This window comes from Vibrio sp. 1978 (assembly GCF_033344345.1).
In genome coordinates, this window is sequence record NZ_JAWPOP010000023.1 from 1 (window position 1) to 57,671 (window position 57,671).

Here is a 57,671-nt window from a genome sequence, read left to right on the forward strand (position 1 = left end):
TACGGCCAAGAGCAAGAAATCAACATCAGCGCAAAAGCGGGTGACGATATCGAAGAGCTTGCGACTTACATTAACGGCCAAACTGACCTAGTGAAAGCCTCTGTAGACCAAGACGGTAAACTGCAAATCTTCGCTGGCAACAACAAAGTTGAGGGCGAGGTCGAGTTTTCAGGCGGTCTATCTGGTGAACTAGGTTTGGGCGAAGGCAAAAAAGTAACGGTAGATACTATCGACGTAACCTCAGTTGGTGGCGCACAAGAATCTGTTGCTATCATCGATGCAGCACTGAAATACGTAGACAGCCACCGCGCAGAGCTAGGTGCATTCCAGAACCGTTTCAACCACGCAATCAGCAACTTGGACAACATTAACGAGAACGTGAATGCGTCGAAGAGCCGTATCAAAGATACAGATTTCGCGAAAGAAACGACGGCAATGACCAAGTCACAAATTCTATCGCAAGCGTCAAGCTCAATCCTTGCGCAAGCGAAACAAGCGCCAAACTCAGCGCTAAGTCTGCTAGGTTAATTTCAAACCTAAGACGAGAACCTCATTGGCTCGTGGTGAGAGATGAGCGAGTAAACCCAGCTTCGGCTGGGTTTTTTTCTGTCTTTTGGGGCCCCAGGATTTCTGCGAATCACGACATTAGAGCTTCATCACATTTCAGTAAGCCAAAGAAAATAATCGCAAAAAATTGAAAATTTCTTCTAAAGGATATTCATCGGTCGCCGTTAAAGGGACTGAGAGAAATGAGATGTACCTAAGTGAGGTGAGAGACACGACGGTACATTCACTAAAGCCTTAAGGAGATCAATTATGGCGATTAACGTTAATACTAACGTTTCTGCGATGACTGCACAGCGTTACCTAAACCAGGCAGCTGACGGTCAACAAAAATCAATGGAGCGTTTGTCTTCGGGTTATAAAATCAATAGCGCGAAAGACGATGCTGCAGGTCTACAGATTTCAAACCGCTTGAATGCACAAAGCCGTGGCCTAGACATGGCAGTGAAAAACGCAAACGACGGTATTTCTATTGCACAGGTTGCTGAAGGTGCAATGAATGAATCTACCAACATCCTACAACGTATGCGTGATCTTTCGCTTCAATCGGCGAACGGCTCTAACTCAAAAGCAGAACGTGTAGCGATCCAAGAAGAAGTAACAGCGCTAAACGACGAGCTAAACCGTATTGCTGAAACTACCTCTTTCGGTGGTAACAAGCTTCTAAACGGTACTTACGGTACTCAGTCTTTCCAAATCGGGGCGGACTCAGGTGAAGCAGTGATGCTTTCTATGGGTAACCTACGCTCAGACACTTCAGCAATGGGTGGTAAGAGCTACGCAGCAGAAGAGGGTAAAGACGCATCTTGGACTGTTGGTGAGAAAACAGAGTTCAAAATGAGCTACACCAACAAGCAGGGTGAAGAGAAAGAGCTATCAATCAGCGCTAAGCAAGGCGATGATATTGAACAGCTAGCGACATACATCAACGGTCAAAACGATGATGTAAAAGCCTCTGTTGGCGAAGATGGCAAACTACAAGTATTTGCTTCTTCTCAAAAAGTTGAAGGTGATGTTGAGTTTTCTGGCAACCTAGCAGACGAGATCGGCTTTGGTGGTCCGAAAGACGTAACAGTGAAAGACATCGACGTAACCACAGTAGCTGGCTCTCAAGAAGCAGTAGCGGTTATCGACGGCGCTCTTAAGTCCGTAGACAGCCAACGAGCTTCACTCGGTGCTTTCCAAAACCGCTTCAACCACGCAATCAGCAACCTAGACAACATTAACGAGAACGTTAACGCGTCTAAAAGCCGTATTAAAGATACTGATTACGCGAAGGAAACCACTGCGATGACTAAGTCGCAAATTCTTCAGCAAGCAAGTACTTCAATCCTGGCTCAAGCGAAGCAGTCTCCATCTGCAGCGCTAAGCTTGTTGGGCTAAGTGGTAAACCCAGCCTGAGGTCAACACCTTAGTGCTGGGGCACCAAAGCGATAGATTCTATCGTTAGCCCATAAGGTGGAAGGGAGATTGTAATGGATATATCCTCCTACGCATCGAACATCCAGCCTTACGGCACGCCAAATGGCACAAAGTTTGCAAATAAAAATGGCAATGATATAGGCACGTCTAGCCCAGCAAATTCAAATGGTGAGATTTCGCCGCAAAAAGCGAAAAACACCGAATACGACTTCTCTGTTCAAGCTGCGATCGAGATGGCTGAAAGTCGTCAAGAACTGAACAAAGAAGAACGTGAAAAATTGGTCGCACAAATGAATGAATTTGTAACGTCCATAAACAAAGGAGTCGCATTTCGAGTGGATGAAGAATCCGGACGAGATGTGGTGACGATTTATGAAGCCAATACCGGTGACGTGATTCGTCAAATTCCTGATGAAGAAATGCTAGTGGTATTGCGTCGCCTAGCTGAGCACACAGCCAACAGCGGGTTGTTGACTGAAAAAGTGTAAGTCGTTTTTAGAGGTGATTTGATGAGTTTAGGCCCTTTGGGGATGTCTGGCGGCATGGATATTAATTCCATGGTCAGCAAAATTGTGGATGCCGAACGCGTACCAAAGCAGCAACGCATCGACAACGAACGCACGACAATTAATGCCAGTATCAGTGCTTACGGGCGACTCAGAGAATCATTGGATACGATGAAAAATCTCATGGCGAACTTTCGTCAGGAGAAAGCATTTGCCGTTCGCACCGTCGAAACGACCAATGACAATATTGTATCTGCCACGGCAACCACAGATGCTATCGCTGGCAAATATGCTATCGATGTGTTGCAGCTTGCTCAGAGCCATAAAGTCGCTTCTGACGTATTGCCAGAAGACGCAAAATTTGGCCCTGGTAAGCTGCAGATTTCGCTTGGTGACGAGCGTTTTAATATCGATGTTCGTTCCCGATCTAAGCTCATCGATGTCGTACGCGGCATTAATGGCGCTAAAGATAACCCTGGCGTTCGTGCATCTCTTATTAACGACGTCGAAGGTCCACGCCTTATCCTTGCTTCTAACCTCTCTGGTAAGGATCATCAAATCAGAGTCAGTGTGGAGGCAGAAAAAGGCAACCCTCTTAAATATTTCGAATACCAAACACTTGAAGACCGCGTCAACGCGCTTGAAGAAGCTCGTTCAGCGGCGGAAGATGTCTTAGGTCCTCTTAAATTTCCGGAACAACCAGCAGAAGAGCTGGATGCAAACGGCAATCCTCTACCTCCAGAAGAGCAAAAAGCGGCAGACGATGTACAAGATGATGCATCGCAAGCGCCAATCTCTGCGGCGGGTGCAGAAGCAGCCAAAGCTGGTCAAGAAGCCATTGATGAAGCCAACCGACGCGCGAGTTTACGCCCTGAAGACAGAATTCCAGGGTGGACAGAAACTGCGTCAGGTACTTTGTTGGACTCTTATGAAGAACCAGAGCTCGAACTCGACGAAAAGGCAATAGAGAAGGCACCAGATGTACCAGGCTGGAATAATGCCGCATCGGGCACCCTAACCGATTCTTACGTTACGACGAAAGAGGCTAAGCAGCTTCTTGAGCAAGAAAAAGCGGAAATCGAGCAAAAAATTGCGAGTGAAAAGCAAGCGTTAGACGAAAAAGTGGCACGTGGTGAACTTTCCGAAGCGCAAGCTAAGCAAATTCATCGCGCTAAACTTGATCCTCAAGAACGTGAGCGTCTGGAAAAAATTGATGAAGCAGAAGCGAAAATCGCAAAGGCACAATCTGCTTTTGAACAATACCTTGGAATGACAGAAGTACAAGCAGGGCAAGATTCAGAAGTTCTGCTTGATGGCGTGGCAAAGCTATCTAGCCACAACAATGTGATTGAAGATGCGATCGAAGGTGTTGATTTAACACTAAAAGGCAAATCAGAACCGAATAAACCGCCTGCTGAAATTGGTGTCGAGTACGACCGTCAAAGTGTACGCAACGATATCGAAAACTTTGTGGCAGCGTATAACTCGTTTTATCAAACCTCCCAAGCGTTGGCGAGTGTGGATCCGGTAACTGGTCAAAAAGGGCCGTTGTCAGGTGACAGCACCGTACGCAGTGCAGATTCACGATTAAAATCGGTCTTTTCTACTCGAATCGATAAGGCGCCTGAAAACCTAAAGTCCTTAACAGAATTTGGCATTACGACCACACGTCAAGGCACCCTAGAAATCAACTATGACATGCTAGATCGCCAGTTGAACAATAACTTCAACGAGTTAGAAAAGTTCTTCGGTGGCAACACAGGTTTTGCTAAACGAGTAGAAGATGCGATTCACGGTATCACAGGTATTACAGGCAGTATTCGTACTCGAGAAAAAAGTCTCACAGAACAAAACTACCGTTTGAGTGACGATCAAGCGGCATTAGATCGCCGCATGGAAAGCCTAGAGAAGCGTACTCATGCGAAGTTTACCGCGATGCAAGATGCGACCGGTAAAATGCAAGGCCAGTTAGGCGCTTTGATGAGTGCGTTGGGTTAATAAATGCAAAAAGAACTCATGGAAATTAGTGATATAGATCAACTAATTACGCAAGAATTAGAAAAAATTGATTTTAATGCTGAAGAAATTCTTCGCTTGGTCGATATCAGGGAACGGTTATTGCAAAACCTGTTACCAATTATTCATCAAAATCCTTTGGTTAAGCAGGATGCAGAGTGGCAAGCATTGCTAACTCGTACCAAAAGAATTGTCGAGCTGATGCAATCGGAAACGTCAAAGGTCGGAAAAGAGCTCCATAAGTTTCGTTATGGCCAGCGTTCACTTCAGCAGTACAAAAAATTTATTTAAAAGAGGATTACTATGCGCGGTTCTTTGCAAGCATACAAAAAGGTATCAGTCGACAGCCAGCTTAGCGCGGCTTCTCCGCACAAAGTCATTCAAATGCTTATGGCTGGTGCGATTGAGCGCCTTATTCAAGGTAAAGCAGCCATGCAAGCAGGCAATATTCCAGCAAAAGGTGAGCGCTTGGGTAAAGCGTTAGACATCATTATCGCGCTACGCAGCTGTCTATCTATGGATGACGGTGGTGATATTGCTTCAAACTTAGATTCACTGTATGAGTTTATGATCACGCAAATTTCTGCTGCTAACCATCAAAATGAGCCTCAGCTGATCGACGACGTTATCGACATTATCCGTGAGATCAAGTCCGCTTGGGACCAAATCCCAACAGAGTTTCATAATCTTACCGCTGCTGAAGTTGGTATTTAATAGTCAAAACAATGCGTTAAGATACTAGACGAATATATTTGTCAATTGCGCAACGAGTTGTGTAGCAAAGTTTCTATCAAGCTCACACCTCTCCATTGCTTGGTTGCCTTATTTTTATATTCAAATAAAATAGAAGCCATTAGTAGCCCTAATGGCTTTTTTGTTGCTGATTTTCCTATTTTGTCTATCGTAAATTGAGTGTGGTGGTTCTGCCTTCTTTAGCACCCAATTGCGCAAATCAAGGTTTGGCCGCAACGCACCTAAAATAAAGGCAATCATTCTTACTTATGCATGGTTTGGCAAAGCTGCTTGTAATTGATGATGACGCATCAAGTCGTTTAAATTTAAGCAATATATTGGAATTTGTTGGAGAAAATTGCGAAGCGGTCAGTTCTGATCAGCTCAGCGTTGTTGATTGGTCTAGCGTATGGTCGTGCTGTATTGTTGGTAATATTCCAGCAGGTCAAGCGGCGAGTACGGTTATCTCTCATTTAAACAGCGCTTACCACATCCCTCTTCTAGTCATGGGCCGTTTTCCTTTGCCTGTTGATGATCTTCCAAATTTTGTTGGTGAACTAGAGCTGCCGCTTAATTACCCACAGCTTAGTGAAGCGTTACGCCACTGCAAAGATTTTCTGGGGCGAAAAGGAGTGAATGTTGTTGCTAGTGCACGCAAAAACACGCTTTTTCGCAGCTTAGTTGGTCAAAGTAGAGGTATTCAAGAAGTTCGACACCTGATTGAGCAAGTATCAAACACGGAAGCAAACATGTTGATCTTAGGTGAGTCCGGTACAGGTAAAGAAGTTGTTGCGCGTAACATCCACTATCACTCTTCATACCGCGATGGCGCATTTGTACCTATTAACTGTGGTGCAATACCGCCTGAGCTCCTAGAAAGCGAATTATTTGGTCACGAAAAAGGCGCGTTTACTGGTGCGTTAACTGCCCGTAAAGGTCGATTTGAGCTCGCAGACGGTGGCACGATCTTTCTTGATGAGATTGGCGATATGCCAATGTCGATGCAAGTAAAGTTGCTTCGTGTATTGCAAGAACGCTGCTTTGAACGTGTAGGTGGCAATAGTACCATCAAGGTAAATGTTCGAGTTGTGGCGGCGACACACCGTAATCTAGAAAATATGATTGAAGAAGGTACGTTCCGAGAAGACTTGTTCTATCGTCTGAACGTGTTTCCAATTGAGATGCCAGCGCTGAAAGAGCGCAAACAAGATATACCATTGCTGCTGCAAGAACTGATGACACGTTTAGAGGCGGAGGGCGGACAACCTATCTGCTTTACACCTCGTGCAATCAACTCACTGATGGAGCATAACTGGCCGGGCAACGTACGCGAGTTGGCTAATCTTGTTGAGCGAATGATTATTCTGTATCCAAATAGCTTGGTGGATGTAAACCATCTACCAACCAAATATCGCTACAGTGACATCCCAGAGTTCCAACCAGAGAGCAACCCATTTGTTTCGGTGGAAGAGCAAGAGCGTGATGTATTCCAAGATATCTTCTCTGAAGATTTTAGCTTTGAAGATCAAGACGACCTTGATCACAGCATGAACGCCCCGCAAGCGCTGCCACCGGAAGGGGTTAATTTGAAAGAGCTGCTGGCTGATTTAGAAGTTAATATGATCAGCCAAGCATTAGAAGCGCAGGGTGGCGTTGTAGCAAGAGCGGCCGACATGCTGGGTATGCGACGTACTACGCTGGTGGAAAAAATGCGTAAGTACAACTTACAGCGCTAGGTAAAGTGAAGTTTTAAGACGATATCTGAATAATCACTTGGGCTGGTTAACATCGTTTTTCTGGCATCCAAAACCGTTATCTCTGAGTGTCAACTTATTGTCGATAGCTTAACGTCCTGATAAATATAGAAAATAGCTTGGTATGCTAATTGCTTACCAAGCTATTTTAGTTTTAGCGGCGATATTTCGACAGGCAGTAATGGATAACAACACCAATCAATCCCATTTAGATTCCGTAGAGAATCAGGTTGAGCGCTACAAACAGGTGCTCGATGTGATGCCTGCTGGAGTGATTTTGCTCGATACGTACGGAGTAGTGCGTGAAGCAAATCCAGAAGCGCACCGAATTCTTGAGATTCCACTGGTTAACGAAAAATGGTTCAACGTTATCCAGGCGGTGTTTGACCCACGTGAAGATGATGGCCACGAAGTTTCATTACGTAATGGCCGTAAAGTTCGACTCGCCATCTCGGCGTCCACAACAGGTCAATTGATCCTGATTACCGATTTAACCGAAACCCGTTTACTTCAAGCTCGTGTCAGTGATTTACAGCGCTTATCGTCGTTAGGACGTATGGTTGCGTCGCTTGCTCACCAAGTAAGAACGCCGCTGTCGAGCGCTATGTTATATGCATCCAATTTGGGAGCGCCAAATCTTCCTCCAGCGACAAAAGATCGCTTCCAAACCAAATTAATGGATCGACTGCACGATTTGGAAAAGCAGGTTAATGATATGCTGCTTTTTGCTAAAGGTGGTGATAATAAAGTCATTAAGCCATTCACGATTGCCCAGTTGGTAGCGGAATATCAGCCGATGGTCGAAACCGCGCTAAAAAACAACAGTATTGATTACTGCCTAGAAGTGGAAGAAGAACAAACTGAGCTACTAGGCAATGCGAACGCCATTGCATCCGCATTAAGTAATCTGGTCATGAATGCGATTCAAATGTCTGGTAAAGAATCGCAAGTCGATATTTTTTTCCGCCCGGTAAATGGTGAGTTACGCATTTCTGTGCAAGACAGCGGACCGGGAGTGCCCGAAGAACTGCAAGCCAAAATCATGGAGCCATTTTTTACCACACGTTCTCAAGGAACTGGATTAGGGTTGGCAGTTGTTCAAATGGTTTGCCGTGCCCATGACGGTCGATTGGAACTTATTTCAGAGCAGGGTGATGGAGCCTGCTTCACCATGTGCATTCCGCTAGAGCGAGTGCAAACAGAAGCGCAATAAGCGGCTTTTGGTAATAACAATTTCTGGAGAATCATAATGGCGCAAAGCAAAGTGCTGATCGTAGAAGACGATGAAGGTCTTCGTGAAGCCCTAGTCGATACTCTGGCTCTGGCAGGGTATGAGTGGTTGGAAGCGGACTGTGCTGAAGATGCACTTTTAAAGCTGAAATCGAATACGGTTGATATCGTCGTTTCTGATGTGCAAATGGCGGGTATGGGTGGTTTAGCTCTGCTCAAAAGCATCAAGCAGAATTGGCCTAACTTACCAGTATTGCTAATGACGGCGTACGCCAATATTGAAGATGCCGTGTCGGCAATGAAAGACGGCGCGATTGACTACATGGCGAAACCATTTGCACCAGAAGTATTGCTGAACATGGTCAGTCGATATGCACCGATCAAAAGCGATGACAATGGTGACGCGGTCGTGGCAGATGAAAAAAGTCTGCGTCTACTTGCGTTGGCCGATAAAGTGGCACGTACAGATGCGAATGTTATGGTGCTAGGTCCTAGTGGCTCAGGTAAAGAAGTGATGTCGCGCTATATTCACAACGCGTCAAATCGTAAAAATGGTCCTTTTGTCGCAATTAACTGTGCTGCGATTCCTGACAATATGCTCGAAGCAACACTGTTTGGCTATGAAAAGGGCGCATTTACTGGTGCTGTTCAGGCATGCCCAGGAAAGTTCGAACAAGCACAAGGTGGCACAATCTTACTTGATGAAATCAGCGAAATGGACCTGAACCTGCAAGCGAAGTTGTTGCGTGTTTTGCAAGAGCGAGAAGTAGAGCGCCTAGGCAGTCGCAAAAGCATCAAGTTAGATGTTCGTGTGTTAGCGACGAGTAACCGTGATCTTAAGCAATACGTGTCAGAAGGAAACTTCAGAGAGGACTTATATTACCGCCTGAATGTATTCCCAATTGCGTGGCCTGCACTTAAAGAACGTAAAGGCGATATTGCACCGCTTGCCAAGCATCTTGCTGAGCGTCATTGCAGCAAAATGGGCATGCCAGTGCCTCAATTCTCGACCGTTGCGTTAGAAAAACTATTGCAATACCCTTGGCCGGGTAATGTTCGTGAATTGGATAACGTGGTTCAACGAGCGCTGATATTAAGTGAAAATGGCGACATCGATGCAGAGCACATTTTGCTCGAGGGCGTAGACTGGCAAGATGCCAATAGCTTGCAACACGTGGTGCAAAATGCAGATATGGTCGTGCCCAATGTTAAGCCAGTTGCTCAAGCTGAGAGTGTCAGCCGCCCAGTAACTGGTGGAGAAGGCTTAGGCAGCGAGCTGCGCGATCAAGAATACGCCATTATTTTGGAGACTTTGGTTGAGTGTAATGGTCGACGCAAAGAAATGGCGGAGAAACTGGGTATAAGCCCTCGAACCTTGCGCTATAAGCTTGCCAAAATGCGTGATGCTGGTATAGATATCCCGAATTAACACAGACCACGGCCATAAGACAAAAAGTGTAAGTGAATTGATTGCTAATGTCTTATGGCACGTTAATTGCTGTGTCAATAATCAGTTTTGTTAATAGTCAATCTTTTGGCTTAGAGGTGCTAATGAAAATTGATGGTATTCAGGCAGAAATGCGCGCCATGATGGTAGAAGCAACCAATACGGCTCCTACTGCAAGTGGGGCGAAAGTTGGAGCAGATTTTAACGATCTCCTAACTAAAGCCATCAATAACGTGAACACACTTCAAAAAGCATCTGGTGATTTACAAACCCGTTTTGATCGTGGTGATGCCGATGTATCCCTTTCTGACGTTATGATCGCTCGTAACAAGTCTAGTGTCGCTTTTGATGCGACGGTTCAAATTCGCAATAAACTCGTTGAGGCATATAAAGACCTCATGAACATGCCAGTGTAATTTAGGTAATAAGTGTGGCAGACAAGTCTACAGATTTAACCGTCACTGAAGGCGGCTCAGATGGTGCACTGGTAGCAAGTTCCGATGTGGATGTGGAGAGTCAAAATCCAGATCTAGAGGAGCGCAGTGCGTCAAAATTCGATATGGCAGTGGGCGACCTCGATTTACTTCGTCAGGTTGTGCTTGTGCTGTCGATATCCATCTGTGTTGCATTGATCGTGATGCTGTTCTTTTGGGTCAAAGAACCGGAGATGCGCCCACTTGGTGCGTATGAGACCGAAGAATTGATCCCCGTTCTGGATTATCTGGACCAGCAGAAAATCAATTATAAGCTTGATGGTAATACTGTTTCTGTTGAATCGAGTGAGTACAACTCGATCAAACTTGGCATGGTTCGTTCCGGCGTTAACCAAGCTACAGAAGCGGGCGATGATATTTTGCTGCAAGACATGGGTTTTGGTGTTTCACAACGTCTCGAGCAAGAGCGTCTCAAACTCAGTCGAGAGCGCCAATTGGCTCAAGCAATTGAAGAAATGAAGCAAGTTCGCAAAGCACGAGTGTTATTGGCACTGCCAAAGCACAGCGTGTTTGTGCGTCATAACCAAGAAGCTTCTGCGTCGGTATTTTTGACATTGTCGACAGGCACGAACCTTAAGCAGCAAGAAGTGGATTCTATTGTCGACATGGTAGCGAGTGCCGTGCCGGGAATGAAAACTTCTCGAATTACCGTCACAGATCAGCATGGCCGCTTACTCAGCTCAGGCTCCCAAGATCCTGCTTCTGCGGCGCGACGCAAAGAACAAGAATTAGAACGCAGCCAAGAGCAAGCGCTGCGCGAAAAAATTGATTCCGTACTATTACCGATTTTAGGTTATGGCAACTATACGGCGCAGGTTGATATACAAATGGATTTCAGTGCGGTTGAACAAACTCGCAAACGCTTTGATCCGAACACCCCTGCGACCCGCAGTGAGTACGCACTCGAAGATTACAATAACGGTAACATGGTAGCGGGTATTCCGGGTGCGTTGAGTAATCAGCCTCCAGCGGATGCCTCAATTCCGCAAGATGTGGCTCAAATGAAAGATGGTTCTGTCATGGGGCAGGGGTCAGTTCGTAAAGAGTCCACGCGTAACTTTGAGCTAGATACCACCATCAGCCACGAGCGAAAGCAGACTGGGACGGTGGCTCGTCAGACCGTTTCTGTTGCGATTAAAGACCGTCGTCAAGTTAACCCTGATACGGGTGAAGTGACTTATACCCCAATGTCCGAATCTGAAATCAATGCCATTCGCCAAGTATTAATTGGTACTGTTGGCTTTGATCAAGGCCGTGGCGATTTGCTGAATGTATTGAGTGTAAAGTTTGCTGAGCCAGAGGCTGAGCAGCTAGAAGAACCACCAATTTGGGAGCACCCTAACTTCAGTGATTGGGTTCGTTGGTTCGCAAGTGCATTAGTGATTATTGTGGTTGTGTTGGTTCTGGTTCGCCCAGCAATGAAGAAATTGCTTAACCCTACCAGCGATGATGAAGACGAAATGTACGGACCAGACGGCTTGCCGATTGGTGCGGATGGTGAAACTAGCTTGATTGGCAGTGACATCGAAAGCAGCGAACTGTTCGAGTTTGGCTCAAGTATTGATTTGCCAAACCTTCATAAAGATGAAGATGTATTGAAAGCGGTTCGCGCTCTGGTTGCGAATGAACCTGAACTGGCTGCTCAAGTAGTGAAAAACTGGATGAATGACAATGGCTAACGATATCGTACCTCAAGATGACAACGCCGCGGGAATGCCAGTAGAGCTGGATGTTTCAACCATTACCGGCGAAGAAAAAGCGGCAATTTTACTACTGAGCCTTAATGAACAAGATGCAGCTGGCATTATCCGTCACCTAGAACCAAAACAGGTTCAGCGTGTTGGTAGTGCGATGGCTCGCGCGAAGGATCTCAGCCAAGACAAGGTATCTGCTGTTCATCGTGCGTTTTTGGAGGATATCCAGAAATACACCAACATTGGTATGGGCAGCGAAGACTTTATGCGTAATGCACTGGTTGCCGCTCTTGGTGAAGACAAAGCCAACAACTTAGTTGACCAGATCCTACTTGGTACGGGCTCAAAAGGTTTGGATTCTTTGAAATGGATGGACCCACGCCAAGTGGCGAGCATTATTGTCAATGAACACCCACAGATTCAAACTATCGTACTGTCTTATTTAGAAGCAGACCAATCTGCAGAGATTTTGTCTCAGTTCCCTGAGCGCGTGCGTTTGGATCTGATGATGCGTATTGCCAACCTTGAAGAAGTTCAGCCATCAGCATTGGCAGAGCTGAACGAAATCATGGAGAAACAGTTCGCGGGTCAAGCGGGTGCACAAGCAGCCAAAATTGGCGGCCTGAAAGCAGCAGCGGAGATCATGAACTACCTAGACAACAACGTCGAAGGTTTGTTGATGGAACAAATTCGCGATCAGGACGAAGACATGGCGACGCAAATCCAAGACCTAATGTTTGTCTTCGAAAACTTAGTCGAAGTGGACGACCAAGGTATTCAGAAGTTGCTGCGTGACGTACCACAAGACGTGTTGCAAAAAGCACTCAAAGGTGCAGATGACTCGTTACGTGAGAAAGTCTTCAAGAACATGTCTAAACGTGCTGCTGATATGATGCGTGATGATATAGAAGCGATGCCGCCAGTACGAGTGGCAGATGTAGAAGCCGCTCAGAAAGAAATCTTAGCAATTGCCCGTCGAATGGCGGATGCTGGTGAGCTCATGTTGTCTGGCGGTGCTGACGAATTCTTATAATTTCTATTGCTTCGCAATTATCCTATTGCGGAGCACCCTCACTTCTTAATCGAACACACAATAGGTAACCCATGGCTGGCGATAGAAAACGTGGATTTATCCGTCCTGATGAAGATGATTCGATGATCGAACCTCAACGTTGGGGGCTGCCTGATTATGGCGAGCCTAAAGCCAAACAAGCAAAACAAACCGCGTTCAACTATGACCCGGGATGGGTGCCGAATTTTGATGAGCCTGAAGAAGAGCAGCCACTTGCGCTAACCGAAGAGCAAATTGAACTGATTAAGCAAGGCGCTTATCAAGAAGGCTTACATCAAGGTCAGGAAGCTGGCTTTAAGCAAGGTTACGACAAAGGTAAAGAAGAAGGGTTGCAAGCCGGCCATGCTGAAGGTCTCGAGCTCGGAAAAGCTGAAGGGGTAACTGCAGGGCAAGAATACATTCAGCAGCAAGTTGAAACCTTTATGAACTTGGCCAATCAGTTTGCTCAACCTTTGGAGTTGATGAATGCTCAGGTTGAAAAGCAGCTGGTGGATATGGTGCTCTGTTTAGTTAAAGAAGTGGTGCACGTTGAAGTACAAACCAACCCTCAAATTATTTTAGATACGGTGAAGCAGTCGGTCGAAGCGCTACCAATATCAGGCCACCCTATTACCTTGCACCTGAATCCAGAAGATGTCGCGATTATTCGTTCAGCTTATGGTGAAGAAGACCTTAATTGTCGCAACTGGACGTTAGTTGCTGAGCCATCGCTCAATCGAGGTGACGTCCAGATTGAAGCCGGTGAATCAAGCATTAATTATCGCATGGAAGAACGCGTCAAAAGCGTATTGCACAGCTTTTGTGGCGCAAACCGTCATCAAGAGGGTGAGTAATCCATGCAAGCACTCGCTGACCGCTTAAAAAGCTACAAAGTTGAAGGCCTTACGACGCGCCCTGTCGCCTCTGGCAAACTGGTGCGTGTGGTTGGGTTAACGTTGGAAGCAACCGGCTGTCGCGCACCAATTGGCAGTTTATGCTTAGTGGAAACCATGTCAGGTCAGATGGAAGCCGAGGTTGTCGGCTTTTCAGGTGACAACCTATTTTTAATGCCAAGCGAACAAATTACGGGCATTTTACCTGGCGCGAGAGTCACCCCTTTAACCAGTGACGCTGGTTTGCCTGTCGGCATGGAGTTACTTGGGCGCGTGATAGACGGGGTTGGGAATCCACTTGATGGACTTGGCCCTTTGTATACCGATCACCGTGCCTCTTTTAATGCCGAGCCGATCAACCCGTTGGCTCGAAAACCAATTTCTGAACCGCTCGATGTTGGCCTAAAAGCCATCAATGGTTTGTTGACGGTTGGTAAAGGTCAGCGTATCGGTCTGTTTGCAGGTTCTGGTGTGGGTAAATCGGTCACGCTTGGCATGATGACGCGAGGCACCACCGCACAGGTTGTGGTCGTCGGCCTGATAGGTGAGCGTGGACGTGAAGTTAAAGAGTTCATCGAAGAGATCTTGGGTGAGGACGGTCGTCGCCGCTCAGTGGTGGTCGCGGCGCCTGCCGATGCTTCACCTCTAATGCGCTTAAAGGGGTGCCAAACGGCATTAACGATTGCTGAATACTTCAGGGACCAAGGGTTAGATGTTCTGCTATTGATGGATTCGTTGACTCGTTTTGCACAAGCACAGCGTGAAATCGCACTTTCTGTTGGTGAGCCGCCAGCGACGAAAGGTTACCCGCCTTCTGTATTTGCCAAGCTGCCAGCGCTGGTTGAGCGAGCGGGTAATGGAAGTGCCGAGCAAGGCTCGATTACGGCGTTCTTTACCGTGTTGACCGAAGGGGATGATTTGCAAGATCCGATAGCGGACGCATCGCGAGCCATTCTTGATGGCCATATTGTACTTTCTCGTGAAATGGCGGATGCAGGCCATTATCCGGCGATTGATGTCGAGAAGTCGGTGAGCCGTGTTATGCCGCAAATCACGACCGAAGAGCACGTTCTGATGTCAAAAGCGGTGCGACAGGTCTTGTCTATTTGTCGCAAGAATCAAGATTTGGTCTCGATTGGAGCGTACAAACCGGGTACCGATCCTGCTATTGATGGCGCATTTACTTTGAAACCGAAGTTAGACGAATACTTGCAGCAGAGCATGAAAGAATCGGTGCCATACGATATGTGCGTCAATATGCTTAGAAACATTTTGGGTGGGTGATAGCGCATGAATAATGCGATGGAGTTTCTACTTGAGCAAACTAAGGATCGTGAAGACCAAGCTGTGCTTGCACTGAACAAAGCGCGTTCTGAACTCGAAGATTATTACCGTCAGGTTGAACAAATTGAAAAGTATCGGCTTGATTATTGCCAGCAACTCGTCGACCGTGGTCAGGCGGGCCTAACGGCAAGTCAATATGGACACTTAAATCGATTCCTTACCCAGCTAGATGAAACTTTATCTAAGCAAAAGCAAGCAGAAAGTCATTTCAAAGAGCAGGTTGAAAACTGTAAAGAATATTGGTTAACCGTGCGTAAAGAACGCAAATCCTATGAGTGGATGATAGACAAACGCGAAAAAGAGAAACAACTTGCTGAAGCTAAGCGCGAACAAAAGCAAATGGACGAGTTTTCCACCTTACTTTACAGTCGAAAACCACATCGTTTCTAAACGTTATCGGTTCGATATTGCATTACGGTGTTGCAGCTGACTACATCTCTACCGATTCAAGTAAGGTAACTTTGATTGAGTCTTGTTCAATTAACTCAAACACCTTCGGTCGAATCTCGCGAACCCACCACTCGTTGTATGTTTTTTCGTAGAGAGCCTGGCGTGCTTGTTCATTGTCGAACTCTCTAAGCCAAACAAAATAGTCATGTCCATCATCACCAGTGTGGACGTAAGTATTCAGTACACGCATGCCTTGTGAACGTTGATAGGGCAACAGTTCTTCCTTCATCCAACTTAGCCACTGTTCTGTTTTGCCTGCTCTGATTCTATATTGGCGTAATTCTGTGATCTTCAAAGTGATTCCTTAATTGTTAAGTCAAATGTCTGTTTACGCTTATCGTTTTTCAAAGTCAATCAAGTAGCTGTACATCATGTTAGGAACCAGGTTATCGGATAGTATTGTTGATGTTTGTTCCATAAACATGCCATCTATTAGCTTGCCGAGAATTGGCTCAATATTGTGGTGTGATTTTTGCATTTTAGCTGTCAGTGTCGGGTCTTTTTGACCTTAGTTTGCCGCCAGTATTGCTGCCTGCCAGCGATATACTCAGAGCCACGAGAACGAGAGTTTCTAAATGAGTGTGAATTTGTCCCATGTATCTGCGACTACCAAGACGCCAGTTTCTGATGTGTCCGCTAAAGCGTCCGCAGAGAGCACTGAGAGCAAGGGATTTTTAGAAACGTTAACCGATGCGTTTGCTGGTAAACAAAAGCCCGAAAAAGTAGCAACAGAATCGACAGTGGTTGAAGAAAAAGAAAGAGCGGATGTAGGCAGTACTTCTTCTGCTAACGTCTCGGACGAATTGTTGGCGCAAGAAAGCCAAGAATCCGTCAGTGACGAGCCCCATGGTTTTGATGAAATATCAGCAAACAAACCGAATGCAACCTTAAGTGAAGAAGCAAGTTTACAAAAGGCGAGTAACAGCACACCTTTGGAGAATGATGTTGAAGCTATTGAAAAAGTGAAATCAACATCAATCGATACGAGCAACCCATCAAATACAGTGGACGTAAAAAGCACGATGGGCGAAGGACAACAGCTTCTTGGTCGAATTGAACAAGCGAATCAAACCCTGAATGCGAGTAATGCATCCATCGATAGTGGCAAAGTTTTGCCTCAGAGCGCGAATTTAGTGCATTCGTTCCACGAGCAAGCAACCGTTTCGACACACCTTGATGAGCTGGCTTTGAATGAAACGCCATCAGTTCATTCGCTTGAACAAGCACAGATGATCCCAGGACAAGACTTAGAGCCAATTTTAGATAAGAATGGTCAACCTATCGATGTCGACAAACTTTCGCCTGAGTTTGCTGCTTGGCAAGAGCTAGCGAAACAAGCCAGCCATCCGACGGCTAAGAGCGCAGTCAGTGGTGAAGTAGCTAATGATCTGTCGCCGTTGTTAACAGACGTTGATGGTTCCAACATCGACGCGCTTCCACGAGTCTCCTTGGATGAACTTGAAGTTATAGATACTAAGTTGGCGCAAGGAAAACCACTGACTCGGCAAGAAGCTCAGATCATTGAAGGGTTGAAACAAGGAAGGATCACGGCGGATATTCCTGATCAAGACCTTGCCCAATTTGTTGCGCTCCCTAATGACATTAAACAGATTCTCGCAGAGCAACAAGTACAACATAATTTAACTCGCCAGGCTGGACCTATGGCAGTGTCTCAGCAAATCCAGCATACAGCGGCTCAAGTACCCCAGCCACAAACTGCTCATAGTGGAGAAAAAGTCGCATTATCTCCAACGCCTGATACGTTGATAGCCGCGCAAGTGCCGACGTCGCTTCAAGGTGTGAAAGACGGAGAGATTAGCCAGAAAGTGATGAACGCAGCATTGGAGACTGGTGCGCTAAAGTCGACTGCGGATAAACAAGATAAGCCGGACCTCCAACATGGCTTCGCTGGACAGCTTCAGGCTATGGCAGGTCAGCAAGGAATTAATGTACAGCAACAAGCGCGTATTGATGCTGCACAACAAGCTCAGCTTCCGTTGCAACTAACTAAAGAGCTAGCCAACGAGCAAGTTGCGGAAAAAGTGCAAATGATGATGTCGAAGAATCTGAAAAATCTCGATATTCGTCTTGATCCACCAGAGTTAGGTCGTATGCAAATTCGTATGACCATGAATAACGACGTTGCCAATGTACATTTTACAGTGAACAACCCGCAAGCTCGTGACATTATTGAACAGACGCTCCCTCGTTTGAGAGAAATGCTAGCGCAACAAGGTATGCAGCTGGCTGATTCTTCCGTCCAGCAACAAAACAGCGGGCAACAGCAAGGTAGGTATACTGCTGAACAACATGGTCAAAGCGCGCAAAGTGGCGGTTTTTCTGGACAGTCCGAAGAGGGTTTTGAATCTGATGTCAATCTGGATTTGAATGTCGCTTCAAAGCGTGATGGAATTAGTTTTTACGCATAAAAGGCCGTTTAACGGCAATGGCATACGGTTACCAAGCAACTCACTAAAACGTCTTGGTAACTCAAAAGAACAATAAGAGACAAGAATGGCAGAAGAACAGTTACAAGGGGCCGATGCGCCGAAAGGAAAAAGCAAGTTACTTATCATCATCATCGCTGTTGTAGTATTACTACTTGGTGGCGGGGCAGCGGCATTTTTTCTAATGGGCTCTGATGAACCTGCTCAGGCTGAATCGTCTCAACAGGCTCAAGTGAAGGCATCGAATGCTGCGCCCATCGCGTATGTGAATCTTCCTCAGGCATTTGTATTTAACGTTACTGGGGATAGCCGCGATAGGTTGGTTCAAATTAAAGCGCAGTTAATGGTTCGCGGTGCAGAAAATGAAGAGTTGGCGCGGTATCATTCGCCACTGATTGAAAGCTCTATGCTATCAACGTTTGCTTCCGCGACGGTTGATCAATTGCGCTCTCCTACAGGACGAGTGGAATTGCGCGATCGTGCTTCCGAAGATATCAAAGCAGCGCTGAATGCTGCGGTCGGTAAGCCAGTGATTGAAAAAGTACTGTTTACAGATTTTGTTATTCAATAGGTAAAACGTGACCGATCTATTAAGCCAAGACGAAATTGATGCGCTATTGCATGGGGTTGACGATGTTGATGACGTCGATGAACCGATAGAAAACGACACTGAGGGTGCCGTCAATTTTGATTTCTCGTCGCAAGACAGAATCGTACGTGGTCGAATGCCGACGCTCGAACTTATCAACGAGCGCTTCGCACGGCACATGCGTATTAGTCTGTTTAATATGCTGCGTAAAACGGCAGAGGTGTCGATCAATGGCGTGCAGATGATGAAGTTTGGTGAATACCAGAACACATTGTACGTGCCAACCAGTTTGAACATGGTGCGTTTTCGTCCGTTAAAAGGCACTGCGTTGATCACCATGGAGGCTCGTTTAGTCTTTATTCTGGTAGAAAACTTCTTTGGCGGTGATGGTCGATTCCACGCCAAAATCGAAGGCCGCGAATTTACCCCAACGGAACGCCGCATCATTCAGTTGTTACTGAAAATTGTATTTGAAGATTATAAAGAAGCGTGGTCGCCAGTGATGGGGGTAGAGTTCGAATATCTCGACTCTGAAGTAAACCCAAGCATGGCAAACATTGTCAGCCCGACAGAAGTGATTGTCGTGAGTTCATTCCATATAGAAGTTGACGGCGGTGGCGGCGATTTTCATGTCGTTATGCCTTACTCCATGGTTGAGCCTATCCGTGAACTATTGGATGCAGGTGTTCAGTCCGACAAGATGGAAACGGACGTTCGCTGGAGCTCAGCACTACGTGAAGAGATCATGGATTGTCCGGTTAACTTCCGCGTGAACTTGCTCGAAAAAGACATTTCTTTGCGTGATCTCATGGAGCTGCAACCGGGCGATATCATCCCGATTGAAATGCCAGAACATGCGACGATGTTTGTAGAAGACCTACCGACCTATCGCGTAAAAATGGGTCGTTCGGAAGACAAATTAGCGGTGCAAATTTCTGAGGAAATTGAGCGCCCACATGTCGTCAAAACAGATTTAGCTTTCTTAGGTAAAGACATCATGTCCGAGCTTGAGAGTGAAGACGATATAGACCATTAAGATACCTTATTAAATAGACATGCTATGGCATGAGTAAGGCGTAACACAGGATAGAAAAATGGAACCAAGTGACGATCAAAAGCTAGCAGACGAATGGGCAGCCGCTCTTGGCGAAGACCCGTCTGCCCCTTCTGTAGACGTAGATGAAGTATTGGCTGCGCCACTGGAAGAGCTAAAAGACACTTCAAGCCCAATTAGCGAAGATGAGCGTCGTAAACTCGACACTATTATGGATATCCCGGTGACGATTTCGATGGAAGTCGGTCGTTCTCAAATTAGCATTCGGAACCTGTTGCAGCTTAACCAAGGTTCGGTTGTTGAGTTGGATCGTCTAGCCGGTGAGTCGCTCGACGTATTGGTTAACGGTACTTTGATTGCTCACGGCGAAGTCGTGGTCGTCAACGATAAGTTTGGTATCCGTTTGACGGATGTGATCAGCCAAACTGAACGAATTAAGAAGCTGCGTTAAGATGAGTCGTTCAATCAAAATGCGACTGAAGCAAATCACTGGAGCACTGAGCTTAATGCTAAGTGCTCCTTATGCATTTGCTGCCGCACCAAATAATCTGGATCTTGCGACGACACTTGGCTCGCTTGTGCTTGTAATCGGCGTGATTCTTTTACTGGCTTGGTTGCTGAAACGTATGCAAGTGCCAGCGATGGGACAACAAAAGGGCTTGCGTATAGTGAGTCAGTTGCCAGTGGGTACAAAAGAAAGAATCGCAGTAGTTCAAGTGGGTGAAGAACAGTTTTTGGTTGGGATTACTAGCCAATCGATCCAAACTTTAGCCAAGTTAGATAAGCCACTGAAAGAGGAAGAGTTGGCGACCAATGCTTTTGCGACTCAATTTAGCCAGCTGATCAAAAAACATGACAAAGGGTAATCCAATTCGTTTGCTCCTGAGTACGTTGTTACTTTTTGTCGGCGTGCTGTTTTCTTCATTTACCTTTGCTGAAGCAGAGGAGTCAGCGCTGCCAGATAACTTAGCCGATGGAAGTAGTGTTACAGTTCAGGCTATGCAAAGTGATACTGGTGCTAGCCGTGCTATGTCCGTTTCTAGTGGCGGTGGTATTCCAGCATTCACCATGACCACGAACCCTGATGGCAGTGAAGACTACTCGGTTACACTACAAATTTTAGCGTTAATGACCATGCTTGGCTTCTTGCCTGCCATGGTGATTCTGATGACCTCGTTCACTCGAATTGTGGTGGTGATGTCGATATTGCGTCAGGCAATGGGTTTGCAACAAACGCCTTCTAATCAGGTTATTATTGGTATTGCGCTGTTTTTGACCTTTTTTGTTATGTCTCCTGTCCTGAACGAAATCAACGACAAAGCTGTTCAGCCTTATTTGAACGAGCAAGTCACGGCGCGAGAAGCGTTTGATGCTGCACAAGCGCCAATGAAAGCATTTATGCTTAAGCAGACCCGAATCAAAGACTTGGAGACGTTCGTAACCATGTCAGGAGAGCAAGTCGAGAATCCAGAAGATGTGTCGATGGCGGTATTGATTCCGGCTTTTATCACCTCAGAGCTAAAAACTGCATTCCAAATTGGCTTTATGCTCTTCTTGCCGTTTTTGATCATTGACCTTGTAGTCGCTTCGGTACTGATGGCAATGGGTATGATGATGTTGTCACCAATGATTGTTTCGTTGCCGTTCAAGTTGATGTTGTTCGTATTGGTCGATGGTTGGAACTTGATACTCTCGACACTTGCGGGCAGCTTTGCCCTTTAGATAAGCGCAGATAGAGGATAAGACATGACACCAGAAATGTTTGTCGAGCTTTTCCGTGAAGCACTTTGGATGGTGCTTATCATGGTCTGCGCTATTATCATCCCAAGCTTGCTTATCGGCCTTGTAGTCGCGATTTTTCAAGCTGCGACATCCATCAACGAACAAACATTGAGCTTCTTACCGCGTTTGATTGTCACGCTTTTGGCCCTGATGCTGTTTGGGCATTGGATGACGCAAATGTTGATGGAATATTTCTATGGCTTGATTGAACGCTTACCTCAGGTGCTTTATTAGAGGCGCCTATGGAGTACCCCACTAGCGTTGTCTTAGATTGGATCGCAAACTACTTCTGGCCCTATGTTCGTATCTCATCCATGTTGATGGTGATGACAGTAACCGGGGCCCGATTTGTTTCGCCAAGAATCCGCCTTTACCTCGGTTTAGCCATCACTTTCGCTGTCATGCCAGCCATCCCCGCCGTACCTCAGGACATTGAGCTACTCTCGTTTCGTGGCTTCATGACCATTGCCGAGCAAATGATCATCGGCATAGCGATGGGTATGGTTACTCAATTTATGATTCAAACCTTTGTCCTACTTGGTCAAATATTGGGTATGCAATCAAGTTTGGGCTTTGCTTCTATGGTTGATCCCGCAAATGGTCAGAACACGCCATTGCTTGGCCAGTTATTCATGTTCTTAACGACAATGTTTTTCCTTGCCACCGATGGACACTTAAAAATGCTGCAATTGGTGGTGTTCAGTTTTAAAACTTTGCCGATTGGCTCCGGCTCGTTCAACGCGGTTGATTTCCGTGAAATGGCAGGCTGGCTTGGTATTATGTTCCAAACGGCATTGAGTATGTCTCTATCCGGCATTATTGCACTACTGACCATTAACTTGTCGTTTGGTGTAATGACCCGTGCCGCACCACAGCTGAATATCTTCTCGCTTGGTTTTGCTTTTGCTTTGATGGTGGGTCTATTACTTTGTTGGTACATACTGGCTGGTCTATACAGTCATTATGAAATGTTCTGGACAGTGGGTGAGGCGCAGATTTGTCGGCTTATTCGCTTGGAGTGCTAAGATTTGGCAGAATCAGACGGTCAGGAACGCACCGAAGAAGCCACGCCCCGACGGTTACAACAAGCCAGAGAAAAGGGGCAGGTCGCTCGATCTAAAGAGCTCGCATCAGCATCTGTGCTGATCGTTGGCGCCATTTCATTGATGTGGTTTGGCGAGGCGTTAGCACGTTCATTGTTTTCCATCATGAGCCGTTTATTTGATCTTCAACGAGAAGAGATTTTCGATACTGCAAAACTGTTTGATATCGCTTTGGGCGCGATGAGTGATTTGTTGTTCCCACTATTTTTGGTGTTAGCGACATTGTTTACCGCCGCCATGATTGGAGCAGCAGGTGTGGGAGGAATCAGTTTTTCTGCCCAAGCAGCCATGCCCAAGCTGTCGAAAATGAATCCGCTTAGCGGCTTAAAGCGAATGGTTGGCATGCAAAGCTGGGTAGAGTTGATCAAATCAATCCTTAAAGTGGTTCTGGTCACTGGTGTCGCCATCTATTTGATCCAAGTATCGCAGGCCGATCTGATTCAATTGAGCATGGATGTGTATCCGCAAAACATCTTCCATGCTTTAGATATTTAGCTGAACTTTATTTTGCTGATCAGTTGCTCGCTATTGATTGTGGTTGCCATCGATATTCCATTTCAAATTTGGCAGCACGCTGATCAGTTAAAAATGACCAAGCAAGAAGTCAAAGACGAATACAAAGAGACTGAAGGTAAGCCGGAAGTGAAAGGCCGTATTCGTATGTTGCAAAGGGAAGCTGCTCAACGTCGAATGATGGCGGATGTTCCTCAAGCTGATGTTATTGTTACTAACCCAGAGCACTTCTCGGTAGCGCTTCGTTATAAACAGAAGACAGACCGTGCGCCAGTCGTGATCGCTAAAGGTACTGACCACATGGCGATGAAGATTCGAGAAGTCGCCCGCGAACATGACATTACGATTGTGCCAGCACCACCTTTGGCTCGTGCGTTGTACCACACGACAGAGCTCGAGCAAGAGATCCCCGATGGGTTATTTACTGCCGTCGCTCAGGTTTTGGCATTTGTATTCCAATTGAAGCAATACCGAAAACGAGGTGGACAGCGCCCGAAAATTCAAGATTATGATTTGCCAATCCCGCCCGAGCACCGTCATTGATACGAAAAGCGGTAAAGCCTTAAAAAAGCTCGTTTGATCAAAAGCTAAGCTCTATTTGAGTGTTTAGTCATTATTTTGGCGCTAATTATGGTACATAGATTGCTTAAAACGCTTTAATTATCAACCCTACCTAAACTTTTAGGCTAAAGCGGTCGCGTATTAATAGTAAGAGCTTACGCGACGCTTCAATCGATTGAGATCTCTCGTAGTATGAAGTTAAGCCTGCCGTTTGCAGATAAATTGCCACGAATCCCTCAACGTGAAATGCCAGCTATTGGTGCTCCGGTGATGGTTTTGGCCACCCTAGCGATGGTGGTACTGCCGATTCCAGCATTTTTGCTGGATATGTTCTTCACCTTTAACATCGCGCTGTCGATGGTGGTGTTGTTAGTGACCGTTTACACACGTCGCCCTTTGGACTTCGCTGCTTTTCCAACGGTATTGCTGATCGCCACGTTGCTCCGCTTGGCTTTGAACGTTGCCTCGACTCGTGTCGTCTTACTGCATGGTCATGAAGGCGGTAATGCGGCAGGTAACGTAATTGAGGCGTTCGGTAACGTCGTTATTGGTGGTAACTACGCGGTCGGCCTAGTGGTTTTCCTCATCTTAATGATCATCAACTTTATGGTGGTGACCAAAGGTGCGGGTCGTATCTCTGAGGTAAGTGCTCGCTTTACGCTTGATGCGTTGCCGGGTAAGCAAATGGCGATTGATGCGGACTTGAATGCCGGATTGATAGACCAAGAGCAGGCAAGAGTTCGTCGTTTTGAAGTGACCAAAGAAGCGGATTTCTATGGCTCGATGGATGGTGCCTCGAAGTTCGTAAAAGGGGACGCGATTGCCGGTATTTTGATTCTGTTTATCAACATCGTCGGCGGTCTGTCGATCGGTATGGCGCAGTATGGATTGGGTTTCGGTGAAGCGATTGAAATCTATACCTTACTGACAATCGGTGATGGTTTGGTCGCACAAATCCCATCGCTATTGCTGTCAATTGCAGCGGCAATGATGGTGACACGCCAAAACACCGATGAAGACATGGGTGAACAACTGGTCTTCCAGATGTTCGACAACCCAAAAGCGCTGATGATTACTGCGGCTATTCTTGGTGTGATGGGCATCGTACCGGGCATGCCACACTTTGCGTTTTTGAGCCTGGCAGTCGCGGCCGGTGCAGCGGCATATTTCATCGACAAACGGCAGAAGCAGAAAGCGAAAGAGCCCGCTTTACCAGCAACAGCAGACGAAGGTACAGAACCTTCCTCACAGCGCGAACTGTCTTGGGATGACGTCCAGCCAGTCGATATTATTGGCTTGGAAGTCGGTTATCGCTTAATCCCTTTGGTGGACAGAGACCAAGGTGGGGAACTGTTAGAGCGCGTAAAAGGCGTGCGTAAAAAGTTATCGCAAGATTTTGGGTTCCTAATTCCAGCGGTTCATATTCGTGACAATCTTGAGCTGACCCCAAACAGTTACCGAATTACATTGATGGGGGTTGCGGTGGGCGAAGCAGAGATTCGTCCGGATCAAGAGCTAGCGATTAACCCAGGTCAGGTGTATGGCATGATTGATGGTGAGCCAACCATTGACCCTGCTTTTGGACTGGAAGCCGTATGGATCCGAGAAGATCAGCGAGAGCACGCGCAGGCTCTGGGTTATACGGTTGTTGATTCATCAACGGTATTAGCGACGCACCTAAGCCAGCTATTGACCAACAACGCATCACAGCTAATTGGCCATGAAGAAGTAGAGAATTTATTAGAAATGTTGGGACGCAGCGCGCCTAAGTTGGTCGAGAACTTTGTTCCTGACCAATTACCATTAGGTGTGGTGGTGAAAGTCCTACAAAACTTGTTAAACGAGGCCATTCCAATCCGCGATATTCGCACGATTGTTCAAACTTTGGCTGAGTACTCAAGTAAGAGTCAAGAAGCTGACATATTGACGGCAGCAGTTCGAATTAGTCTTAAACGCCTAATTGTTCAAGAAATCAATGGTATAGAGCCTGAGCTACCAGTGATTACTTTGATACCCGAACTGGAACAAATATTGCATCAAACTATGCAAGCATCAGGAGGCGAATCCGCGGGGATTGAACCGGGACTCGCTGAGCGATTGCAGTCTTCACTAAGCCAAGCGACACAGGAACAAGAACTGAAAGGCGAACCTGCCGTTCTGCTTACTTCCGGTGTATTACGCTCGACGTTGGCGAAATTTGTGAAGAACACAATACCTAATCTCCGGGTACTGTCTTACCAAGAAATCCCGGATGAAAAACAGATCAGAATTGTGCAAGCCGTGGGTAACTGATCTCACGCATCATTAATGGATTCATAGTTTGAAAATAAAGCGATTTTTTGCCAAAGACATGAGAACGGCGCTGCTCCAAGTGAAAGAGGAGTTAGGCGCGGAAGCGGTGATCATGTCAAACAAGAAAGTGGCTGGTGGAGTAGCGATTGTTGCGGCGATAGATAGTGAATCTAATCCGCCTCAAGCAAGCGCAGCGTCACAGCAAAATCGCGGTGCTTCTCAATCGAATCGCTATAACGAACATCGTCAAATGTCATCGTCTTCTGCTGATCGTTACCAAGATCGTCATTTAGATGAAGATAAAATTAGCCTGAACAGTAATAACAGTAACAATGAAAAAACAGGCTCAATGACGCAGCGATTCGCTAATATGCTTAAGCAATATAGCGGTGGTGCAGCAGATACTGACGACCACGTAGCGGAAAATGAAGATTCGCTCTCTGCTTTGCTGCAACGCCAAAATAAGCATCGCGACGGCTACAACCAAGAAAAGCCAGCGCCATATCAACCAGATTCACCTTTGGCGAAGCTAATCGCACAGGACAATCGATTTGAACGTCCGACGCCCAAGCTGGACCCGACGCGCTATGACCGACGTCGCCCAAGTGATGAGCGTGACGAATCGGCCGATGAGCTAGAAAGCATGCGCGAAGAGATGACGTCAATTCGTCGTCTGTTGGAGCACCAAGTTTCTGGTCTGATGTGGCAAGAAGTAGAACGCCGTGAGCCACTAAGAGCAATGCTGATTAAGCGCTTAGAGCGAATGGGCGTTTCTCCGGAGTTAGCAGACCAGATGGCCTGTTATATCCCGGAAGATACAAAGCCAGCGCGAGCGTGGAAAGCGTTATTGTCGCTGGTGGCGGATCAAATCAATATTCCTAAACAGGACATTTTAAAACGTGGTGGCGTAGTCGCATTGTTGGGTCCGACGGGGGTTGGGAAAACAACAACCGTAGCGAAACTCGCAGCACGCGCAGCCATGGAATACGGTGCCGACAATGTGGCCCTTGTGACAACAGATACATATCGCATAGGTGCACATGAGCAACTCTCAATTTACGGAAGAATCATGGGTTGTCCCGTAAGAGTTGCTAAAGATTCTAACGAGTTAGCCGATGTTATATATCAGCTAAGAAACAGAAGACTGATTTTGGTCGATACGGCAGGGATGGGGCAACGAGATGTGAGGCTTTCCGAGCAGCTCGACACTCTAATGCAAGAGAGCGGGGAAGTGATTCACAGCTACCTTGTTTTGCCGGCTACCGCACAACGTCGTGTTCTACAAGAAACGCTGGATCACTTCCGACGTATACCACTTTCGGGTTGTATTATGACGAAGCTTGATGAGTCATTAAGCCTAGGCGAATTCATCAGTGTAGTGATTCAAAACGCAATGCCAGTAGCTTACATCGCTAATGGTCAGCGCGTACCAGAAGACATTGTGATAGCGCAACCAAAATATATGCTTGCGAAAGCAAATGAACTGTTAGAGAAGTCGACAGAGAACGAACCTCACTTTTGGAACAGTGACAGTGAAGGACTCTAAGGCGGCGGACTACTATGACTGAGAATATGATACACGATCAAGCAAGCGGCCTCCGTCGCTTAACACAACCATCGTTGACCAAAGTGATTGCTGTTACTGGCGGCAAAGGTGGTGTGGGGAAATCAAACGTAACACTGGGTCTGGCGATTTGTATGGCTCGCCAAGGCAAGAAGGTGATGGTTCTCGACGCTGATTTAGGTCTGGCCAATGTGGACGTGATGCTCGGAATTCGTGCAAAACGTAATCTAGGACATGTCTTAGCGGGTGAATGTGAGCTAAAAGATGCGATTGTCGAAGGGCCTTATGGTATAAAGATAATTCCTGCAACTTCTGGCACACAGAGCATGACAGAGCTTTCTCACGCTCAGCATGCTGGACTCATTCGAGCATTTGGTAGTCTTGAAGACGAAATGGATGTCCTGCTGATTGATACCGCTGCTGGTATCTCTGACATGGTAATCAGTTTTTCGCGAGCAGCTCAAGATGTGGTTGTAGTTGTGTGTGATGAACCGACGTCAATCACAGATGCCTATGCATTAATCAAGCTGTTGAGTAAAGAACACCAAGTTCAACGCTTTAAAGTTGTAGCAAATATGGTCAGAAGCTACCGTGAAGGGCGAGAATTGTTTGCAAAGTTGACACTAGTCACAGAGCGATTCTTGAATGTTAGCCTTGAACTCGTAGCATGTATTCCATTAGATGATAAAGTACGACAGGCTGTAAAAAGACAAAAAATTGTCGTTGATGCGTTCCCACGCTCGCCTGCCGCTTTAGCTATCAGCTCACTAGCAAACAAAGCGTTGACGTGGCCACTACCGAAAACACCAAGTGGACACTTGGAATTTTTTGTGGAAAGGTTGCTAAATCGTACCGAATTCGCAGAGGACCCTTTTGGTGAATAAAGCGATAACCTATGACCAACATGGCAAATTTAATAGCCAGCAGGCGTTCATTGAACGTTATTCAGTGTTGGTTAAGCGCATTGCTCACCACCTACTAGGCCGTTTACCGCCGAGTGTTCAGGTAGAGGATTTAATTCAGGCCGGCATGATCGGTCTTATCGAAGCTCAGCAGAATTATGATGGTTCTAAAGGTGCGAGCTTTGAAACTTATGCAGGTATCCGTATTCGTGGCGCAATGTTAGATGACATGCGTAAAGGCGATTGGGTACCGCGTTCTGTTCATAAAAATAATCGAGAGATTAACCAAGCGATTGCGGAGCTGGAAGGCGAATTAAATCGAGATCCTACTGATTCTGAAGTAGCCACGCATCTCGGTATGACACTGGATCAGTATCATAGTGCTCTTACCGATATCAACTGCTCAAAATTAGTCGGTATTGAAGATTTAGGCGTTTCTGATGATGTGATTTCACCGGCGGATGAAACCGATGACAGCAACCCATTCAAAGGGGTAGTTGATGAATCATTTCGAAAAGCACTGGTTGAATCAATAAAACAGCTTCCAGAGCGTGAAGCTTTGGTTCTTTCGCTTTATTATGATGAAGAACTCAATTTGAAAGAAATTGGCGATGTGTTAGGCGTAAGCGAATCTCGCGTAAGTCAAATACTGAGTCAAGCGATGCAACGTTTACGTACCAAGCTCAGTGCGTGGACACAAAATGACTAAAAACACTGATTTTACGATTCAGTGGAGGCAATTTTGAATAAAAACATGAAGATCCTTATTGTTGATGATTTCTCAACAATGCGCCGTATTGTTAAAAACCTGCTTCGTGACTTGGGTTTCAATAACACTCAAGAAGCGGACGATGGTTTAACCGCATTACCAATGCTGAAAAAAGGTGACTTCGATTTTGTTGTAACTGACTGGAACATGCCAGGTATGCAAGGCATCGATTTGCTTAAACACATCCGCGCGGATGCAGAACTTAAGCATCTGCCAGTTCTAATGATCACGGCTGAAGCGAAGCGTGAGCAGATCATTGAAGCTGCTCAAGCAGGTGTAAACGGCTACATTGTTAAGCCATTTACTGCTGCAACATTAAAAGAAAAATTAGATAAAATTTTCGAGCGTTTATAACTCTCTCTTTCTCTTTGTTATTCGAGTCATTCATACCAATTATTAAATACCTATTAAATGACTCGTTTAGCGTTTTCAAAGTGATAAGAAGAACTAAACGTAAAAGGGTCTATTCAGAATGATCTCACTAGAGCAGGCGAAGTCACTCGTTCAAATGCTAGAAAACGGGGAACAAGACCAAGCCAATATGCTTGTTGTCTCGATCTACGAAGGTGCCGATAACCCAATGCTGCAAGAAATTGGAGCGTTAACTCGAGACCTTCACGAATCACTCAAGCAGTTCAGTCTCGATCAGCGCATGACCGAAATTGCGAAAGACGAAATCCCTAACGCTAGGGATCGTCTCAATTATGTGATCGAGAAGACAGAGCTTGCAGCCAACAAAACAATGGATGCGGTCGACTGCTGCCTTCCTATCGCTGATAACCTGCATGATTGCCTTCTAAAAGTTCGTCCTCAATGGAATGAACTCATGCACGGGCGCATAGAATTAAGCGAATTTAAAGCACTGTGTCACCGAATCGACGGGCTATTAGTGCAAGTCGAAGGTGACAGCACTGAATTGCGCGGCCAATTGACCGAAATTCTCATGGCGCAAGATTTCCAAGACCTAACTGGCCAAATCATTCGCCGCGTAATTACGTTGGTTAATGAAGTTGAAGGCCGCTTAGTGGAAATCCTAACCGTATTCTCTGGAAATAAACTTGAAGAACATATTCAAGTTTTGTCAGAACCGGCAGATAAAAAGAATACACAAACAAGCGAAGCCGAAGGCCCGATTCTTCATCCAGAACTGAGAGAAGATGCGGTTTCATCGCAGGACGAAGTCGATGACTTGTTGTCCAGTCTTGGATTTTAAAGGTAACGTATGAGCTACGATTTAGACGAAGATATTCTTCAGGACTTTCTCATTGAGGCTGGGGAAATTCTCGAGCTGCTTTCTGAGCAGTTGGTTGAATTGGAAAATAACCCAGAAGACAAAGACTTACTTAATGCTATTTTCCGCGGGTTTCATACCGTAAAAGGCGGTGCCGGCTTCCTTTCATTGGCAGAGCTAGTCGATACTTGTCATGGTGCGGAGAACGTGTTCGACGTTTTACGAAACGGTCAACGCACGGTAACGCAAAACTTAATGGATACGATGCTAAAAGCCTTGGATACGGTTAATACCCAGTTCCAGGCTGTTCAAGATCGTGAGCCGTTAGAAGCTGCGGACCCTGAGCTTCTTGAAGAACTTCATCGTCTATGCAAACCTGAGTCAGAAGATGAAGTAGCGGCAACCGTAGTTGAAGAACCAGTGGCTACTCCAGAGCCTATTATTCCCGAGCCTATCATCGAAGAACCTGCTGCTCCGTCAGCACCATCAAGTGTCGGCTCTGTTGATGAAATTACCCAAGACGAATTCGAAAAGCTACTTGATGAGCTTCATGGTAAAGGTTCAGCGCCAGGCGCCTCAATGTCTGCGACATCTACAACGCCATCTGAACCGCCTCAATCGAGTGCGCCATCAGTTGAAAGTGGTGATATCACTGATGATGAGTTTGAACGTTTACTCGATGAACTGCACGGTGTAGGAAAAAGCCCTTCTACGGCAGAGGCTGCTGCGTCTGCATCCGTACCAGTAGAGCCACCTAAAGCGGCAGAGCCTTCCGCTCCAGTGTCATCTTCATCAAATCAAGACAGTGACTTAATGACGGACGAAGAGTTCGAAAAGTTACTCGATGAGCTACATGGTTCAGGTAAAGGTCCAACGCTAGAAGAATTGGATATGGCAACGAAGCCTGCTTCAGCAAACGTAGAGCAAAGCCCTGCGAAACCTGAGCCTGTTGCTAAGCCAGCACCCGTTCAAACAGCGCCAGCACCAAAGCCAGAATCTAAACCAGTCGCCGTAAAAGAAGAAGCTAAAGCACCAGCGGTTAAAAAACCTCAGGCTGAAGCAACCGTTCGTGTTGATACCTCGACGCTTGATACCATCATGAACATGGTGGGTGAGCTCGTATTGGTTCGAAACCGCCTATTAAGCCTTGGTTTGAATAGCGACAACGAAGAGATGTCCAAAGCGGTCGCTAACCTTGATGTGGTAACTGCGGATCTACAAGGCGCGGTAATGAAAACGCGTATGCAGCCAATTAAGAAAGTGTTTGGCCGTTTCCCGCGCGTTGTCCGTGACTTGGCTCGTAACCTAAATAAAGACATCGTGCTAGAAATGCGCGGTGAAGAAACCGATCTCGATAAGAACCTTGTAGAAGCATTGGCCGATCCGTTGATTCACTTGGTACGTAACTCGGTTGATCACGGTATTGAAATGCCAGACGCACGCGCGAAGGCCGGCAAATCACGCACAGGTAAAGTGATTTTGTCAGCATCGCAAGAAGGGGACCATATTGAACTATCCATCGTAGATGATGGTGGCGGTATGGACCCGAACAAACTGCGTGGCATCGCGGTGAAGCGTGGCATGATGGATGAAGATGCGGCGGCACGTTTAACAGATAAAGAGTGCTTCAACCTTATCTTCGCACCTGGCTTCTCAAGTAAAGATAAAATTTCTGACATTTCTGGTCGTGGTGTGGGTATGGACGTGGTTAAGACGGCGATCAATACCTTAAACGGTTCAATCGATATCGATTCTGAGCTAGACAAGGGCACTAAGATTACGATCAAAGTACCACTAACGTTAGCGATTTTACCGACTCTGATGGTCGGTGTTGGCGGTCATCCGTTTGCTCTACCACTGGCTTCGGTGAGTGAAATTTTCCACTTAGATCTTAGCCGTACAAACGTGGTAGATGGTCAGTTGACGATCATTGTGCGTGAGAAATCTATCCCACTATTTTACTTACAAAACTGGTTGGCATCCAAATCGCAAAGCGTCCAAGAGCGTACTGGTCACGGTCACGTGGTGATTGTACAGATTGGTAACCAGCGCGTTGGTTTTGTTGTGGATACGCTTATTGGTCAAGAAGAAGTGGTTATTAAGCCACTCGATAATCTATTACAGGGCACTCCAGGTATGGCTGGTGCGACAATTACTAGCGATGGCCATATTGCATTAATTCTAGATGTGCCCGATTTACTTAAGCGATATGCTGCGGCTTCACGCCTTTAAGCAAAGCTGACGTTATTAAAAGGAATAAGATGGCGATTAAAGTACTAGTCGTTGATGATTCGAGTTTTTTCCGACGTCGCGTGAGCGAAATCATCAACTCAGAATCGCGCCTAGAAGTGATTGACGTTGCGGTAAATGGTAGAGAGGCGGTTGAGAAAGCCAAATCTCTCAAACCTGACGTCATCACGATGGATATTGAAATGCCAGTGATGGATGGCATTACAGCTGTACGTGAAATAATGGCCGCTGCTCCAACGCCAATTCTAATGTTTTCGTCCCTGACCCACGACGGGGCGAAAGCTACGCTTGATGCGCTAGATGCGGGCGCATTGGACTTCTTACCGAAAAAGTTTGAGGACATTGCGCGTAACCGTGAAGAAGCGGTGTCATTACTTCAACAGCGTGTGATTCAGATTGCCTCGAAGCGCGCTTTCATGCGTCGACCTATCGCTCGCCCAACAGCGAGTACCAGCACGACTACTCGATCATTAGGTTCAAGAACGGCTTCACCTGTGACTCCAACACCAACTCGACCTGCTGCGACAAAGTACCGTGCTTCTGGTAAGAAGTATCAACTGACGGCAATTGGCACATCAACAGGTGGCCCCGTTGCTCTACAAAAAATTCTGACGCGCTTGCCGATGAACTATCCGCATCCGATTGTATTGATTCAACACATGCCAGCAACGTTTACTGCTGCGTTTGCCAGTCGTTTGAACACCTTGTGTAAGATTCAAGTGAAAGAAGCACAAGATGGCGATGTGTTACAGCCCGGTGTGGCATACCTTGCACCAGGTGGGAAACAAATGATGGTAGATGGACGAACGGGCGCTGCTCGTCTTCGCATTATTGATGGCGGCGACCGCATGAACTACAAACCATGTGTGGATGTGACTTTTGGTTCTGCCGCAAAAGTATATGGCGACAAAGTGCTCTCTTTAGTGTTGACAGGCATGGGTGCAGACGGTCGTGAGGGCGCTCGCATGTTGAAGTCTTCAGGCTCAACAATTTGGGCACAAGATGAAGAAAGTTGTGTTGTTTATGGCATGCCCCAAGCGGTTGCTAAAGCAGGCATTTCTTCAGAAGATTTACCGCTTGACCGCATTGCTGAACGCATGTTGGTGGAAGTTGGCCTAGCTTAGGATTCATCATGATTGTTTGGAGTGTAGCTAACCAGAAAGGAGGCGTGGGTAAAACCACCTCAACAGTGACATTGGCGGGCTTATTGAGCCAGAAAGGCCATCGAGTATTGATGGTTGATACTGATCCTCACGCCTCACTGACTACTTATCTCGGTTATGATCCTGATGCAGTAACTTCGAGCCTATTTGATTTATTCCAGTTGAAGACGTTTTCTCGTGAGACGGTTAAGCCGTTGATTTTAGAAACAGAGCTGGAAGGAATGGATATCATTCCCGCGCATATGTCCCTTGCCACGCTTGATCGCGTAATGGGTAATCGCAGTGGTATGGGATTAATCTTAAAACGGGCGCTGCAAACTGTCTCACAAGACTATGACTATGTGTTGATTGACTGTCCGCCAATCCTTGGCGTGATGATGGTGAACGCGTTGGCAGCCAGTGACCGAATTTTGATTCCTGTTCAAACAGAGTTTTTGGCAATGAAAGGTCTAGAGCGCATGATGCGTACGCTAACCATTATGCAAAAATCTCGCCCGGGCGGTTTCAAAGTGACTATCGTCCCAACCATGTACGATAAGCGCACGAAAGCGTCATTGCAGACATTGATGCAACTGAAAAAAGATTACCCAAATCAAGTGTGGACCTCAGCGGTGCCTATTGATACCAAGTTCCGCGATGCCAGTTTAAAGCACTTGCCAGCGTCGCATTTTGCATCTGGTAGTCGTGGTGTGTTTGCCTATAAACAGCTACTGATTTATCTGGAGAGGTTGGCGTTCGATGAGCAGTAATGATGTGCTGTCCAGTGAACAAGCACTTGATGACTACTTTAATGCATTACTGGATGATGAAACTGAAATAACGACTCTTGAGGAAGACCTTGACCTGTTGCCTCAAGAGGTATCATCTGCAGAGCCAGAGCCAGAGCCAGAGCCAGAGCCAGAGCCAGAGCCAGAGCCAGAGCCAGAGCCAGAGCCAGAGCCAGAGCCAGAATTACAGCTACAATACTCGGAGCCAGAAACGTACCAGTTTCAAGAAACATATCCGCCAGAGTTGGAAGCTCCCAACCTGGAAGATGTTCAAAGGCTATTAAGTCAGCTTGAAGCAAGCAACCCAGTGGCTGAGTTGGATATTGATAGTATTCTTGAACAAAATACGATTGATATTGCAGCAGAGATAAAAGCGGCTGAGCCTGAGGTACAAACCTTTAGTGAGGTGCCTGAGCTTCAGGGTGTTGAGGAAATACAGGACTGGGTGATTGATGAGCCAGTTTTTGAGGAAGCGCAACCAGAGGTGGATGAACCTCACGCAGTGATCGAACAAAGTATCAATATAGAATCGAACGTCGATACTGAACTCGAAACACAAGCAGATTCCGATATACCAACGGTCTGGGAAAGCACGAAGCGAAGTGAGGACTTCCAAGTTCTTTACTTTGATGTGAATGGTGTCACGTTTGCTGTACCTCTTGATGAGTTAGGTGGTATTCATCGCATTAGCGAGCTTAACCATTTGATAGGAAAACCCGCCTGGTATTTGGGGCTACAAACAAATCGCGAGCAACAGTTTGATGTCGTCGATACCGCGAAATGGGTGATGGCAGATAAGCTTCGTGATGATAGCTATAAAGATAACTACCAATATGTCGTCATGCTTGGTGAGAGCATGTGGGGGTTGGCCAGTAACCAATTAATGGGGACTGAAACGCTTAATATCGACAAGGTTCGCTGGCGTGAGCAGGCGGGTAAACGCCCTTGGCTAGCGGGCATGGTAAAAGAAAAAATGTGTGCCTTAATTCATGTCCAGGCGCTCATTGACATGCTAAACGCCGGTTTAGATGTCAAATCACTGAATTAGATTTAAGTCGGGAACGACATTAACGAGGATTAACTATGTCTCAAGCTTTTGAAGTAGAAGTGAAGAAAGATGCATCGAATGACGAAGTTCTTCAGTGGGTGACGTTCCAGCTAGAAGAAGAAACGTACGGCATCAACGTAATGCAAGTTCGTGAAGTACTTCGTTATACTGAAATTGCCCCTGTTCCAGGTGCACCAGATTATGTACTTGGTATCATCAACCTACGCGGTAATGTAGTTACTGTTATCGATACACGTTCACGTTTTGGCCTGATGGAAGGCGAAGTCACCGACAACACTCGTATTATTGTGATCGAGTCTGAGCGTCAAGTGATTGGTATCTTAGTAGATAGCGTGGCAGAAGTCGTTTATCTGCGTTCTTCTGAAATTGATACGACGCCTTCAGTTGGTACCGACGAGAGTGCGAAGTTCATCCAGGGTGTGAGCAACCGTGACGGCAAGCTTCTTATCCTTGTGGATTTGAACAAGCTGCTAACAGATGACGAGTGGGACGAGATGGCTCACCTTTAATGGCTGAAGAGACTCTTTTATCTGCCCCATTCCTTGCGGGTGGCGTTGCTTTTATCGTGTTGGTATTGGTTGTTTTGCAACTGCGGATTCGCTCGGGGTTACAAAAGCAGTTAGATCAACAACGAGCTCAATCTCGACACGCAGATAAAGAAGTGCAAAAGTTGAGTAAGCAGTTACTCGAAGTGCGCTCGGTTGTTGTTGGTCTTGGACAAAAAGTGACCGAGCAACAAGACATTATTCAGCACTTAAACGAGAGAATTCGCGAACTCGAACACGCTGATACTGATGGTCGCTTGTACAGTCGCGCTTCTAAAATGGTACAGCTTGGCGCTGATATCAACGAGCTGATTGAAGAGTGCGAACTACCAAAAGCCGAAGCTGAGTTGATGCTTTCACTGCAGAAGAAACTGGCGGGGAAAGAGAAGATTCCACCATTAAGTGGTCAGCCATCAGATGACTCAGAATATCCAACGCGTGGACGTCGTCGACGCTAAAGGTTATCAAGCGAAAAAAAGAGGCGTTATTACGCCTCTTTTTTTGTTTTTAGCCTCTAATGCTCTTCTTAAATACAACCCTAGACAACCTTCAGTCGATCTTGCTCTTAGTTCTGGCCTCTCAAATTCAAAATGAGCGCTTATAACTACTTATAGTTAATTTTATTAAAGTGTGATGATTAATTAACAAAAATACATGAACTTACATGTAACCTAGCCCTCTTATCCTGTTTTGTCATAACTAAGCTGTGCTAATATAGCGGCTCGTTCATTTTTTAGTTGAAGCTCTATGTTAGAAGTGTCTAACCTGACAGCAATCCGTGATGAAAGGGTTCTGTTTGAAAACCTGCAGTTTGAAATTAAGCCTGGTGAATTGGTCCAGATCGAAGGGCGTAATGGTACTGGTAAAACTACATTGCTACGGATTGTGACAGGGTTAGGTGATAGAGAAGAAGGTGTCATTAAATGGAAAGGCGAAGAGGTTGAAAAATCTCGTGATGTTTTCCATCAAGATCTGCTTTTCTTAGGACATCAAACAGGAGTGAAACGAGAGCTTACCGCATTAGAAAACTTACGTTTTTATCAATCTATTCAAAATAATCGCTCTTCAGACGAAGAAATCTTTATCGCTTTGACTCAAGTAGGATTAGCTGGTCGAGAAGATGTGCCTGTAGCACAACTTTCCGCAGGTCAGCAACGACGAGTCGCATTGGCAAGGTTATGGCTCAGTAAGCAAATTTTATGGATTTTAGATGAGCCGTTGACTGCCATTGATAAGCAAGGCGTCAAGGTGCTTGAATCTTTGTTCGCAAGTCATGCTGATAATGGCGGTATTGTTGTGTTGACGACGCATCAAGATATGTTTGCGGACAGCCCGAAACTTAGAAAAATAAAGCTGGGTGACTGATATGATTTCCTCGATGACCACCATCATTCGTCGTGAGCTCCTAATCGCATTTCGCCGTCAGGCAGACATTCTAAACCCGCTGTGGTTCTTTATTATTGTCATTACTCTCTTTCCTCTGAGTATTGGACCAGAACCTAATTTGTTAGCACGTATTGCAGCGGGCATCGTTTGGGTTGCCGCATTGCTGTCCGCCTTATTATCATTAGAGCGTCTATTTCGTGATGATTTTCAAGACGGTGCACTAGAACAAATGATGCTAATGCCGATTCCATTGCAACTTGTAGTGGTTTCAAAGGTCATAGCACATTGGTTGTTAACAGGGTTACCTCTGATTTTAATTAGCCCATTATTGGCGGTTTTACTTTCGCTCGACTTCAATACTTGGCTATCGGTTGTATTAACCTTGATGATCGGTACACCAACACTAAGTTTTATTGGCGCCATTGGTGTGGCGTTGACTGTTGGGTTGCAAAAGGGTGGCGTTCTTTTGAGTTTGCTTATTCTTCCGCTCTACATCCCAATTTTGATTTTCGCAACATCGGCAATTGATGCTGCCGCACTCGGTATGGCGTATAACGGTCAACTAGCGATTTTAGGTGCGATGCTAATGGGGGCGATGACATTAACGCCTTTTGCCATCAGTGCCGCATTACGAGTTAGTGTCAACTAACTCAATAAAGTGCCAATGAAGCGGCGCTTGATCAAAGAATTATTATTAAAGCACTGCTACGGTCTCAACCCTTTAGACAGTGTCCCTGAAGTAAGAGTGAGAACAAAACATGTGGAAATGGCTACATCCTTATGCCAAGCCAGAAGCAGCTTATCGTTTGAGTGGTAAGTTTCTGCCTTGGTTTTCTGTATTGGCCCTCGTATGCTTATCGGTTGGTACGGTTTGGGGGCTTGCATTTGCGCCTTCAGATTACCAACAAGGTGACAGTTTCCGAATCATCTACATTCATGTCCCATCAGCTATTTGGTCTATGGGCGTTTATATGTCGATGGCGATCGCTGCATTTATTGGCCTAGTATGGCAAGTTCGCCTATCTGATATGGCGGCACTTGCGATGGCTCCGATTGGTGCAGTATTTACTTTTATTGCTCTACTTACAGGTGCTGTTTGGGGCAAGCCTATGTGGGGCACTTGGTGGGTATGGGATGCCCGTCTTACATCTGAATTGATTCTTCTATTTCTCTACCTTGGTGTGATTGCGCTTTACCATGCGTTTGACGATCAAAAAACCGCCGCAAAAGCTGCTGGTATTTTAGCGATCGTAGGCGTAGTAAACCTACCTATCATTCACTTTTCCGTGGAATGGTGGAACACGCTTCATCAAGGTGCGACGATCACGAAATTTGAACAACCTTCTATTTCATCCGACATGCTTTGGCCGTTATTGCTGAACATCTTTGGCTTTGCGTTCTTCTTTGGTGCCGTGACGATGGTCCGTTTTCGTAACGAAATCATCAGTAAAGAAAGTCACCGCCCCTGGGTGCGCAAACTCGCAACAGAACAAACTCAGTGAGGTAACTGATTATGCATTTTGAATCGCTGAGCGACTTTTTTGCCATGGGTGGCTACGCATCATACGTATGGAGTGCGTTTGGTATTACTTTCTTATCCATGCTGATTCTTCTGATCACTAGCCTTCGCCGCGGTGATGCATTATTGAAAGAAGTGAAAGCAAAAATTGACCGTCAAGCTCGTATCGACGCAGCGAAGAACATGGAGAACACCTTATGAACCCGAGACGTAAAAAGAGGCTAGGTATTGTACTAGCGATCTTTATCGGTATTAGTGCCACCATTGGTTTGATACTTTATGCGCTTAACCAAAATATGGACCTTTTCTACACTCCAACGGAATTGGTTAATGGTAAGCCAGATGGCACCAAGCCAGAAGTAGGCCAGCGTCTGCGTATCGGTGGAATGGTGGTTGTGGGCTCAGTTCGTCGAGATCCTAATTCTTTGAAAGTGAGTTTTGACCTGCACGATGTCGGTCCGAAAGTGACGATTACCTATGACGGTATTCTTCCTGACTTGTTCCGCGAAGGGCAGGGTATTGTTGCTCAAGGTGTACTGAAAGATGCCACGACAGTTGAGGCATTTGAGGTCCTAGCGAAGCACGATGAAGAATACATGCCACCAGAAATTGCAGAAGCGATGAAGAAAACGCATGAACCGCTTCAATACAGCACCGAACAGAAACAAGGAAGCGGCCAATGATTGCTGAAATCGGTCACTTTGCTCTCATTCTTTCGCTTGCAATGGCTGTGCTGTTGAGCGTATTGCCATTGTGGGGAGCATCGAATAATAACACCATGCTCATGAACACAGCGCGACCGCTATCTTGGTCTATGTTCCTGATGCTGTTGTTCTCTTTCGCCATTTTATGTTGGGGATTTTATACCAACGACTTCACGTTACAGTATGTAGCGAGCAACTCGAATAGTCAGCTTCCTTGGTACTACCGTTTAACCGCAGTATGGGGTGCGCACGAAGGTTCACTGTTGCTATGGGTTTTAATCCAAGCTGCTTGGACTGTCGCTGTAGCGACGTTTAGTCGTGGTATGCCGCAAGAGTCGGTTGCACGTGTACTTGCTGTTATGGGCATGATCTCAGTAGGTTTCCTACTGTTTATCATCCTAACGTCAAACCCATTCCTACGTACGTTACCGTTCTTCCCGGTTGACGGACGTGACTTGAACCCTCTGCTTCAAGATCCTGGTTTGATTGTTCACCCGCCAATGCTTTACATGGGCTATGTTGGTTTCTCGGTTGCATTCTCTTTTGCGATCGCATCCCTAATGACCGGACGCCTTGATACGGCTTGGGCTCGTTGGTCTCGTCCTTGGACAACCGCAGCCTGGGTATTCTTAACACTTGGTATCGCACTAGGTTCTTGGTGGGCTTACTACGAACTTGGCTGGGGTGGCTGGTGGTTCTGGGACCCAGTAGAAAACGCATCATTCATGCCTTGGTTAGCGGGTACCGCATTAATGCACTCTCTTGCCGTGACAGAAAAACGCGGCACATTTAAAGCGTGGACGGTACTATTGGCAATCTCTGCATTTTCGTTGAGTTTGTTGGGCACCTTCTTAGTCCGTTCCGGTATTTTAGTATCGGTGCACGCGTTCGCGTCTGACCCGTCGCGCGGTATGTTTATTCTAGGCTTCCTCGTTTTCGTTATCGGCGGCTCTTTATTGCTGTTTGCCGTAAAAGGGGCAGCAGTGCGTGTACGAGGTAACTTCGACTTAGTCTCACGTGAAAATGCGCTCTTAGCCAACAACGTATTACTTATCGCCGCTCTTGTTGTGGTGTTAGTGGGGACACTGTTGCCGCTCGTACACAAGCAGCTTGGTTTGGGGTCGGTCTCTATCGGTGCGCCATTCTTTGACATGCTATTTGCGTGGTTAATGATGCCATTTGCTTTCCTGCTTGGTATTGGCCCTCTTATTCGTTGGAAGCGAGACAATTTATCTAAACTTGTGAAGCCAATGCTCGTCTCAGGTGTGCTTGCTTTCGCCTTGGCCGCGCTATGCGTGTACCTGTTTGCCGATTTCTTCTCAACCATGGCTTACATTGGTTGGGTGATGGCGATTTGGATTATTGCGATGCATGGCTTTGAACTGTACGAGCGCGCAACGCACCGTCATAACTTTAGTGAAGGTGTTCGCAAGCTGCAACGTAGCCACTGGGCAATGATGTTGGGTCATGTTGGTCTGGCGGTATCTGTTATCGGTATTGCGATGGTACAGAACTACAGCATCGAGCGTGATGTACGTTTAGCACCTGGTGAACACTTCCAAATTCAAGGCTATGATTTCTATTTCTCAGGCTTGCGTGATAAAGATGGTCCAAACTACGATGGCTACATCGCAGACTTTGAGATCACACACAATGGCAAATACGTGAATACGCTTCACGCAGAGAAGCGCTTCTACCGTACGGCTAAGTCTATGATGACTGAAGCAGCCATTGACCGTGGTATTAGCCGCGACCTATACATTGCAATGGGTGAACGTTTAGACGACAACCGATCTTGGGCTGTTCGTATTTACTATAAACCGTTCGTTCGTTGGATTTGGGCTGGCTCTTTGATTATGGCATTAGGCGGCGCACTAGCGATTTCTGATAAACGCTACCGCTTCCGTAAATCGCCGAAGAAAAACGCGAAGTCAAAAGAGCAGGAGGCATAACATGAATAAGAAAATCTTATTTATTCCGCTTGTCGCTTTCATGATTCTAGCGGGCATTTTCGCAACCCAATTAATGCGTAACCAAGAGGGCGATGATCCAACTAAATTGGAGTCGGTTTTGGTTGGTAAGCCAGTTCCTGAATTTCATTTAGAAGATCTGGCTGAGCCTGGAAAACAGTACGACCAATCAATTTTTAAAGGTGAACCGTTGCTCTTGAACGTTTGGGCAACGTGGTGCCCAACGTGTTATGCAGAGCATAAATACCTAAACGAATTGGCGGGTAAGGGCGTTAAGATCATCGGTATGAATTACAAAGATGATCGTAATAAAGCAATAGGTTGGCTGAATGATCTCGGCAACCCGTACTTGATCAGCCTATTTGATGGCAGTGGTATGCTTGGCCTTGACCTTGGTGTTTATGGTGCTCCAGAAACATTCATTATTGATGCAAATGGTGTGATTCGCTATCGCCATGTAGGGGATGTAAACCCACGTAATTGGTCAGAAACACTGGAGCCGCTTTACAACAAATTGGTTGAGGAGGCGAAGCAATGAGAAAGCTAATTCTTGCCGTTTTTGCTGCGATGACATTATCTCTTGCTGCTCATGCGGCCATTGAAGTGTACGAGTTTGATAATTTGGAACAAGAACAGCAGTTCAAAGAGTTAAGCCATACGCTCCGTTGCCCTAAATGTCAGAACAACACGATCTCGGATTCTAACGCTGAACTTGCTCAGGACTTACGCCATAAGGTGTACGAAATGACCAAAGAAGGTAAGTCCAAAGATGAGATTGTTGATTACATGATCGCCCGTTACGGTAACTTCGTGACTTACAATCCACCATTTACGGTCGCGACTGCGATTTTGTGGCTAGGGCCACTCGCTGTAGTACTGGGTGGTTTTGGTTTGATTGTGCTGCGTAGCCGTAAATCTAAAGTTAAGGCAAAAGCGAGCAGTGACGAGCAATGGGATGAGCAAAAAGAAGCTCGTTTAAAAGCATTGCTTGAAGAAGAGAACAACGGAGATAAGAAGTAATGACACTATTTTGGATTTCCACCGTTGCTCTCACGCTTATTGCTTGTGCGCTGGTGGCTTTGCCGCTGCTTAAACAAAAAGCGAACAATGATGATGTGTTACGCGATGAGCTCAACAAGGCATTTTATAAAGACCGACTATCTGAGCTTGCAGAAGAAACTGACGAAGGTCTGGTTGAAAGTGAAGACGAACTGATTTCTGATCTAAAGCAATCACTGCTTGATGATATCCCTGGTGATAAAGCGCAAAAAGAAACCAAGGTTTCTCCAATCGCGGTTTTAGTTCCATCGGTAATTCTGACGGTGGTGCTGAGCTATGGCTTGTATTATAAATTTGGCGCGTCAGACGATATTGTTCAATGGCAAGAAGTGTCTGCAAATCTACCTGAGTTATCGAAAAAGCTGATGTCGGCTTCTTCTGAGCCGCTGAGTGACGATGAAATGGCGGATTTGACCCTAGCCCTTCGAACTCGCTTACATTACCAGCCGGAAGACTCGACAGGTTGGTTACTGCTAGGTCGTATTGCGTTAGCAAATCGTGATGTCACCACAGCTATCGATGCGATGGAAAAATCGTACCGCCTAGAGCCAAAAGACCCAGATGTGATGTTGGGTTATGCACAAGCTCTGATGCTGTCTCAAGAGGAAATGGATCAAGCGACGGCTCGCTCATTACTCGGCAAGCTGATGCAGCAAGACTATGTCGATCTGCGTGTGTTTTCTTTGTTAGCGTTCGATGCGTTTGAGCGTCAAGACTTCCCGGTAGCCATAAAGTACTGGGGAATCATGCAGCAAATGATTGGTCCAGAAGATAGCCGCTACGAGATGTTGTCACGCAGTATTGAGAGTGCTCGTAAGCAAATGGGCGAAGCGGTTTCACCGGATAAGAGTGTAGCTGTGACAATTAATGTGGCACCAAATGCTCAGTTGGATCCAAACGCAGTTCTGATTGTGTCAGTACATCGTTCAGATGGCTCTCCAATGCCTGTGGCTGCTGCTCGTTATCCGCTAGGTACTTTCCCTCGCACAGTCGTATTAGATGATGGCAATGCCATGATGCAAGGGCAAAAGTTATCTTCACTCGATAAGCTAATCGTCCGTGTGCGTGTAGATTCTGACGGTAACGTAGCAACGCGTGATCAAGATTGGCACGGAGAAAGTGACGTCGTTGAATTTGGCGCACCAGTAGAAGTGACCATTGATCAGCAGTATTAATTGTTAACATCTGTCTCTGAAACATGACAACGAGGTAGAGTCAGTTGCCTTTAGTGGTATGACTCTAAACGATCGAGTAGAATACCGAAGGCCAGCGATTGCTGGCCTTTATTTATTCCCATATCTGAGTCATCTTTACTATGTATCCTGCTCAACATACGTACAATGGTTAATCGGGGTGACTTAGGTACATTAATAGTCGTTATGGAAAATAAAATGTATAACAAGGGTAAATCTACCTTCTTGTTGCTGTTAGCCGTTGGACTGGTTGGCTGTTCAAGTGCGCCTGATGAAGCAGTAACAGGACAAGAAACAAATCAAACGACTTCTGATGTGTATGACCCGTTGGAAGGCTTTAACCGAACCATGTGGGAACTCAACTACGAATATTTAGATCCGTATTTGGTTCGTCCTGTATCACTTGCGTATGTAGAATACACGCCAGTTCCTATTCGTTCTGGTATCGCTAACTTCTTATCGAACTTAGATGAGCCAGCAAGCATGGTTAATAACTTAATCATGGGTAATGGTACGAAAGCCGTGGACCACTTTAACCGTTTTTGGATTAACTCGACGTTCGGTATTTTCGGTTTATTCGATATTGCAAGTGCCGCGGGTATTACGAAGTACGACGAGAAAGCGTTCAGTGATGCGGTAGGCCACTATGGTGTTGGAAATGGTCCTTACTTCATGGTTCCGGGTTATGGTCCGTATACCTTACGTGAAGTGACAGATACCGTAGATAGTACGTATTTACCCCTCTCTTATCTCAACTTCTGGGCGAGTTTGGGTAAGTGGGCGTTTGAAGGAATGGAGAAGCGTGCTTTATTAGTACCGCAAGAAGCGCAGCTAGACTCGTCGCCGGATCCATATATTCTAACTCGCGATGTTTATATCCAGCGTCAAAACTTTAAAGCAGAAGTTGAAACGGTAGAAGAAGTTAACATCGAAGAAGAAGAGTATTTAGATGAATATCTAGAAGACTTTTAAGCGTTGTTCTTCACAATAGAGAAATGAAAAAAGGCTTAGCTGATACTAAGCCTTTTTTGTATTTTGCAGCTTGGTTAGAAACGGTAGTTTGCTTGAACACCGATTAGCCAAACATTACCCGTAGTTTCGCCTACGAATTGGCCGCCGACTTGTTCTGCAGTGTCGTCTGACTTGTAACCACGAGACTCAACGATTGGTGCGTCTTTCGCAAAAATATAGGTGAAGCCAGCGTCTAGGCTGAAGTCTTTCGTCCAATCGTACGTTGCGCCAATACTTAGCCAAGTGCGGTCAGTTTCTGGAATAGTGATCGTACGGTTTTTGTCGCTTACCGCTGAAGTATCGTATGCAATACCAGTGCGTAGCGCTAGCTTAGGATCAAGCTGGTAAGTAGCACCAACAGCAAAGCGATAATTATCTTCCCAGTTTTCTACTTTAACCATATGCGTGCCTGCAGTATCTAGACGTGCTTCCAATTTCTCGAAAGAGCTCCAATCCGTCCAGTTAACGCTTGCGTGTAACGCAAGTTGGTCTGTTACTTGGTGGAAGCTTGCCAACTCAGCCGTTGCAGGCAGGTTTAGATACATGTAGCCGTTGTCGCGTTCAGAAGTACCGAAGCCAAAACCAAGACCTTCAGCATGGCCTTCAAGCTTCAGTTCAACTTCAGATTTGTACGCGAAGCCGATACGGTTATTTTCATTGATCTGCCATGCTGTACCAACTTGCCAGCCCCAAGCGGTATCGTCACCTTCCATGTATTTTAGAGCGGTACCTTGAGGAACACTGATTGGTTGATTAGTTTCAGGATTTAACCCTACAACGTTATTCTTAGGAGCTGCTGCGCCAAAGCTGCCTTCGCCGATGATGTAACGGATACCACCACCAACGCTGATTGATTCATTGACTTTGTAAGCTGCGTTCAAGTTCGCTTCCATTGTCGTTACGCTTGCTTCATTGCCGAAGTGCGAGGCACCAAAGCCTTTACCTAAATCGGTTTCCATGCCGTAGTTGGTGCCAAATGCCAAACCAATCGCGAATTTCTCATTATATTGGTGTGATAGGTAGAAGTTTGGAATGATTGCATCATGTGCGAAATCATCTGAAGATGCAGAAGAAGTACTACCGTGGAAGTTTACATCACCTTCAATATCAATATTTGGGTTCACATAGATTGCACCAACGGACACTTGAGTGCCTTCCAAATAAGTTAGCATTGCTGGGTTACGCCATTGTGCACTTGCGTTGTCAGCCATTGCTGCTTCACCAGCATATGCTCGACCTAGGCCTGTTGCAGAATATTCAGCAAGTTGGAAACCTGCTGCGTTAGCCATGCCCGTTGCGCCAAGTAGGCTTAATGCCACTGCTGTTGATAGAAGAGTCTTGTTGGTTTTCATTCGAATGTTCGCTGATTTGTTTATAACGTGGGACAAAAGTTTAAAGGTAGAGTTTTTACTTTAGAAATGAAAATCCAGCGTAAGTGGTCATTTGGAATATTATGCTTTTAAATGTTATTTGTGCGGTTTAATAATCTAACTGTGAAAGGCTTGTAAACGGAATTCAGCGAACAGCTGTGCGTCCTAATTGTGAGATTTAGATACACGTGTTCACTCAAATTGAGTGGGCAATAAATCGCAGATATGAAAAAAGGCTGGAAATCCAGCCTTTTATATAAAGTATTTTTCTACTAACTAACAGCGAAGCGTTTAGAAGCTACGGCTGTATTGTAAGCCGAATAGAATTGCATCAGCATGAGTTGTTGCTGTTACACCGGTAGAAAGAACAGGAGATAATTGAGTATTCTCATTAACTTTTACATCTTCACCTAACAAGTACGTGAAGCCAAAATCGATGTTTGAGCTATTATCAATATGGTAAGAGAAACCTGTGGAGAACCACTGGCGATCAGAGTCTGGTACCGAGATAGACGTTACTTTATCTTGAGCGCTTGTGTCGTACATGTAACCAGCACGAAGTGTCCAGTTGTTGTTTAGGTAGTAAGTACCACCAATTGCGTAGTGCCAGCCATCTTGCCATTGATAGTCTTTCGAGTAACCACCTTTAAGTAAACCCTGATTTAGGTTCTCAAAATCAATTTGGTCGAAATCTTTCCAGCCGATGTATTGGATGCTGTAGTGTACAGCAAACTTAGTGTCTTGGATTTTGTGGAAACCAGAAAACTCGGCCATATCTGGTAGAGGTAGCGTGATTTCCTGACCTTTGTCGTCTTTCGCCGTAAATTCAGGGCTGTAACGATACGCTAGACCAAAACGGTTGTTTTCATCTAGTTCGTACACAGTACCTACGTTAAAACCAACAGCCCAACCATCAGCTTTATCTACGTCCAGAATTTTTTGACCGCCAACCCTTGGGACTGAAGAGCTAGTTGTACGCTTCATTGTGCCTTGGCCGTAGATTAAATCTAAACCAGCACCAAAGCTCCATTGTTCGTTTAAACGGTAAGAACCCGCCAATCCAAAGTTGAAGCTTTTTACATCCGTAAGACCACCGTACTCTGTTGCGGTGTAGTTATCTGAAAATTCAGTTTTAGTGCCGAAATTAGAGTATGCGTTTACGCCCCATGCAAACTTGTCATTTACTGGAACGATTAGGTGAATGTTTGGAGCTATTGACGTATCACCCACATCATCAGTATCAGCAACACTTACAGTATTGGAGCCCAAAGGAGTATTAACGTTATATTTCGCATCTTTCACTTCAATCATTGAAGTAATGCTTTCGAAACCTAGCGAAAGTTCCATTTTATCAAACAGAGCCATTGCTGCTGGGTTACGAGCCATTACTGCTGCATTATCTGCGATTACTGCATCACCAGCAAATGCACGGCCGATGCCAGTTGCTGATTGAGCGTTGATTTGGAAACCCGCTGCCATCGATTGACCTGAGGCAAAAGCTACCGTTACTGCTAGGAGAGTCTTTTTAAACAGACGCGTGTTCTGAGTCATTTGTTTTTCCTTATTAGATTCGTCTCTTTGGACGATAAATTGAGCTTTTGCTCAGTGGCGCAGATAGTAGTATCAATAATTGCTTGGACAAATCCGACCATTGGATAAAATTGAATAAAAATTGCAGAAATGATGTCTAAAAGACGGGAAATTGCACTTAAAATGCATAATTTAGAGTTTAAGCTCTAAATGCTATAGCGGTGGTGAATGTTTTGTGCTATATTTATACAAAAATGCCGCTAAATAAGATCATTTAGCGGCATTTAACCTTTTGAAAGCTGGAAATCGTCGAAGTTGTTACATCGGCTTAATCATTGATGCAAGAGTCGTAGCGATAGCATCAATATTTTCACCTTCTTCCCCGACTAAAATCAGGCTTGAACTCCCAACGGGCTGAACGACTCCGGTCATGCCATCCTTACTAAAGTCGGTACTTTGTTCGCTTGGAATACCAGTAATAAATAACGTTACTTTACCTTTTGGACCTTGGAACACCATATGCACCGCATTGGATTCGCCAAAACCGCAGTGGTTTAGGTAGTAAACGTGATATGGAAAGTTTTCACTAAACTGGTAATGAAATGGCGACATTTTCGCATTAATTTGCGAGCTCGGTACATCCTCATCAAGATGACGAACAAACGGTTCTTCATGAATAACGTGTTTCATCGCGGTATCCGCTAAACTGGCTTGTGCTGGAGACACCAAAACATTTCCCCAGTTTACTTGGCCAACTAATAACCCTGCGGTGAACGCAATAGAAGCGGCAAGTGCCATTGCTTTGCGGACAAAGTTTGGTCTTACGACCTTCTCTTCATCAAGTGCACTCGACGTCTGGCTAAATAAAATCTTATCTGCGAGATCTTCGGGTACATCCACATTCATGGCTTGTTTAATTTTTACATCGAGATCCAAAACGTCATCAACAAACTTATTGTTGGCGTCGCTACCAGCTAAAGCTTGCAGAATCTCTTCATCCTTTTGTTTTGGATCCGACAAAATACGACGACGAAATTCTAAATCATCCATTCTTTTGTCCTCTCTTGGTATCTTGAGAATCCAACATCTCTTTAAGTTGATTACGAGCGCGAAATAGTCGAGTCATCACTGTGTTTTTATTTAAATCAAGAATGTCGCCAATCTCTTCTCCACTGAAACCACCGACAACTTGGAGAAATAAAGGCTCACGGTATTCAACATCGAGCTTCATGATCTGTGCCTGCAGCCATTCTTGCTGATGATGTGAGTCATCGCTGACTTTAGCATCATTGCCGTAATCATCGATATCAACTAAATCAAATTGTTTACGTTCGAAGCGGCGCGCATTTTCTCGTCTCAATATTGTGATGAGCCAAGACTTGGCAGCTTTTTCGTCTTGGAGGCTATCGAGTGACTTCCAAGCTCTAAGACAGGTTTCCTGAACTAGATCTTCCGCGACCGCTTTATCTTTGCACAACCAATATGCGTAGCGGTACAAGTCACGATGATACCCTCGGACGAGCGCTTCGTATTTTCTTTGCTTGTCCATATCAGAGTTGACCGGACTGTTGGAATTTTTCTTTCCAAACATTTTTAATATGGCCACAGGAGCCTCCATCCTCGCTCTGTGAGTTTCTTACTTGTTCTGAGCATGACTTTACTTGTTTCATCGCTTAGCGGTTTTGGTTGCAGGATTTGTCATGCAACCCCTTTGACACAATAAGCCATGTGGTTACCTAAAAGTGTATACGCAAATGTCAGATATCATCGAACACGAATTGATATATATTGTTAACAATATCATCATTAGTAATCAATGGCTTGGATAAGTTCACTCGATGGAGCATTAAAAGGGACTTCTGATGGTGGATTCTTGAATTGTTTTGAATCAATAATCGTTCTAGATGAGCTTAAAACTCGTAAAATCACTATAAAATTGATCTATTTCAAAATATCAAGCAGTGAAGGGGTTATAGTACACCTTGTCATCTCGTTAGTCATTGCGACTAACATGTTGAGCAAGATGACACTTCCTTTTGAAGGCTGACTTTACTTTCTCCTAATCAGGAAACTGATTACTTTTCAATTGGCGTAAGTTAATTGTTTTATAGATATTCCGACCACACAGCTATGTGTGGTTTTTTTTTGCTTCGATTTTACTTTCCGTATACCTCTTACCGTTTTAACTCTCTATAGTTAACCATTAGTAATCGCATAAGACTCAAAGAAGTAGAGTAATTGAACTACTTGCTTCACGTTTATTTAAACGCACGTTTGATAAATTTAACAAATTCATTACAATGCATCAGGTCAGACCTCTTGTATTTAAGGAGAAACAATGGGCAAGCAGGAAGTAAAAACACGCAATGGTGAGCGTGTCGCTATTGTCGCGGGGCTTCGAACTCCCTTTGCTCGTCAAAGCACGGAATTTAGCCAAGTGCCAGCGGTCGATTTAGGGAAAATGGTAGTAAGCGAAATGCTTGCTCGAACAGATATTGATCCGAAGCTAATCGAACAAGTGGTATTTGGACAAGTAGTACAAATGCCTGAAGCGCCAAACATCGCACGAGAAATCGTGTTAGGCACTGGTATGAACATCCATACTGATGCATACAGTGTGACTCGAGCGTGTGCGACGAGTTTTCAAGCGGCGGTTAATGTCGCAGAAAGCATCATGGCGGGAACCATTGATATTGGTATTGCTGGCGGTGCAGACTCTTCTTCCGTCCTGCCTATTGGCGTATCAAAGAAACTGGCCGCTAATCTGCTTGCTCTTAGTAAGACAAAAACAATGGGTCAGAAGCTTAGTATCCTCAAAAACTTGAGCTTTAAAGACCTGATGCCAGTGCCACCAGCAGTAGCAGAGTACTCTACGGGTTTATCCATGGGACAAACTGCAGAGCAAATGGCTAAAACACATGGTATTTCTCGCGCAGAACAGGATGCGCTTGCACATCGTTCTCATACGCTGGCTTCTCAAGCTTGGAAAGAAGGAAAAATCCAAGATGAAGTGATGACGGCTTTCCCTGAACCATACAAAAAGTGGATTTCGGAAGATAACAATATTCGTCATGACTCAACGGTTGAGGGATACGCGAAATTGCGACCTGCGTTTGATCGTCAGTATGGCAGTGTTACGGCTGCGAACAGTACGCCATTGACTGATGGTGGTGCGGCAGTGATGTTGATGCGAGAAGGTAAAGCGAAAGAGCTCGGAATGGAGATCCTTGGTTACATCCGAGGTTATGCATTCTCTGCTATCGGCGTGGAAAAGGACATGCTGATGGGGCCGACTTATGCCACAGCGAAAGTGCTTGAAAATACAGGCTTGGAACTGTCAGACCTGACGTTGATCGACATGCACGAGGCTTTTGCTGCTCAAGCATTGGCGAATGTGAAGATGTTTGCTTCCGATAAGTTTGCTCAAGAAAACCTTGGTCGCTCAAAAGCGATTGGTGAAATTGATATGGATAAGTTCAACGTGCTTGGCGGATCAATTGCTTATGGTCACCCATTTGCTGCGACTGGTGCGCGTATGATGACGCAAACCCTACGAGAGCTAAAACGCCGTGGCGGTGGTACTGCATTGAATACTGCATGTGCTGCTGGTGGTCTTGGTGCGGCAATGATTCTGGAGGTTGAGTAATGAGCGAGCAAAAAGCATTTAGTCTAAAGGTTGATGAGCAAAATATTGCTTGGTTAGCCATCGATGTTCCTAATGAAAAAATGAATACGCTGCAGGCGGCTTTTGCTGACGAAATGAAAGAAATTTTTGCTCAGCTAAAAGACTCCAGTGGTATTAAAGGGATGATCATCCACTCCCTAAAACCGGACAATTTTGTTGCGGGCGCAGATGTTAGAATGCTAGAAGCATGCACCACAGCAAGTGAAGCGGAAGCCTTAGCAAGGCAGGGTCAGGAGTTGTTCCAGCAGCTATCGGACTTACCTTATCCTGTCGTTGCGGCTATTCATGGCCCATGTTTGGGCGGTGGTTTAGAACTGGCTCTTGCATGTGATTATCGTGTTTGTACGGATTCTGACAAAACGCGTTTAGGTCTGCCAGAAGTACAACTTGGTTTATTGCCAGGTTCTGGTGGTACTCAGCGTCTGCCACGTTTGATTGGCCTGTTACCGTCGTTGGACTTGATCCTGACGGGTAAACAACTTCGTGCGAAGAAAGCTAAAAAACTGGGCGTTGTGGACGCCTGTGTGCCGGACACCATTTTGCTCGACGTAGCAAAACAGTTTATCGACAAAGGTAAAAACAAGGGTACGAAAAAGCTATCGACGAAAGAAAAGGTGATGTCTGGTAGCGGGCTAGGGCGCAAGTTTGTATTTGAGCAAGCTGCGAAGAAAACGAATCAAAAAACCCGTGGTAACTATCCAGCAACGGTTGCAATTCTAGAAGTTATTCAACATGGCTTAGAGAAAGGCTTCGCTAAAGGCCAAGAACTTGAAGCGAAGCGCTTCGGTGAGCTTGTAATGAGCTCAGAGTCAAAAGCGCTCCGTTCGATCTTCTTTGCCACAACAGAAATGAAGAAAGAAAATGGCACGGATGCGAAACCAGCACCAGTTCATAAAGTTGGTGTGCTTGGTGGTGGTCTGATGGGCGCCGGAATCAGCCATGTGTCTGTTGCAAAAGCAAAAGTACCTGTTCGCATCAAAGACGTTAGCAACGATGGCGTTTTAAACGCGCTCAACTACAACTACAAGTTATTTGAGAAACAGCGCAAACGTCGCATTCTATCCAAGGCCGACCTGCAAGCGAAAATGCTGCAACTGTCTGGTGGTGTCGACTTTACCAGTTTTAATCATATTGATGTCGTAATTGAAGCCGTTTTTGAAGACCTAGATCTTAAGCAAAAAATGGTGGCGGACATTGAAGCGAACGCTAAGACAGAAACTATCTTTGCGACCAATACTTCTTCGTTGCCTATCCACAAAATTGCAGAAAAAGCGGAGCGTCCAGAAAACGTAGTGGGTTTGCATTACTTCAGCCCGGTAGAAAAAATGCCGTTGGTGGAAGTGATTCCGCATGAAACGACGTCAGATGAAACCGTTTCAACAGTTGTTGCACTTGCTAAGAAGCAAGGTAAAACCCCGATCGTAGTGAAAGACAAAGCGGGCTTTTACGTGAACCGCATTCTTGCTCCATACATGAACGAAGCGGCGCATATTTTGTTGGCTAACGAACCGATCGAAAAGATTGATACGGCGTTGCTTGATTTTGGTTTCCCTGTTGGCCCGATTACCTTGTTGGATGAAGTTGGTGTCGACATTGGCGCGAAAATTATGCCGATCCTGGTTAATGAGTTAGGTGACCGATTCAAAGGGCCGGATGTGTTTGATATCTTGTTAAATGATGGACGTAAAGGACGCAAGAGTGGTAAGGGGTTTTACACTTATAAGGGCAAGAAGAAAGATGTCGACAAATCGGTTTACAAACTGCTTAAGCTCGACCCTGAATCTAAGCTAAGCGATAACGATATTGCGTTGCGCTGTGTGCTGCCAATGCTGAATGAAGCGGTACGTTGTTTGGATGATGGCATCATTCGCTCGCCACGTGACGGTGATATTGGCGCGATATTTGGTATTGGTTTCCCACCGTTCTTGGGTGGTCCGTTCCGTTACATGGACCAATTTGGCATTAAAGAGCTCGTAGAGAAAATGAATGAGTTTGCATCGAAGTATGGCGATCGTTACGCGCCATGTGATGGTTTGCTTACTCGAGCTGGTGAAGGGACAACGTTCTATTAAACGTTGCTTCGGTAGAGAAAAAGGCTTGCCAGTGGCAAGCCTTTTTCATAAAGAAGAAATGGTTACTTCTTCTTGTCTTTATCATTCCACTGCTTTGAAGAGCAATCATCTGATTTGATGGATACATTGTCTCCGCTAAGGCGCACACAGTCGTCACTTAATTCGAAGCCATCGCCTTTGACTGAGATTTCAGCGTGAGCAGATGCCAATGGCAGTATAAGAGCCACAAGTAAAAGTGCTTTTTTCATGATTACCTCATTAAGTTATTTTTAGTGCGGTAATTAGAGCATAAGCCGCAATGGCGTAATTTCAATTTTCTGCCAATTATGGTGCCGATTCAATCTATGAGACCGACAACCTCATGGGTTTGTAGGTTCATTCTAGTAATCGACAATTTTATTTCTGTGCAACTAGATCACCCCAAGCCGCAATCTTTTGGCCGAAGTTGGAACTCTTCAATCGATCCTATTTCTTGTCCTAGATGGATGCGCGGAGCCTCCGAATGCGCTTGACCTTGAGAGTGCATGATCAAACGATTTGCAGTACGAGGTTTCAATTCGTTCACAACGAAGCGAATCATGTCTGCGCGCGTCAGCTTCTTCAACTCCGCAAGTACCTTGTCACGTTGGTTAAACTCAGTGTCTTTGTTTCCTATCGCAACCCAAAGACGTTGAGCCCGTCCTCGAAGTGTGGTGTCCGGCGTTGCTATTTGGTTCCACAAGCCGCGCTTACTGCTGTGCCATTGGTAATCGTTTAACTCTAACAGCACCATATAAAAGGCATTTAAAAACTCATCAATTGAGATAACCAGCTCGGCAGGTGCTGCATTAGGTGACTGCACATACAGTACAATACCAGGGTGACGATTTAGCGGCATATTGCCAGTGCCTACCATGTAACCTAATTGCTGCTTGGTACGGATTTCGTGGAAAAACGTTGCCGACATAAGGTGATTGGCCAATGAGTATAGCGCGATACTACGAGGCTCAATATCCTCGCACTGGTGGTAAATAACGACCGCGGAATCTTGCTGGTTACAATGCACCTCACGTTGAAAACTGCCATTTTTACCTAGCATAATGAGCGGACGAAGTGCCTCTTCATAACGTTGCTCGTTAACTCTTAGAGCATCCTTCAAGGTCGTAGCCATGTCATGGGCTTGCTGGCGTTGCCAGTCTCCGTAAACAAACATTTCAACGTGCAGTTCTGCAAGAATGGATTCTACGAATACCGAGAGTTCATCGACTTCGATTTCTTCTAGCGCTTCGACTAAGGTTGCGAAAGGCGGGTTATTGGGTTGAAGTAACCCAGTAAGTGCGTTAAACAGCTGCGAAATAGGGCGATCTTGTGAAGCATTTCTCCAGTTTCGTAACAGTTGTTGTTTGATGGTTTCAAAGCGAGCAGGGCTGAAATCTCGAGAAGCAAAACGGTGTAGAATCATTTCTAGCAACTGAGGCAGCTTTTGACTGAACCCTGAGAGGGTTAAGGTCACGCCACCTTGGTGAGCGTACATGTTGTAACCCATCCCTGCGATTTCTGCTTGATAGGTTTCTTTTGCTAGCGAATCGAGGAACATCTCTACACATAAGCGCGTTTTGACGATGTTCTTTGGTGATGCAACGGCATGAGAGCTGTCGATAGCGACATAAACGACACCTTTTGGCACGCGAAACTCGTCATCTTGCAAATGCCACAGCCGAAACCCTTCGAGATCCTCAATCAACTCTGGCAGTGAATCACCATTTTCGAGTGGCATGGGGTCGAGGTCGTAGCAAATATAAGGGTTCTTTTCCGGTAAGACGAATTGCCAGCTTGGGTCGATTTGTTGATAGAAACGACGTTGGTCTTCACTAAAAGGTGTGACGGAGTACGGGGTAAAGTACCATTCGGCAGTACGGTTGTATTCCAGGCCTTTAGCAATCAAAGTGACGCGTACATTATCGATGGTTAAGTATCGCAGCAATGAACGCTGTAACTCCTCATCGTAGCCCGCCATTTTGTAGTCACCATAAACCGTGTCTTCCGGTTGATAGTGCTGCATGTTGATCACCAGATGGCTGACGAGATCCATTGGGCGCGATGGCTCTTGGAAGCGAAAAGCCGATTCTAATACCGCTTGTTTTTCGAGATAGCGCCATTCATCTAACCCGTCTTGTTTGATCATCGAGAGGTATTGAAAAACTGCTTGAACGATATCATCAACATGATCTAAGCCGTTTGGCGTCAGGGTGCAGCTTACGGTAAAGTCTCGGTAGTTACTGCCACTCGCGCCGCCGCCCGCTGAGAGAGAAGTAATCCAGCCTTTTTCTTTGAGTTGAAGCATCAAACTGCCTTCTCCTTCATAACCCAACAGGTGAGCAAAGTAGGAGAGTGGCTTCACGCTATAATGCGCATCCATTCCCGGCATGGGGAATGTGAGAATCAGTTTACGGAACTCTTTGAGCGGCTCGACTTGAACCAAAATGCCCGTGCTTTCCTCAGTGCCTATCGGTACATCAATCGATTTTCCACGAAGGTGGTGATTTGGGATGTCGGCAAACATGGTTTCTACCCAAGCTTGCTGTTCATCGAGCGACTGTGGCCCAAATAGAGTCAGTGTCATCAAATCGGCGGAATACTGAGAGTGGTGAAACTCCACAATTTCGTCGCGGATGGATTTACCATCTCGGTCGCCAAGAGTATCTAAGTTTCCGACAGAGAATTTTGAAAACGGGTGCTCTGGATTGATGACTTCTTTGTTAACTTGATACAGGCGACGAGAATCATCATTGAGTTTGAGCTTGTATTCGGAGTCGACAGCCTGGCGTTCTTTGTCTAATGCTTCTTCGTTAAACAAAGGTGCGGTAAAGAATTGGCTAAATCGATCTAAGGCACTTTCAAAGGCATTTGGAGCAATGTTGAAAAAGAAACAAGTGTGCTCTGTACCAGTCCAAGCGTTGTTTGTTCCACCGTGTTGGCTAATATAGCTTTGAAACTCGCCCACTTTAGGGTATTTTTCCGTACCCAAAAAAAGCATGTGTTCTAAATAGTGTGCCAGACCTTGGCGATCGTTTGGGTCGTCGAAGTGTCCAACGTTCACTGCCAGAGCAGCTGCCGACTGTTGAGCTGTATCGGAATGAATCAGCAGTACACGCAGTTCATTGCTCAAGGTAATGTAGCGGTATTGATTTGAATCGTTAGGACTTAGATGCACGATGCGTCTCCAGATTTCGCATTACAGTAATTTAGGCTCCCCTCGCGGGGGGCGCAAAGTTTGCGTTTCGACAAATACTGCTTGCCGTATTTTTGTTATTCGTAGACTTCTGCACAGGCCCATCGCGTTTGCGTATGGGGAAGAACTGTTTGAGTGAATGCTCTGAACTCATTGCACAGTTAAATAGTGTGATGAACTGAGTACATTCTTTTAATAGATTGTTAAGAAAGTCGCTATCTTTAACAAGCGAATTGGTATAATGAACAGATAATTATATCAGTATTTTTGTTTCGTCATTGTTAAAGTTAGCCCCGTCTATCTAATAAAGATAGCAGTCAACCTTTTGGTAGCGTTAGCTATCCCTAGGAAATAACATGAAAATATTCATCATGCGTCACGGTGAAGCCGAGCATTTTGCAGATTCAGACGCAGCACGACAATTGACCCCAAGAGGCAGAGTCGAATCAGAAGCGGTTGCGAGAGCCTGTAAAGAACAGGGTTTTGCGCAATTCGATAAAGTGTTGGTGAGTCCGTACATTAGAGCTCAACAAACTTGGCAAGAGATCAGTGCGTATTTCTCTGCAAAAAGCATTGAAACTTGTGAAGATATTACACCTTATGGCCAGTCCGAGCATGTCTTCGATTTCGCAAGTGCGTTAATAGAAGTCGAACAATTGGACTCGCTTTTGTTCGTATCGCATTTGCCTTTGGTCGGTTATCTGACTTCAGAGTTTGTAAAAGACATGACACCACCGATGTTTCCTACATCAGGGCTAGTGTG

At 45.7% G+C, this 57,671-nt stretch carries 54 protein-coding genes and 2 pseudogenes (1 of these 56 running past the window's edge); 49 read left to right on the top strand and 7 right to left on the bottom strand.

What is annotated here, in order from left to right:
- From R8N49_RS18905 to fliJ, 15 genes are all read left to right on the top strand, one after another.
- Positions 1-528, top strand: a 528-nt coding sequence (locus tag R8N49_RS18905; protein WP_206946719.1) for a flagellin, incomplete at its 5' end; no start/stop codon positions are given.
- A 288-nt stretch (positions 529-816) separates the two neighbouring features.
- On the top strand, positions 817-1,947 hold the full coding sequence (locus R8N49_RS18910) for a flagellin (protein WP_005380449.1): 1,131 nt from the start codon (positions 817-819) through the stop codon (positions 1,945-1,947).
- A 92-nt stretch (positions 1,948-2,039) separates the two neighbouring features.
- Positions 2,040-2,474 (top strand): flagellar protein FlaG, encoded by a 435-nt coding sequence (gene flaG, locus R8N49_RS18915; RefSeq protein WP_005384493.1) that lies wholly within the window; start codon positions 2,040-2,042, stop codon positions 2,472-2,474.
- Positions 2,475-2,495: 21 nt separating this feature from the next.
- The gene (fliD, locus tag R8N49_RS18920) at positions 2,496-4,490 is read left to right on the top strand and encodes a flagellar filament capping protein FliD (RefSeq protein ID WP_005384492.1); all 1,995 of its coding nucleotides are present in this window, start codon (positions 2,496-2,498) and stop codon (positions 4,488-4,490) included.
- A 3-nt stretch (positions 4,491-4,493) separates the two neighbouring features.
- Positions 4,494-4,799 (top strand): flagellar protein FliT, encoded by a 306-nt coding sequence (locus R8N49_RS18925; RefSeq protein WP_005380456.1) that lies wholly within the window; start codon positions 4,494-4,496, stop codon positions 4,797-4,799.
- A 12-nt stretch (positions 4,800-4,811) separates the two neighbouring features.
- On the top strand, positions 4,812-5,222 hold the full coding sequence (gene fliS / locus R8N49_RS18930; protein ID WP_005380457.1) for a flagellar export chaperone FliS: 411 nt from the start codon (positions 4,812-4,814) through the stop codon (positions 5,220-5,222).
- 287 nt (positions 5,223-5,509) lie between these two features.
- Entirely contained in the window at positions 5,510-6,976 is a 1,467-nt protein-coding gene (locus R8N49_RS18935; protein WP_318190044.1) for a sigma-54 dependent transcriptional regulator, read from the top strand.
- A gap of 199 nt (positions 6,977-7,175) precedes the next feature.
- Positions 7,176-8,207, top strand: coding sequence for a sensor histidine kinase (locus R8N49_RS18940; protein WP_005380459.1), 1,032 nt, complete (start codon positions 7,176-7,178; stop codon positions 8,205-8,207).
- 36 nt (positions 8,208-8,243) lie between these two features.
- Positions 8,244-9,653: a sigma-54-dependent transcriptional regulator gene (locus R8N49_RS18945; RefSeq protein WP_053349543.1), complete on the top strand. Its 1,410-nt coding sequence runs from the start codon at positions 8,244-8,246 to the stop codon at positions 9,651-9,653.
- A gap of 122 nt (positions 9,654-9,775) precedes the next feature.
- Positions 9,776-10,087 carry a flagellar hook-basal body complex protein FliE gene (gene fliE / locus R8N49_RS18950; protein WP_005384482.1) on the top strand — a complete coding sequence of 104 codons (312 nt, stop codon included), beginning with the start codon at positions 9,776-9,778 and terminating at the stop codon, positions 10,085-10,087.
- A gap of 14 nt (positions 10,088-10,101) precedes the next feature.
- Positions 10,102-11,844: a flagellar basal-body MS-ring/collar protein FliF gene (fliF, locus tag R8N49_RS18955; protein WP_005380462.1), complete on the top strand. Its 1,743-nt coding sequence runs from the start codon at positions 10,102-10,104 to the stop codon at positions 11,842-11,844.
- A complete protein-coding gene (gene fliG, locus R8N49_RS18960) occupies positions 11,837-12,892 on the top strand; it encodes a flagellar motor switch protein FliG (RefSeq protein ID WP_005380470.1) in 1,056 nt (351 codons plus the stop codon). Before fliF ends, fliG begins: the two co-directional genes overlap by 8 nt.
- A gap of 71 nt (positions 12,893-12,963) precedes the next feature.
- Positions 12,964-13,764, top strand: coding sequence for a flagellar assembly protein FliH (fliH, locus tag R8N49_RS18965; RefSeq protein WP_005394317.1), 801 nt, complete (start codon positions 12,964-12,966; stop codon positions 13,762-13,764).
- A 3-nt stretch (positions 13,765-13,767) separates the two neighbouring features.
- Positions 13,768-15,087 carry a flagellar protein export ATPase FliI gene (gene fliI, locus R8N49_RS18970; protein WP_005384474.1) on the top strand — a complete coding sequence of 440 codons (1,320 nt, stop codon included), beginning with the start codon at positions 13,768-13,770 and terminating at the stop codon, positions 15,085-15,087.
- Between the two features lie 6 nt (positions 15,088-15,093).
- Complete coding sequence (gene fliJ, locus R8N49_RS18975; protein ID WP_005380474.1) at positions 15,094-15,537, top strand: flagellar export protein FliJ; 444 nt, start codon at positions 15,094-15,096, stop codon at positions 15,535-15,537.
- Between the two features lie 40 nt (positions 15,538-15,577).
- On the opposite strand, the gene R8N49_RS18980 is transcribed toward fliJ, so the two are convergent.
- Complete coding sequence (locus R8N49_RS18980) at positions 15,578-15,892, bottom strand: NIPSNAP family protein (RefSeq protein ID WP_005380475.1); 315 nt, start codon at positions 15,890-15,892, stop codon at positions 15,578-15,580.
- Positions 15,893-16,172: 280 nt separating this feature from the next.
- Here R8N49_RS18980 and R8N49_RS18985 point away from each other — a divergent pair, with 280 nt between their 5' ends.
- The 31 genes and pseudogenes from R8N49_RS18985 (at position 16,173) to R8N49_RS19135 (ending at position 45,001) form a co-directional block, all read left to right on the top strand.
- Positions 16,173-18,026, top strand: a complete 1,854-nt coding sequence (locus R8N49_RS18985; RefSeq protein WP_258489239.1) for a flagellar hook-length control protein FliK — start codon at positions 16,173-16,175, stop codon at positions 18,024-18,026.
- 85 nt (positions 18,027-18,111) lie between these two features.
- Positions 18,112-18,615 carry a flagellar basal body-associated protein FliL gene (gene fliL / locus R8N49_RS18990; RefSeq protein ID WP_104975528.1) on the top strand — a complete coding sequence of 168 codons (504 nt, stop codon included), beginning with the start codon at positions 18,112-18,114 and terminating at the stop codon, positions 18,613-18,615.
- Positions 18,616-18,622: 7 nt separating this feature from the next.
- Positions 18,623-19,669 carry a flagellar motor switch protein FliM gene (gene fliM, locus R8N49_RS18995; protein ID WP_005380478.1) on the top strand — a complete coding sequence of 349 codons (1,047 nt, stop codon included), beginning with the start codon at positions 18,623-18,625 and terminating at the stop codon, positions 19,667-19,669.
- 58 nt (positions 19,670-19,727) lie between these two features.
- Complete coding sequence (gene fliN / locus R8N49_RS19000; RefSeq protein ID WP_005380479.1) at positions 19,728-20,138, top strand: flagellar motor switch protein FliN; 411 nt, start codon at positions 19,728-19,730, stop codon at positions 20,136-20,138.
- A 1-nt stretch (position 20,139) separates the two neighbouring features.
- Positions 20,140-20,553, top strand: a complete 414-nt coding sequence (fliO, locus tag R8N49_RS19005) for a flagellar biosynthetic protein FliO (protein ID WP_005380480.1) — start codon at positions 20,140-20,142, stop codon at positions 20,551-20,553.
- On the top strand, positions 20,540-21,409 hold the full coding sequence (gene fliP / locus R8N49_RS19010; protein WP_005380487.1) for a flagellar type III secretion system pore protein FliP: 870 nt from the start codon (positions 20,540-20,542) through the stop codon (positions 21,407-21,409). The genes fliO and fliP overlap by 14 nt, the downstream gene beginning before the upstream one ends.
- 24 nt (positions 21,410-21,433) lie before the next feature.
- On the top strand, positions 21,434-21,703 hold the full coding sequence (gene fliQ, locus R8N49_RS19015; protein WP_005380488.1) for a flagellar biosynthesis protein FliQ: 270 nt from the start codon (positions 21,434-21,436) through the stop codon (positions 21,701-21,703).
- Between the two features lie 8 nt (positions 21,704-21,711).
- Positions 21,712-22,494 carry a flagellar biosynthetic protein FliR gene (gene fliR, locus R8N49_RS19020; RefSeq protein WP_206949745.1) on the top strand — a complete coding sequence of 261 codons (783 nt, stop codon included), beginning with the start codon at positions 21,712-21,714 and terminating at the stop codon, positions 22,492-22,494.
- Between the two features lie 3 nt (positions 22,495-22,497).
- A pseudogene (gene flhB / locus R8N49_RS19025) lies at positions 22,498-23,628 on the top strand (flagellar biosynthesis protein FlhB).
- A 210-nt stretch (positions 23,629-23,838) separates the two neighbouring features.
- Positions 23,839-25,938 carry a flagellar biosynthesis protein FlhA gene (flhA, locus tag R8N49_RS19030; RefSeq protein WP_025998722.1) on the top strand — a complete coding sequence of 700 codons (2,100 nt, stop codon included), beginning with the start codon at positions 23,839-23,841 and terminating at the stop codon, positions 25,936-25,938.
- A gap of 28 nt (positions 25,939-25,966) precedes the next feature.
- Positions 25,967-27,484, top strand: coding sequence for a flagellar biosynthesis protein FlhF (gene flhF / locus R8N49_RS19035; RefSeq protein ID WP_031780894.1), 1,518 nt, complete (start codon positions 25,967-25,969; stop codon positions 27,482-27,484).
- A gap of 14 nt (positions 27,485-27,498) precedes the next feature.
- Positions 27,499-28,386, top strand: coding sequence for a MinD/ParA family protein (locus tag R8N49_RS19040; protein WP_005380498.1), 888 nt, complete (start codon positions 27,499-27,501; stop codon positions 28,384-28,386).
- On the top strand, positions 28,379-29,113 hold the full coding sequence (locus R8N49_RS19045; RefSeq protein WP_005380499.1) for an RNA polymerase sigma factor FliA: 735 nt from the start codon (positions 28,379-28,381) through the stop codon (positions 29,111-29,113). Before R8N49_RS19040 ends, R8N49_RS19045 begins: the two co-directional genes overlap by 8 nt.
- 45 nt (positions 29,114-29,158) lie before the next feature.
- On the top strand, positions 29,159-29,527 hold the full coding sequence (gene cheY, locus R8N49_RS19050) for a chemotaxis response regulator CheY (RefSeq protein WP_017635949.1): 369 nt from the start codon (positions 29,159-29,161) through the stop codon (positions 29,525-29,527).
- Positions 29,528-29,645: 118 nt separating this feature from the next.
- Complete coding sequence (locus R8N49_RS19055; RefSeq protein WP_258489237.1) at positions 29,646-30,386, top strand: protein phosphatase CheZ; 741 nt, start codon at positions 29,646-29,648, stop codon at positions 30,384-30,386.
- Positions 30,387-30,395: 9 nt separating this feature from the next.
- Entirely contained in the window at positions 30,396-32,636 is a 2,241-nt protein-coding gene (locus R8N49_RS19060; protein WP_258489236.1) for a chemotaxis protein CheA, read from the top strand.
- Between the two features lie 29 nt (positions 32,637-32,665).
- Complete coding sequence (locus R8N49_RS19065) at positions 32,666-33,778, top strand: chemotaxis response regulator protein-glutamate methylesterase (protein WP_318190045.1); 1,113 nt, start codon at positions 32,666-32,668, stop codon at positions 33,776-33,778.
- 8 nt (positions 33,779-33,786) lie between these two features.
- A complete protein-coding gene (locus R8N49_RS19070; protein WP_005380505.1) occupies positions 33,787-34,566 on the top strand; it encodes a ParA family protein in 780 nt (259 codons plus the stop codon).
- Positions 34,556-35,632 (top strand): chemotaxis protein CheW, encoded by a 1,077-nt coding sequence (locus tag R8N49_RS19075; protein WP_318190046.1) that lies wholly within the window; start codon positions 34,556-34,558, stop codon positions 35,630-35,632. Before R8N49_RS19070 ends, R8N49_RS19075 begins: the two co-directional genes overlap by 11 nt.
- Positions 35,633-35,667: 35 nt before the next feature.
- Positions 35,668-36,162: a chemotaxis protein CheW gene (locus R8N49_RS19080; protein ID WP_005380507.1), complete on the top strand. Its 495-nt coding sequence runs from the start codon at positions 35,668-35,670 to the stop codon at positions 36,160-36,162.
- Positions 36,162-36,656 (top strand): DUF2802 domain-containing protein, encoded by a 495-nt coding sequence (locus R8N49_RS19085; protein WP_025767176.1) that lies wholly within the window; start codon positions 36,162-36,164, stop codon positions 36,654-36,656. Before R8N49_RS19080 ends, R8N49_RS19085 begins: the two co-directional genes overlap by 1 nt.
- Positions 36,657-36,945: 289 nt before the next feature.
- Complete coding sequence (gene ccmA, locus R8N49_RS19090; RefSeq protein ID WP_005380511.1) at positions 36,946-37,563, top strand: cytochrome c biogenesis heme-transporting ATPase CcmA; 618 nt, start codon at positions 36,946-36,948, stop codon at positions 37,561-37,563.
- 1 nt (position 37,564) lies between these two features.
- The gene (ccmB, locus tag R8N49_RS19095) at positions 37,565-38,233 is read left to right on the top strand and encodes a heme exporter protein CcmB (protein WP_005380512.1); all 669 of its coding nucleotides are present in this window, start codon (positions 37,565-37,567) and stop codon (positions 38,231-38,233) included.
- Positions 38,234-38,342: 109 nt separating this feature from the next.
- Positions 38,343-39,086 carry a heme ABC transporter permease gene (locus R8N49_RS19100; protein ID WP_005380513.1) on the top strand — a complete coding sequence of 248 codons (744 nt, stop codon included), beginning with the start codon at positions 38,343-38,345 and terminating at the stop codon, positions 39,084-39,086.
- Between the two features lie 11 nt (positions 39,087-39,097).
- Positions 39,098-39,304 carry a heme exporter protein CcmD gene (gene ccmD / locus R8N49_RS19105; RefSeq protein ID WP_005380515.1) on the top strand — a complete coding sequence of 69 codons (207 nt, stop codon included), beginning with the start codon at positions 39,098-39,100 and terminating at the stop codon, positions 39,302-39,304.
- Positions 39,301-39,786, top strand: a complete 486-nt coding sequence (gene ccmE, locus R8N49_RS19110) for a cytochrome c maturation protein CcmE (protein ID WP_005380516.1) — start codon at positions 39,301-39,303, stop codon at positions 39,784-39,786. The genes ccmD and ccmE overlap by 4 nt, the downstream gene beginning before the upstream one ends.
- Positions 39,783-41,759, top strand: coding sequence for a heme lyase CcmF/NrfE family subunit (locus R8N49_RS19115; protein ID WP_186584735.1), 1,977 nt, complete (start codon positions 39,783-39,785; stop codon positions 41,757-41,759). Before ccmE ends, R8N49_RS19115 begins: the two co-directional genes overlap by 4 nt.
- 1 nt (position 41,760) lies before the next feature.
- On the top strand, positions 41,761-42,315 hold the full coding sequence (locus tag R8N49_RS19120; RefSeq protein WP_005380518.1) for a DsbE family thiol:disulfide interchange protein: 555 nt from the start codon (positions 41,761-41,763) through the stop codon (positions 42,313-42,315).
- On the top strand, positions 42,312-42,797 hold the full coding sequence (locus R8N49_RS19125) for a cytochrome c-type biogenesis protein (protein WP_005380519.1): 486 nt from the start codon (positions 42,312-42,314) through the stop codon (positions 42,795-42,797). The genes R8N49_RS19120 and R8N49_RS19125 overlap by 4 nt, the downstream gene beginning before the upstream one ends.
- Positions 42,797-44,011, top strand: coding sequence for a c-type cytochrome biogenesis protein CcmI (ccmI, locus tag R8N49_RS19130; protein WP_186584737.1), 1,215 nt, complete (start codon positions 42,797-42,799; stop codon positions 44,009-44,011). Before R8N49_RS19125 ends, ccmI begins: the two co-directional genes overlap by 1 nt.
- Positions 44,012-44,227: 216 nt before the next feature.
- Complete coding sequence (locus tag R8N49_RS19135) at positions 44,228-45,001, top strand: VacJ family lipoprotein (protein ID WP_005380523.1); 774 nt, start codon at positions 44,228-44,230, stop codon at positions 44,999-45,001.
- 74 nt (positions 45,002-45,075) lie between these two features.
- Here the strand turns inward: R8N49_RS19135 and R8N49_RS19140 are convergent, their stop codons facing one another.
- The 4 genes from R8N49_RS19140 to R8N49_RS19155 form a co-directional block, all read right to left on the bottom strand.
- Entirely contained in the window at positions 45,076-46,392 is a 1,317-nt protein-coding gene (locus R8N49_RS19140; RefSeq protein WP_042522518.1) for an outer membrane protein transport protein, read from the bottom strand.
- Positions 46,393-46,701: 309 nt separating this feature from the next.
- Complete coding sequence (locus tag R8N49_RS19145; RefSeq protein WP_186584741.1) at positions 46,702-47,961, bottom strand: outer membrane protein transport protein; 1,260 nt, start codon at positions 47,959-47,961, stop codon at positions 46,702-46,704.
- Between the two features lie 297 nt (positions 47,962-48,258).
- Entirely contained in the window at positions 48,259-48,990 is a 732-nt protein-coding gene (locus tag R8N49_RS19150) for a DUF3379 domain-containing protein (protein WP_186584743.1), read from the bottom strand.
- Positions 48,983-49,558, bottom strand: coding sequence for a sigma-70 family RNA polymerase sigma factor (locus R8N49_RS19155; protein ID WP_005380528.1), 576 nt, complete (start codon positions 49,556-49,558; stop codon positions 48,983-48,985). The genes R8N49_RS19150 and R8N49_RS19155 overlap by 8 nt, the downstream gene beginning before the upstream one ends.
- Before the next feature lie 720 nt (positions 49,559-50,278).
- Here R8N49_RS19155 and fadI point away from each other — a divergent pair.
- Both fadI and fadJ read left to right on the top strand, forming a co-directional pair.
- The gene (gene fadI, locus R8N49_RS19160; protein ID WP_186584745.1) at positions 50,279-51,586 is read left to right on the top strand and encodes an acetyl-CoA C-acyltransferase FadI; all 1,308 of its coding nucleotides are present in this window, start codon (positions 50,279-50,281) and stop codon (positions 51,584-51,586) included.
- Positions 51,586-53,697 carry a fatty acid oxidation complex subunit alpha FadJ gene (fadJ, locus tag R8N49_RS19165; RefSeq protein WP_005384446.1) on the top strand — a complete coding sequence of 704 codons (2,112 nt, stop codon included), beginning with the start codon at positions 51,586-51,588 and terminating at the stop codon, positions 53,695-53,697. The genes fadI and fadJ overlap by 1 nt, the downstream gene beginning before the upstream one ends.
- 68 nt (positions 53,698-53,765) lie before the next feature.
- On the opposite strand, the pseudogene R8N49_RS19170 reads toward fadJ, so the two are convergent.
- Together R8N49_RS19170 and R8N49_RS19175 are read right to left on the bottom strand one after the other, a co-directional pair.
- Positions 53,766-53,945 (bottom strand): annotated as a pseudogene (locus R8N49_RS19170) (CG2 omega domain protein); the annotation flags it as partial.
- Between the two features lie 167 nt (positions 53,946-54,112).
- On the bottom strand, positions 54,113-56,890 hold the full coding sequence (locus R8N49_RS19175; RefSeq protein ID WP_318190047.1) for an insulinase family protein: 2,778 nt from the start codon (positions 56,888-56,890) through the stop codon (positions 54,113-54,115).
- 374 nt (positions 56,891-57,264) lie between these two features.
- Between R8N49_RS19175 and sixA the strand changes: the two genes are divergently transcribed.
- Positions 57,265-57,671: the 5' portion of a phosphohistidine phosphatase SixA gene (sixA, locus tag R8N49_RS19180; protein ID WP_005380537.1), read on the top strand. The gene runs 58 nt beyond the window's last position; 407 of the gene's 465 nt are visible here — the first part of the coding sequence; it begins with the start codon at positions 57,265-57,267; the stop codon falls past the right edge of the window.

Excerpts from the sequence above, each read along its gene's own strand:
- R8N49_RS19080 (WP_005380507.1), top strand. The coding sequence starts at position 35,668 with ATGTCTCAAGCTTTTGAAGTAGAAGTGAAGAAAGATGCATCGAATGAC.
- fadI (WP_186584745.1), top strand. The coding sequence starts at position 50,279 with ATGGGCAAGCAGGAAGTAAAAACACGCAATGGTGAGCGTGTCGCTATT.
- fliR (WP_206949745.1), top strand. The coding sequence starts at position 21,712 with ATGGAGTACCCCACTAGCGTTGTCTTAGATTGGATCGCAAACTACTTC.
- R8N49_RS19125 (WP_005380519.1), top strand. The coding sequence starts at position 42,312 with ATGAGAAAGCTAATTCTTGCCGTTTTTGCTGCGATGACATTATCTCTT.
- R8N49_RS19070 (WP_005380505.1), top strand. The coding sequence starts at position 33,787 with ATGATTGTTTGGAGTGTAGCTAACCAGAAAGGAGGCGTGGGTAAAACC.
- ccmD (WP_005380515.1), top strand. The coding sequence starts at position 39,098 with ATGCATTTTGAATCGCTGAGCGACTTTTTTGCCATGGGTGGCTACGCA.
- R8N49_RS19065 (WP_318190045.1), top strand. The coding sequence starts at position 32,666 with ATGGCGATTAAAGTACTAGTCGTTGATGATTCGAGTTTTTTCCGACGT.
- fliL (WP_104975528.1), top strand. The coding sequence starts at position 18,112 with ATGGCAGAAGAACAGTTACAAGGGGCCGATGCGCCGAAAGGAAAAAGC.
- R8N49_RS19115 (WP_186584735.1), top strand. The coding sequence starts at position 39,783 with ATGATTGCTGAAATCGGTCACTTTGCTCTCATTCTTTCGCTTGCAATG.
- fliE (WP_005384482.1), top strand. The coding sequence starts at position 9,776 with ATGAAAATTGATGGTATTCAGGCAGAAATGCGCGCCATGATGGTAGAA.
- fliJ (WP_005380474.1), top strand. The coding sequence starts at position 15,094 with ATGAATAATGCGATGGAGTTTCTACTTGAGCAAACTAAGGATCGTGAA.
- R8N49_RS19145 (WP_186584741.1), bottom strand. The coding sequence starts at position 47,961 with ATGACTCAGAACACGCGTCTGTTTAAAAAGACTCTCCTAGCAGTAACG.
- ccmE (WP_005380516.1), top strand. The coding sequence starts at position 39,301 with ATGAACCCGAGACGTAAAAAGAGGCTAGGTATTGTACTAGCGATCTTT.
- flaG (WP_005384493.1), top strand. The coding sequence starts at position 2,040 with ATGGATATATCCTCCTACGCATCGAACATCCAGCCTTACGGCACGCCA.
- fliQ (WP_005380488.1), top strand. The coding sequence starts at position 21,434 with ATGACACCAGAAATGTTTGTCGAGCTTTTCCGTGAAGCACTTTGGATG.
- R8N49_RS19100 (WP_005380513.1), top strand. The coding sequence starts at position 38,343 with ATGTGGAAATGGCTACATCCTTATGCCAAGCCAGAAGCAGCTTATCGT.
- R8N49_RS19040 (WP_005380498.1), top strand. The coding sequence starts at position 27,499 with ATGACTGAGAATATGATACACGATCAAGCAAGCGGCCTCCGTCGCTTA.
- fliH (WP_005394317.1), top strand. The coding sequence starts at position 12,964 with ATGGCTGGCGATAGAAAACGTGGATTTATCCGTCCTGATGAAGATGAT.
- fadJ (WP_005384446.1), top strand. The coding sequence starts at position 51,586 with ATGAGCGAGCAAAAAGCATTTAGTCTAAAGGTTGATGAGCAAAATATT.
- fliS (WP_005380457.1), top strand. The coding sequence starts at position 4,812 with ATGCGCGGTTCTTTGCAAGCATACAAAAAGGTATCAGTCGACAGCCAG.
- R8N49_RS18985 (WP_258489239.1), top strand. The coding sequence starts at position 16,173 with ATGAGTGTGAATTTGTCCCATGTATCTGCGACTACCAAGACGCCAGTT.
- R8N49_RS19055 (WP_258489237.1), top strand. The coding sequence starts at position 29,646 with ATGATCTCACTAGAGCAGGCGAAGTCACTCGTTCAAATGCTAGAAAAC.
- ccmB (WP_005380512.1), top strand. The coding sequence starts at position 37,565 with ATGATTTCCTCGATGACCACCATCATTCGTCGTGAGCTCCTAATCGCA.
- fliG (WP_005380470.1), top strand. The coding sequence starts at position 11,837 with ATGGCTAACGATATCGTACCTCAAGATGACAACGCCGCGGGAATGCCA.
- R8N49_RS18910 (WP_005380449.1), top strand. The coding sequence starts at position 817 with ATGGCGATTAACGTTAATACTAACGTTTCTGCGATGACTGCACAGCGT.
- R8N49_RS18935 (WP_318190044.1), top strand. The coding sequence starts at position 5,510 with ATGCATGGTTTGGCAAAGCTGCTTGTAATTGATGATGACGCATCAAGT.
- R8N49_RS19085 (WP_025767176.1), top strand. The coding sequence starts at position 36,162 with ATGGCTGAAGAGACTCTTTTATCTGCCCCATTCCTTGCGGGTGGCGTT.
- R8N49_RS19155 (WP_005380528.1), bottom strand. The coding sequence starts at position 49,558 with ATGGAGGCTCCTGTGGCCATATTAAAAATGTTTGGAAAGAAAAATTCC.
- R8N49_RS19140 (WP_042522518.1), bottom strand. The coding sequence starts at position 46,392 with ATGAAAACCAACAAGACTCTTCTATCAACAGCAGTGGCATTAAGCCTA.
- ccmA (WP_005380511.1), top strand. The coding sequence starts at position 36,946 with ATGTTAGAAGTGTCTAACCTGACAGCAATCCGTGATGAAAGGGTTCTG.
- cheY (WP_017635949.1), top strand. The coding sequence starts at position 29,159 with ATGAAGATCCTTATTGTTGATGATTTCTCAACAATGCGCCGTATTGTT.
- fliP (WP_005380487.1), top strand. The coding sequence starts at position 20,540 with ATGACAAAGGGTAATCCAATTCGTTTGCTCCTGAGTACGTTGTTACTT.
- ccmI (WP_186584737.1), top strand. The coding sequence starts at position 42,797 with ATGACACTATTTTGGATTTCCACCGTTGCTCTCACGCTTATTGCTTGT.
- R8N49_RS18940 (WP_005380459.1), top strand. The coding sequence starts at position 7,176 with ATGGATAACAACACCAATCAATCCCATTTAGATTCCGTAGAGAATCAG.
- fliI (WP_005384474.1), top strand. The coding sequence starts at position 13,768 with ATGCAAGCACTCGCTGACCGCTTAAAAAGCTACAAAGTTGAAGGCCTT.
- fliN (WP_005380479.1), top strand. The coding sequence starts at position 19,728 with ATGGAACCAAGTGACGATCAAAAGCTAGCAGACGAATGGGCAGCCGCT.
- R8N49_RS18925 (WP_005380456.1), top strand. The coding sequence starts at position 4,494 with ATGCAAAAAGAACTCATGGAAATTAGTGATATAGATCAACTAATTACG.
- fliO (WP_005380480.1), top strand. The coding sequence starts at position 20,140 with ATGAGTCGTTCAATCAAAATGCGACTGAAGCAAATCACTGGAGCACTG.
- R8N49_RS19075 (WP_318190046.1), top strand. The coding sequence starts at position 34,556 with ATGAGCAGTAATGATGTGCTGTCCAGTGAACAAGCACTTGATGACTAC.
- R8N49_RS18945 (WP_053349543.1), top strand. The coding sequence starts at position 8,244 with ATGGCGCAAAGCAAAGTGCTGATCGTAGAAGACGATGAAGGTCTTCGT.
- R8N49_RS19135 (WP_005380523.1), top strand. The coding sequence starts at position 44,228 with ATGTATAACAAGGGTAAATCTACCTTCTTGTTGCTGTTAGCCGTTGGA.
- flhA (WP_025998722.1), top strand. The coding sequence starts at position 23,839 with ATGAAGTTAAGCCTGCCGTTTGCAGATAAATTGCCACGAATCCCTCAA.
- R8N49_RS19150 (WP_186584743.1), bottom strand. The coding sequence starts at position 48,990 with ATGGATGATTTAGAATTTCGTCGTCGTATTTTGTCGGATCCAAAACAA.
- R8N49_RS19120 (WP_005380518.1), top strand. The coding sequence starts at position 41,761 with ATGAATAAGAAAATCTTATTTATTCCGCTTGTCGCTTTCATGATTCTA.
- R8N49_RS19060 (WP_258489236.1), top strand. The coding sequence starts at position 30,396 with ATGAGCTACGATTTAGACGAAGATATTCTTCAGGACTTTCTCATTGAG.
- fliD (WP_005384492.1), top strand. The coding sequence starts at position 2,496 with ATGAGTTTAGGCCCTTTGGGGATGTCTGGCGGCATGGATATTAATTCC.